53 protein-coding genes (1 of these 53 running past the window's edge) are annotated in these 57671 nt (G+C 41.1%); 24 read left to right on the top strand and 29 right to left on the bottom strand.

Going from position 1 to position 57671, the window contains the following annotated elements:
• The 13 genes from VIM89_RS15955 to VIM89_RS16015 all read right to left on the bottom strand — a co-directional run.
• A partial coding sequence (locus VIM89_RS15955; RefSeq protein ID WP_488157168.1) for an efflux RND transporter permease subunit occupies positions 1-1335 on the bottom strand: 1335 nt, incomplete at its 3' end.
• 8 nt (positions 1336-1343) lie between these two features.
• Positions 1344-2720, bottom strand: a complete 1377-nt coding sequence (locus tag VIM89_RS15960; protein WP_488157169.1) for a TolC family protein — start codon at positions 2718-2720, stop codon at positions 1344-1346.
• Positions 2721-2807: 87 nt separating this feature from the next.
• Positions 2808-3182 (bottom strand): hypothetical protein, encoded by a 375-nt coding sequence (locus tag VIM89_RS15965; protein ID WP_488157170.1) that lies wholly within the window; start codon positions 3180-3182, stop codon positions 2808-2810.
• A 245-nt stretch (positions 3183-3427) separates the two neighbouring features.
• Positions 3428-4678: a sulfate adenylyltransferase subunit 1 gene (locus VIM89_RS15970; RefSeq protein WP_488157171.1), complete on the bottom strand. Its 1251-nt coding sequence runs from the start codon at positions 4676-4678 to the stop codon at positions 3428-3430.
• A 67-nt stretch (positions 4679-4745) separates the two neighbouring features.
• The gene (gene cysD, locus VIM89_RS15975; RefSeq protein ID WP_488157172.1) at positions 4746-5645 is read right to left on the bottom strand and encodes a sulfate adenylyltransferase subunit CysD; all 900 of its coding nucleotides are present in this window, start codon (positions 5643-5645) and stop codon (positions 4746-4748) included.
• Positions 5646-5782: 137 nt separating this feature from the next.
• Positions 5783-6487, bottom strand: coding sequence for a phosphoadenylyl-sulfate reductase (locus VIM89_RS15980; RefSeq protein ID WP_488157173.1), 705 nt, complete (start codon positions 6485-6487; stop codon positions 5783-5785).
• Position 6488: 1 nt separating this feature from the next.
• Positions 6489-8000, bottom strand: a complete 1512-nt coding sequence (locus tag VIM89_RS15985; protein WP_488157174.1) for a TSUP family transporter — start codon at positions 7998-8000, stop codon at positions 6489-6491.
• Positions 7978-8763, bottom strand: a complete 786-nt coding sequence (gene cobA, locus VIM89_RS15990; RefSeq protein WP_488157175.1) for a uroporphyrinogen-III C-methyltransferase — start codon at positions 8761-8763, stop codon at positions 7978-7980. Before cobA ends, VIM89_RS15985 begins: the two co-directional genes overlap by 23 nt.
• Positions 8760-10853: a nitrite reductase gene (locus VIM89_RS15995; protein WP_488157176.1), complete on the bottom strand. Its 2094-nt coding sequence runs from the start codon at positions 10851-10853 to the stop codon at positions 8760-8762. Before VIM89_RS15995 ends, cobA begins: the two co-directional genes overlap by 4 nt.
• Positions 10854-11300: 447 nt before the next feature.
• A complete protein-coding gene (locus tag VIM89_RS16000) occupies positions 11301-11735 on the bottom strand; it encodes an RrF2 family transcriptional regulator (protein WP_488157177.1) in 435 nt (144 codons plus the stop codon).
• A gap of 87 nt (positions 11736-11822) precedes the next feature.
• On the bottom strand, positions 11823-12101 hold the full coding sequence (locus VIM89_RS16005; RefSeq protein WP_488157178.1) for an Rdx family protein: 279 nt from the start codon (positions 12099-12101) through the stop codon (positions 11823-11825).
• 119 nt (positions 12102-12220) lie between these two features.
• Positions 12221-12364, bottom strand: coding sequence for a hypothetical protein (locus VIM89_RS16010; RefSeq protein ID WP_488157179.1), 144 nt, complete (start codon positions 12362-12364; stop codon positions 12221-12223).
• Positions 12365-12570: 206 nt separating this feature from the next.
• Positions 12571-13401 carry an MOSC domain-containing protein gene (locus tag VIM89_RS16015; protein WP_488157180.1) on the bottom strand — a complete coding sequence of 277 codons (831 nt, stop codon included), beginning with the start codon at positions 13399-13401 and terminating at the stop codon, positions 12571-12573.
• Positions 13402-13552: 151 nt separating this feature from the next.
• Between VIM89_RS16015 and VIM89_RS16020 the strand changes: the two genes are divergently transcribed.
• The 5 genes from VIM89_RS16020 (at position 13553) to VIM89_RS16040 (ending at position 21020) form a co-directional block, all read left to right on the top strand.
• The gene (locus tag VIM89_RS16020) at positions 13553-14869 is read left to right on the top strand and encodes a Gfo/Idh/MocA family protein (RefSeq protein ID WP_488157181.1); all 1317 of its coding nucleotides are present in this window, start codon (positions 13553-13555) and stop codon (positions 14867-14869) included.
• A 129-nt stretch (positions 14870-14998) separates the two neighbouring features.
• Positions 14999-16387 (top strand): 3-keto-disaccharide hydrolase, encoded by a 1389-nt coding sequence (locus VIM89_RS16025; protein ID WP_488157182.1) that lies wholly within the window; start codon positions 14999-15001, stop codon positions 16385-16387.
• A 10-nt stretch (positions 16388-16397) separates the two neighbouring features.
• Entirely contained in the window at positions 16398-18113 is a 1716-nt protein-coding gene (locus VIM89_RS16030) for a GMC oxidoreductase (protein ID WP_488157183.1), read from the top strand.
• Positions 18114-18223: 110 nt separating this feature from the next.
• Entirely contained in the window at positions 18224-18961 is a 738-nt protein-coding gene (locus VIM89_RS16035; protein ID WP_488157184.1) for a ThuA domain-containing protein, read from the top strand.
• Between the two features lie 118 nt (positions 18962-19079).
• A complete protein-coding gene (locus tag VIM89_RS16040) occupies positions 19080-21020 on the top strand; it encodes a beta-N-acetylhexosaminidase (RefSeq protein WP_488157185.1) in 1941 nt (646 codons plus the stop codon).
• A 157-nt stretch (positions 21021-21177) separates the two neighbouring features.
• Here the strand turns inward: VIM89_RS16040 and VIM89_RS16045 are convergent, their stop codons facing one another.
• The gene (locus VIM89_RS16045) at positions 21178-21405 is read right to left on the bottom strand and encodes a hypothetical protein (RefSeq protein WP_488157186.1); all 228 of its coding nucleotides are present in this window, start codon (positions 21403-21405) and stop codon (positions 21178-21180) included.
• A gap of 3 nt (positions 21406-21408) precedes the next feature.
• The gene (locus VIM89_RS16050; protein ID WP_488157187.1) at positions 21409-21981 is read right to left on the bottom strand and encodes a pentapeptide repeat-containing protein; all 573 of its coding nucleotides are present in this window, start codon (positions 21979-21981) and stop codon (positions 21409-21411) included.
• A gap of 170 nt (positions 21982-22151) precedes the next feature.
• Here VIM89_RS16050 and VIM89_RS16055 point away from each other — a divergent pair, with 170 nt between their 5' ends.
• The 5 genes from VIM89_RS16055 to VIM89_RS16075 all read left to right on the top strand — a co-directional run bounded on the left by VIM89_RS16055 (position 22152) and on the right by VIM89_RS16075 (position 25488).
• Entirely contained in the window at positions 22152-23087 is a 936-nt protein-coding gene (locus VIM89_RS16055; protein ID WP_488157188.1) for a ring-cleaving dioxygenase, read from the top strand.
• 1 nt (position 23088) lies between these two features.
• Entirely contained in the window at positions 23089-23718 is a 630-nt protein-coding gene (locus VIM89_RS16060) for an alpha/beta hydrolase (RefSeq protein ID WP_488157189.1), read from the top strand.
• 79 nt (positions 23719-23797) lie between these two features.
• The gene (locus tag VIM89_RS16065) at positions 23798-24388 is read left to right on the top strand and encodes a Crp/Fnr family transcriptional regulator (protein ID WP_488157190.1); all 591 of its coding nucleotides are present in this window, start codon (positions 23798-23800) and stop codon (positions 24386-24388) included.
• A gap of 71 nt (positions 24389-24459) precedes the next feature.
• Positions 24460-24963: a DinB family protein gene (locus tag VIM89_RS16070; RefSeq protein ID WP_488157191.1), complete on the top strand. Its 504-nt coding sequence runs from the start codon at positions 24460-24462 to the stop codon at positions 24961-24963.
• Positions 24964-25008: 45 nt separating this feature from the next.
• On the top strand, positions 25009-25488 hold the full coding sequence (locus tag VIM89_RS16075) for a hypothetical protein (protein WP_488157192.1): 480 nt from the start codon (positions 25009-25011) through the stop codon (positions 25486-25488).
• A 1-nt stretch (position 25489) separates the two neighbouring features.
• Here VIM89_RS16075 and VIM89_RS16080 read toward each other — a convergent pair whose 3' ends face one another.
• Entirely contained in the window at positions 25490-25714 is a 225-nt protein-coding gene (locus VIM89_RS16080) for a (4Fe-4S)-binding protein (RefSeq protein WP_488157193.1), read from the bottom strand.
• A 42-nt stretch (positions 25715-25756) separates the two neighbouring features.
• On the opposite strand from VIM89_RS16080, the gene VIM89_RS16085 reads away from it, so the two are divergent.
• From VIM89_RS16085 to VIM89_RS16105, 5 genes are read left to right on the top strand one after another with little or no spacing between them, the layout of a single operon-like run.
• Positions 25757-26845, top strand: a complete 1089-nt coding sequence (locus VIM89_RS16085; RefSeq protein ID WP_488157194.1) for an aromatic ring-hydroxylating oxygenase subunit alpha — start codon at positions 25757-25759, stop codon at positions 26843-26845.
• A 3-nt stretch (positions 26846-26848) separates the two neighbouring features.
• On the top strand, positions 26849-28291 hold the full coding sequence (locus tag VIM89_RS16090; RefSeq protein WP_488157195.1) for an amino acid permease: 1443 nt from the start codon (positions 26849-26851) through the stop codon (positions 28289-28291).
• A 14-nt stretch (positions 28292-28305) separates the two neighbouring features.
• A complete protein-coding gene (locus tag VIM89_RS16095; RefSeq protein WP_488157196.1) occupies positions 28306-28548 on the top strand; it encodes a MoaD/ThiS family protein in 243 nt (80 codons plus the stop codon).
• Positions 28549-28566: 18 nt separating this feature from the next.
• Positions 28567-29688 carry a hypothetical protein gene (locus VIM89_RS16100; protein WP_488157197.1) on the top strand — a complete coding sequence of 374 codons (1122 nt, stop codon included), beginning with the start codon at positions 28567-28569 and terminating at the stop codon, positions 29686-29688.
• Positions 29689-29709: 21 nt separating this feature from the next.
• A complete protein-coding gene (locus VIM89_RS16105) occupies positions 29710-30129 on the top strand; it encodes a molybdenum cofactor biosynthesis protein MoaE (RefSeq protein WP_488157198.1) in 420 nt (139 codons plus the stop codon).
• 34 nt (positions 30130-30163) lie between these two features.
• Here VIM89_RS16105 and VIM89_RS16110 read toward each other — a convergent pair whose 3' ends face one another.
• The 11 genes from VIM89_RS16110 to VIM89_RS16160 form a co-directional block, all read right to left on the bottom strand.
• Positions 30164-31219 (bottom strand): ThiF family adenylyltransferase, encoded by a 1056-nt coding sequence (locus tag VIM89_RS16110; RefSeq protein ID WP_488157199.1) that lies wholly within the window; start codon positions 31217-31219, stop codon positions 30164-30166.
• On the bottom strand, positions 31212-32384 hold the full coding sequence (locus VIM89_RS16115; RefSeq protein WP_488157200.1) for an NTP transferase domain-containing protein: 1173 nt from the start codon (positions 32382-32384) through the stop codon (positions 31212-31214). The genes VIM89_RS16110 and VIM89_RS16115 overlap by 8 nt, the downstream gene beginning before the upstream one ends.
• The gene (gene moaC, locus VIM89_RS16120; RefSeq protein WP_488157201.1) at positions 32365-32838 is read right to left on the bottom strand and encodes a cyclic pyranopterin monophosphate synthase MoaC; all 474 of its coding nucleotides are present in this window, start codon (positions 32836-32838) and stop codon (positions 32365-32367) included. Before moaC ends, VIM89_RS16115 begins: the two co-directional genes overlap by 20 nt.
• On the bottom strand, positions 32835-34043 hold the full coding sequence (locus VIM89_RS16125; RefSeq protein WP_488157202.1) for a molybdopterin molybdotransferase MoeA: 1209 nt from the start codon (positions 34041-34043) through the stop codon (positions 32835-32837). The genes moaC and VIM89_RS16125 overlap by 4 nt, the downstream gene beginning before the upstream one ends.
• A 3-nt stretch (positions 34044-34046) precedes the next feature.
• On the bottom strand, positions 34047-35036 hold the full coding sequence (moaA, locus tag VIM89_RS16130) for a GTP 3',8-cyclase MoaA (protein ID WP_488157203.1): 990 nt from the start codon (positions 35034-35036) through the stop codon (positions 34047-34049).
• 215 nt (positions 35037-35251) lie between these two features.
• The gene (locus tag VIM89_RS16135; protein ID WP_488157204.1) at positions 35252-36424 is read right to left on the bottom strand and encodes an aldose epimerase family protein; all 1173 of its coding nucleotides are present in this window, start codon (positions 36422-36424) and stop codon (positions 35252-35254) included.
• Positions 36425-36447: 23 nt separating this feature from the next.
• Positions 36448-37518 (bottom strand): glycoside hydrolase 5 family protein, encoded by a 1071-nt coding sequence (locus VIM89_RS16140; protein ID WP_488157205.1) that lies wholly within the window; start codon positions 37516-37518, stop codon positions 36448-36450.
• 6 nt (positions 37519-37524) lie between these two features.
• Entirely contained in the window at positions 37525-38571 is a 1047-nt protein-coding gene (locus VIM89_RS16145) for a glycoside hydrolase family 43 protein (protein WP_488157206.1), read from the bottom strand.
• Positions 38572-38737: 166 nt separating this feature from the next.
• The gene (locus VIM89_RS16150) at positions 38738-39607 is read right to left on the bottom strand and encodes an HAD-IIA family hydrolase (RefSeq protein WP_488157207.1); all 870 of its coding nucleotides are present in this window, start codon (positions 39605-39607) and stop codon (positions 38738-38740) included.
• Between the two features lie 19 nt (positions 39608-39626).
• Positions 39627-40682: a hypothetical protein gene (locus tag VIM89_RS16155; RefSeq protein WP_488157208.1), complete on the bottom strand. Its 1056-nt coding sequence runs from the start codon at positions 40680-40682 to the stop codon at positions 39627-39629.
• Positions 40683-42041 (bottom strand): glutamine synthetase family protein, encoded by a 1359-nt coding sequence (locus tag VIM89_RS16160; RefSeq protein WP_488157209.1) that lies wholly within the window; start codon positions 42039-42041, stop codon positions 40683-40685.
• A gap of 135 nt (positions 42042-42176) precedes the next feature.
• On the opposite strand from VIM89_RS16160, the gene VIM89_RS16165 reads away from it, so the two are divergent.
• Positions 42177-42569 (top strand): gamma-glutamylcyclotransferase family protein, encoded by a 393-nt coding sequence (locus VIM89_RS16165; RefSeq protein ID WP_488157210.1) that lies wholly within the window; start codon positions 42177-42179, stop codon positions 42567-42569.
• 103 nt (positions 42570-42672) lie between these two features.
• Here the strand turns inward: VIM89_RS16165 and VIM89_RS16170 are convergent, their stop codons facing one another.
• The gene (locus VIM89_RS16170; RefSeq protein WP_488157211.1) at positions 42673-43677 is read right to left on the bottom strand and encodes a glutamine synthetase beta-grasp domain-containing protein; all 1005 of its coding nucleotides are present in this window, start codon (positions 43675-43677) and stop codon (positions 42673-42675) included.
• A 501-nt stretch (positions 43678-44178) separates the two neighbouring features.
• Between VIM89_RS16170 and mdh the strand changes: the two genes are divergently transcribed.
• The 6 genes from mdh (at position 44179) to VIM89_RS16200 (ending at position 51190) form a co-directional block, all read left to right on the top strand.
• Complete coding sequence (gene mdh / locus VIM89_RS16175) at positions 44179-45117, top strand: malate dehydrogenase (protein WP_488157212.1); 939 nt, start codon at positions 44179-44181, stop codon at positions 45115-45117.
• 154 nt (positions 45118-45271) lie between these two features.
• Entirely contained in the window at positions 45272-46138 is an 867-nt protein-coding gene (gene fdhD, locus VIM89_RS16180) for a formate dehydrogenase accessory sulfurtransferase FdhD (protein ID WP_488157213.1), read from the top strand.
• Positions 46122-46478, top strand: coding sequence for a DUF7009 family protein (locus tag VIM89_RS16185; protein WP_488157214.1), 357 nt, complete (start codon positions 46122-46124; stop codon positions 46476-46478). Before fdhD ends, VIM89_RS16185 begins: the two co-directional genes overlap by 17 nt.
• Entirely contained in the window at positions 46475-48787 is a 2313-nt protein-coding gene (locus VIM89_RS16190; RefSeq protein ID WP_488157215.1) for an FdhF/YdeP family oxidoreductase, read from the top strand. Before VIM89_RS16185 ends, VIM89_RS16190 begins: the two co-directional genes overlap by 4 nt.
• 786 nt (positions 48788-49573) lie before the next feature.
• Complete coding sequence (locus VIM89_RS16195; RefSeq protein WP_488157216.1) at positions 49574-50917, top strand: PhoH family protein; 1344 nt, start codon at positions 49574-49576, stop codon at positions 50915-50917.
• Between the two features lie 114 nt (positions 50918-51031).
• A complete protein-coding gene (locus tag VIM89_RS16200; protein ID WP_488157217.1) occupies positions 51032-51190 on the top strand; it encodes a lmo0937 family membrane protein in 159 nt (52 codons plus the stop codon).
• 62 nt (positions 51191-51252) lie between these two features.
• Here the strand turns inward: VIM89_RS16200 and VIM89_RS16205 are convergent, their stop codons facing one another.
• Complete coding sequence (locus VIM89_RS16205; RefSeq protein WP_488157218.1) at positions 51253-53394, bottom strand: FUSC family membrane protein; 2142 nt, start codon at positions 53392-53394, stop codon at positions 51253-51255.
• Between the two features lie 189 nt (positions 53395-53583).
• On the opposite strand from VIM89_RS16205, the gene VIM89_RS16210 reads away from it, so the two are divergent.
• Together VIM89_RS16210 and VIM89_RS16215 are read left to right on the top strand one after the other, a co-directional pair.
• On the top strand, positions 53584-56169 hold the full coding sequence (locus VIM89_RS16210) for a phosphoenolpyruvate carboxylase (RefSeq protein ID WP_488157219.1): 2586 nt from the start codon (positions 53584-53586) through the stop codon (positions 56167-56169).
• Positions 56170-56285: 116 nt separating this feature from the next.
• On the top strand, positions 56286-57671 hold the 5' portion of the coding sequence (locus tag VIM89_RS16215) for an MFS transporter (protein ID WP_488157220.1). 156 nt of this gene lie beyond the right edge of the window; 1386 of the gene's 1542 nt are visible here — the first part of the coding sequence; its start codon is at positions 56286-56288; the stop codon falls past the right edge of the window.

Genomic DNA, 57671 nt, shown 5'->3' on the forward strand with positions numbered 1-57671 from the left:
AAATACCGCCAGTATACATAATAAGATCAGCAACAATGGGAATGATATTTCCTCGCAGGCATCATAAATGGCCTGTCGTTTGGATTTACCCATTTCCAAATGCTGGTGAATATTTTCTATGGTTACCGTAGCCTGGTCGACAAGGATACCAATCGCCAAAGCCAAACCGCTCAAGGTCATGATATTGACGGTTTGTCCAAAAAGACTCAGCAAAAGCACGCCGATCAGGATAGAAACCGGTATAGTGATCACCACGATCAAACTGCTTCGCCAATCGCGCAGGAATAGAAGTACCATTAGTCCCGTCAGCAAAGCACCAAGGCCGCCTTCAGTCATCAAACTTTTTACAGCATTTACAACGAACACCGATTGGTCGAACTCGTAAGATATCTTTACATCATTCGGCAAGAGGTTCTGCATTTCGGTCAGTTTTGCTTTTAAACCTTGTACTACAGACCATGTAGAAGCGGATGCCGTTTTTACAACCGGGATATAAACCGAACGCTTGCCATTTATCAAAGCATAGTCTACAGTTACATCGGTAGCGTCAGTTACTCTTGCGATATCCTTTACATAGATAGGCACGCCATTTTTAGTGATGACAGGAATATTGCCAAAATTTTCTGCGTTTTTTACAAGGGTATTCATGGTAGTTAAATACATTGTATTGCCTACGCGCAGGTTACCTGATGGCGACATTACGTTGAATTTCGCTAATGCGTCTACCACTTCATCAGGTGTCAGGTTAAAGCTTCTCAATTTATCCGGATCAACACTGAACACAATTGTTCTCGCATTGGAACCAAACGGAGGAGGAGCAGACAGGCCCGGTATAGTAGAAAACATTGGCCTGATGCGGGTAGCCGCCAGGTCATAGATGTCTTTCAAACTTTCACTTTTACTGTCCAATACCAGCTCACCAACGGGGAGCGACGAAGCATCATAACGTATTACCTGTGGAGGCAAAGCGCCGGGAGGGAAGAAGCCCTGAGCACGGCTAACCTGTAATGCAACCTGTGCGGATGCTTCAGCCATGTTGGTGGTTTCGTAGAACGATATTTTGATAATCGTTAATCCCTGTATGCTCTTACTACTGATATTTTTAACGCCGTCTACATACAGGAACTGGTTTTGTAGCCCCGTCGCAAAAAAGCCTTCCATTTGCTGTGCCGACATACCACCGTATGATTCGATCACGTAAATAGTAGGCAGGTTAAGCTTGGGGAATATATCTATCGGGATATTCATTGCACTGAGCACTGCAAAAATCAAAAGGCTCATGGTGATCACTATTGTAGTAATCGGCCTTTTCAGTGCGGATGTGACCATTGACATAGTTTTCGTTATTTTAAAAGGTTTAATATGGTGCCTACTTTATTGTCGGTAATGGCTTGGTTAAATAATGCGTTGGTATAAGCATATTTAGCCTGCACATAATCGGTTTCAGCACGATAAAGGATGTTGAGGGCGGCGTCCAACTCGATAATATCCGTCAACCCGTTTTTATAAAGCGATAATTTTTGGCGGTAACCATCATTTGCCGCTTTAAGTTGATGAGGTATTTCGGTTAAGCGATCACGGGCTGTTTGCATTTCAGCATAAGCCTGGTTGGCATTGGCTGCAAGTAATGTCTTCTGTTCCTGCAACTTATTCTGAAAATAATCGGACTGCGTTTTCTGGGTGCGTACCTTTAACTGTTTGCGACGCAGATCAAAAAGGTTATAAGAAATACCAACCCCAACTAAATAATTGTCGCGTTGAAAACCCCATCCGGTCGAAAGACTATTGAAATGGTCGTTAGCGTCTACACTCGAGCCACGTCCCCAGGCAGCACCTTCCAGCATGATTTTTGGATTGTACTGTTTTTTTACCAGGTTTTCCTGCTCTTTGCTATTCTGATACAGCGATTTATAATAGTTAATGAGCGGATGATTGGCAGTATCGGTATTAAGCTGACCATATGGTGAATTAATCAACTGATCTTCCACCAGTGTATCAGCTACAATGGATTGATAGGGTAGACCACTCACAGTGGCAAGTCGTAGTTGAACCTGCTGTAATTGGTTATTCAACTCGATATAGTTTAATCGGGCCTTTGATAATTCGGCGTTAGCGATACTGGTATCAACTCCAGGACGAACACCGCTACGGGTAAGTGAGCCGATTGACCGCAATATTTCCTGGTTTCGCTGGATATTGCGAGCTTGTATCTTCACATAGTCCTGCAGGCTCATCAATTGCAGATAGTTACTGATGGTATAAGCCTCCAATTGATATTTCGATTGTGCAAAATTGTTTTGCTCAACCTGTATGTTTGACTGAGCTACACGATTTTGAGCACCGTATGCCCCAAAATTATATATTTCCCAATCCAATGCGGCTACGCCAACATTGGCTGAAACTGCTGTGGTATTACTTTCGGTACGCACGCCACGGCTATCGGATGGAATTATCCCGAAACCAAAATATGGACCGGATACGTTGTTGTTGGTGCCGATATCGGCCTGGTAATTCAACCGTAAATTGGGCAACCAATTATTGCGGACTTCTGCCGCCTGTGCCTGCCTTATTCGAATAGCCGATGAATCAGTTATTAAAGTAGGGGCACTTTTATCTACTTGTATTAAGAGTTGCTTTAATGAAACAGCCTGTTGCGCATTGGCTGCTACAGATAGTAATAGCAAAAACACCACAAACAGACTTTTATTAATATTTGACATTTTTAGATCATTAATTTGACGAATTTAAAAAGTATAAGCATACACGCAGATGTACTGCGGGTAATCATTTAGTTACTTCTTGAAATATCAAATAATGAGCTTGCCGGCCAATAGGTAAGTATTTTCAGGCGGCAAAAGAGATAAGCGAATATCGGATAATATCCTGCCCGTTATTTTTCGTAATGGATCGAACAGGGCTGGTAAAATGCTTAGCAATAAAAGCGACATGGATGACAGCAACACCATCAGCGGGTTTGAAAGCTGGTGATGTATCTGGCTGGCGGCTTTATCTGCATCTTCAAGGTTTTCGGGTTTACGTTTTGAAAAGCTCTTAACCAGGATGTTATGCGAAATGCGGATCTTAAAATGATGGTTGGCAACCTCAAAACCAAAGAAAGGCTTTGAAATAAACAGCAGCGCTGCAAATGCAAAGAAGATTTTAAAAGCCGGAGCTCCTTTCATTTTGATTTTGAATGACAATTTCAGCTACAAAGGTGGCGTTAAATTGTTTTATAAAAATAAATGTAACGTTAATGTTGCATGAGGTTAATGTAAAATCGAATCAAGATTACTATTAAAAACTGTAAACTTTTTTCAGGACGAGACAAGCGTTCACAGCGTTCACGGCGGTGAACATGAACACTTTGAACATAAAAAAGGCTCCTTGAAGGAGCCTTTTTAGTTGATTGATTTATTTAGTTGTGGAATTAATCGGCATTAACCCTGAACATCAATGCACCAACGGTAACATTGGTACGGCTGTCGATCAGTATGGCACCACCATTTGCCTTATTATCCTGGTAAAGATCAAAAGCTAAAGGATCAGCTGTTTTGATAACAATTCGGCCAATGTCATTCAGCTTGAAATCTTCATCAAACTCCTGCTCCAGGGTGTTGATATTCACTTTATACTTTATCTCCTGTATGCGGCAGCGCGTTAGTTTGCTGTTATGCTGCAGGAAATAGGTATGTGTCGTATCCAATGGTTTGGTATCCATCCAGCACAGATCAGCTTCAATTTGTTGTGAAACATGTGGTTTGTTTTTTGCACTCACTAAAGTATCACCACGGCTGATATCGATCTCATCTTCCAAATGAATAGTTACTGACATACCTGATAAAGCTGCATCTGGTTCTATATCAAGTAATTCAATCTTACTGATGGTTGATGTAAATCCTGAAGGTAAAACAGTCACTTTATCATTCACACGGAATGAACCGCTTGAAACACGGCCTGCATAACCACGATAATCGTGCAATTTCTCAGTCTGCGGGCGAACCACCCATTGAACCGGGAACCTTGCATGCTCTGTCAGGTTATCAGTTGGGATTTCAACTGTTTCCAGGTAAGGCAGTAAGCTGCTTCCTTTAAACCAGGACATCCTTTCGGATGAGTGTACAATATTATCGCCCTTAAGCGCACTTACAGGAATATAAGCAACATTTTTCAGACCGACTTTAGCTGCAAGTACCTTGTAATCACTAACAATCTTATTGAAAACTTCTTCGTCGTAATCGACCATATCCATTTTGTTCACACACACAACTACCTGTGGTAAGCCCAATAAAGCAACCAGGAAGGAGTGACGTATGGTTTGCTCGATCACACCTTTACGTGCATCGATCAGGATAATGGCCAAACCGGCATTTGAGGCTCCGGTAACCATATTACGTGTATACTGGATATGACCCGGGGTATCGGCTATGATGAATTTACGTTTATCGGTTTGAAAATATTTATAGGCAACGTCAATTGTAATACCTTGCTCACGTTCAGCTTTCAGGCCGTCGGTTAAAATAGCAAGGTCAATAGTACCATCATCATTTTTGCGATTGGAACGTTGAAGCGCTTCTAACTGGTCGACCAAAATAGCGCCGCTATCATAAAGCAGGCGACCTATAAGGGTACTTTTACCATCATCAACACTACCTGCGGTTAAAAATTTTAGAATATTCATATGCTTTGATTTCGGATTTCGGATTTTCGATTTCGGATTTTATTTAAATCTTCCATGAAAATCAAAATCAGAAATATCCTCCTTTCTTTCTGTCTTCCATAGCGGCTTCGCTCACTTTATCGTCCATGCGGGCACCGCGTTCGCTGACACGGGAGGCGCTTATTTCGTCAATTATATCATCTATCTCAAAAGCGTACGACTCTACAGCAGCTGTACATGTCATATCACCCACAGTGCGAAAACGTACATTACGACGTTCAACCACATCCTCGTCATCCATATTCAGAAATGGAGATGCAGCCATTAACTGGCCATTACGGGTGATCACATTACGCTCGTGTGCAAAATAGATGGTTGGCAATTCGATTTTTTCTCTGCGGATATAATTCCATACGTCCAGTTCGGTCCAGTTACTGATCGGGAATACACGTACGTTTTCACCCTTGTGTATTTTACCATTATAAATATTCCAAAGCTCAGGACGTTGACGTTTTGGGTCCCACTGGCCAAACTCATCGCGCACAGAAAAAATACGTTCTTTAGCACGTGCTTTTTCTTCATCACGACGTGCGCCGCCAATGCAAGCATCAAACTGGTGTTTTGCGATGGTATTTAACAGTGTAACAGTTTGTAACTGGTTACGGCTGGCGTTTTTACCCTTTTGTTCAACCACGCGGCCACTGTCGATATCATCCTGAACATGACCAACGATCAGCTTTTCGCCAATGCGCTTGATCATGTTATCGCGATAGATAATGGTTTCTTCAAAATTGTGACCGGTATCAATATGTACCAACGGGAACGGAAATTTTCCCGGACGGAAAGCCTTCTCGGCCAACCTTACCAAGGTGATAGAATCCTTACCTCCCGAAAAAAGCAGGGCAGGCTTTTCAAATTGCCCGGCTACTTCCCGCAAAATATGGATGGCTTCCGCCTCTAACTCATCTAGATAATCCAACTGCTTCATTAATAATTAGTGATTTAGTGAATGAGTGAATTAGTGATTGTTAATCCTCTAACTCGCTTCATCCACAATTAATTTATTTTTCTGCTTATGATTGATTTAATGTTTGAGTAAATTCACTCATTCACTAACTCGCTCATTCATTTATGCGCTTCGTGTAATCCACACTCTTTTTTTGATTGGTCTTCCCACCACCATCTGCCTGCCCTGAAATCTTCTCCAGGTTGAACTGCCCTGGTGCAAGGCTGGCAGCCGATACTTGGAAAGCCCCTGTCGTGAAGCGTGTTATAGGGCACGTTATGTATCCTGATGTATTCTTTTACCTGATCGAGCGTCCAATCGTAAATCGGGTGAAATTTAATCAAATTATTTTGTTCGTCCCATTCCAGATTGTGCATGTCATGCCGGTTGACTGACTGTTCGGCGCGGATGCCTGTTACCCAGCATTTGTTGCCTGCAAGGGCGCGCTTCAGGGGTTCAACCTTGCGAATACCGCAGCATTCTTTACGGTTCTCAACAGATTCGTAAAAACTGCTCGGCCCCTTGGCGTTGACCATCTTCTCCAGCAACTCGCTATTAGGATAATAAGCATGTATAGGTTTCTCGTACATTTCCATAGTACGGTTCCACACATAATAAGTTTCAGGAAAAAGGCGACCGGTTTCCAGTGTAAACACCTTGATAGGCAGATTGTTGGTAAAGATCATGTGCGTGATCACCTGGTCTTCCCAACCAAAACTTGTTGAGAATACGATCTGTCCCGGATACCTTTTTGCCAGTAATGACAAAGCCGCAACGGGATCAAGAGCCTGTATTTGTTGTTTTATATCTTCTAACTCCGACATTTTATAATTTGATCAGAAATTTCACAATGCTGTTCACGCTAACGATGACCACAATTATACCCACTGCTACCATCAATGTTTTGGCTGATAATTTGTTCGATATCTTGGCTGCGATTGGCGATGCAAGTGCGCTACCAATTACTAAGCCCGCAACTGCTTCCCAATGTGTGCCATGCTTCATCAACATGATGATGAATGTTGTAGAGCTTACTATAGCTACAAAAAACCTTGAAAGCTTCACGGTACCTAATGAAAAACGCGGGTGACGACCGCCTGCAATAAGGCTTGACAATACAATAGAGCCCCAACCACCACCGCCTACGGCATCAATAAATCCACCGCCAAACCCCAGCAGATTAATTTTTTTGATCTTGCCACTGGTGCGTTTGCGATTTACCTGGAATGCTTTTCTCAAAATAATTATACCAAGTGTGAGTGTATAAACTGATATAAATGGTTTGGTATATTTACTATAATCTTCCAGCGAAGACAAGATAAAAGCTCCGAGGAATGCGCCAATAATTCCCCAAACTACCAGCATCTTAAACAATTTCCAGTTGATATTTCCCATGCGGTAATGCATCCAGCCTGCAATACCATTGCTCATTACTTCGGATAAGTGAACACCCATACTAGCTACGGCAGGAGTAAAACCCATCGTTAAGGAGAATGTTGTGGAAGTAACTCCATAAGACATACCGATTGCACCGTCTATCATGGCGAAAACAAAACCTGCACCGAAGAAATAATAGAAAACTGGATTAATGTTCTCGACATACGTCTTGAACTCTGGTTCATTCTTCCATAATGTGAAGACGGTTATTACGATTGCAAATATTAACGTGCCCCATAATAGCCAGATCAGGTTCTTATTAGCCTGAGGCTTTTTATCAACCAATACTGCGGTAACATTATTCAGCACTTTTACTTTGTAGGCGAAATCGCCGGAAAGAGAGTTCCGTAACTCATTCATCTGCTGTAGTGTAATATCCAGTTCACCAGGAATTGCCTCATCCAGTACTTCTCTTAATCGTTTGGCAACCGTAGGGGATTTGCCGTTAGTAGATATTGCAACCTTCAGATCGCCTTTCTGAACAATTGAACCAAGATAAAAATCACATAGATCGGGTTTATCGGCAATGTTCACCAATAGTTTACGATCATGTGCCGAGCTTCTGATGTACTCGTTCAATTTATTATCGTTTGTTGCGGCAATTACAAGGTCTGCATTATCAAGGTCTGTATCTACAAATGCTTTTTGCGTAATACTTACGCCTTCATATTCTCCCGCCAAAGCATGTACACCGGGTACAAACTCTTTGGCAATAATGGTCACCCTTGCCTTTGGACTATTGCCGAGCAGGGCAGTCAGTTTTTCTAAACCAACATTGCCTGCACCGATCAATACCGTGTGCAAGTTATTCAGCTTTAAAAAAACCGGGAAAAGCTGATTGCCTTCGGTCTTTTCTGTCTGAATGGTGGATGTACCGTTATTTCTGGGAGATAATGTCATAAAATTCCCTGATAGGTTGAAACTGTGGATGCAAGGACACTACTTCGCCAATTACAATTAAAGCAGGCGAGGTGATCTTTTTCTCCTCAACGATCTCTGTAATAGTATCTATAATGCCGATGGCTACTTTTTCATTTTCGGTTGAACCGCTTTGAATCACTGCCACAGGCATGCGTTGCTTACCTTCTTTTTTAAATATCTCAGCAATTTCGGCCAGTTTATGAAGCCCCATTAGGACAACAACAGTTGCTCTTGTGCGGGCCGCTTCATAAAGATCATTTGAGATGCTGCCGTCAGCTTTTGTACCGGTCACAACCCAGAAACTTTCGCTTATGCCGCGATGAGTAACCGGGATATGCTGTAAGCCGGGAACACCGATTGAACTTGAGATACCTGGTATTACTTCAGCAGGAATGCTGTAAGACGCTGCATGATCCAGCTCCTCATAACCACGACCAAATACAAACGGGTCACCGCCTTTTAGACGAACTACATGGCCGTAATTTAAGGCATAATCAACCATCAGTTTGTTGATTGCCTCCTGTGAAAATGAATGATCGCCTGAGCGTTTGCCCACGTACACTTTTGTAGCATGTTCAGGAGCAAATTCCAGTAATTCTTCATTAACCAAAGCGTCATAAAGCACCACGTCAGCAGCTTTAAGTGCCTTTATCCCTTTTATGGTGATCAATTCGGCATCGCCGGGACCTGCACCAACCAAGGTAATACGTGGTTCTTTAACTTCTTTTTTAATATCTATCATGATTGTACCAATGCCTCTCTTTTTACTTTAACATTTGCCAGGAAAGAATCTGCCTGTTGGCGGTAGGCAGCAGCGAATTCTTCAGAAGGCTCGTTTTTGTTGATCTGTAATACCAGGTCGCTGAAAGTGCCATCTAAGGCGAATTCACCTGTAGACACATAAAGTTCATCGAATTTATTAATCATACCGATCTGCGTACCCACGTTAGCATTCTTATCAAGCAAAAGTGCCTTTGCTGAACTAATGAACACGTTATAAGAATGGTAAATCGCATCGGCCCATGCACCATTAGCAAATGTTTCGTTTGCCCAACCTAGTTTTTCGTCGGCTTCATATAATAGAGTGGCAACCAAATCGATCACAACACCGGCACACTCGCCAACACCTATGGCAGGTACGAAATTCTCTTCATGCCCCCAGTCTACAAACTCTTCATCTTTCAGGGTTGATAGATCAGCCAGTGGTTTTAGCATCTGGTAGAAATAATCTTTACCCTGGCGGTCATAGTAATGATGGAAAAGCTCGTCTTCAATGGAGTTTGCTTTATAATCATTCAAGACTGTCCTTAAAACAGCATCAGCTCTTTTAGCAGGAACTTTGATGATCTTTTCTGCCGCACGGCCTACACCATCCCCAACTGTACCGCCACCCAATAGCACCTGCATAGAAGGCAATACTTTCAAACCTGCTTTTAGCGAACTGCCATGGAAGCCAATATGTGCCAAACCATGCTGACCGCAAGAGTTCATACATCCGCTTATTTTAATCTTGATATCGCGGTTGTAGATCAGGTCCTCATATTCATTATAAATAATATCTTCCAATACACGAGCAAAGGTCATACTGTTAGAGATACCTAAGTTACAGGTATCTGTGCCCGGGCAGGTAGTCACATCGGCAACACTATCAAAGCCCGGAGCTGACATATCTAAAGCAGTTAAAGCTTCGTATATAGCTGGCAAAGCTTCTTTCCGTGCGTATTTTAATAACAGTCCCTGGTTTTGGGTAACACGCATTTCGTCGGCTACATAAGGACGAACAGCTTCAACAAATTTGCGGGCTTTGTCAGTAGGGATATCGCCAACAGTCACTTTTATATATACGCCGTAAAAGCCTTTCTGCTTTTGCTCAAATACGTTTGTAGCCAGCCATTGCTCGTAACGCAAAGGATTACCGATTTTAACTTCAGGAATGATCAAAGGTTCTGGTATAACGGGATGATCTATTGCATCGCGATTAATAGGATAGGTTTTTACCTTATTGGCAATCCTTTCCTCTTTAACCAGGCGCAGTACTTCTTCCAGGCCTAATCTTTGGATCACATATTTTAAACGTGCTTTGTTTCGGTTGTTACGTTCGCCATAACGGTCAAAAACACGGATAACAGATTCGATATAAGGGATCAATTGATCTTCAGGCAAAAACTCTTCAACGATACTGGCCAGGATAGGCTGAGCCCCTAAACCGCCGCCAAGAGCGATTTTGAAACCGCGCTCACCTTTCTCATTTACTTTAGGGATAGTACCTATGTCATGAGCATAAGCAAATGCTGTGTCTTCTTCACTTGAAGAGAACGATATTTTAAACTTGCGCGCCATATCCTGGCAAATAGGATTACGCAGAAAATACTCAAATGCAGCATGTGCATAGGGTGACACGTCAAACGGTTCCTGCGGATCAATACCGGCAGTAGGAGAGGCCGTTACGTTTCTCACGGTATTTCCGCATGCTTCACGCATGGTGATATCATCCTGTGCAAGCTCGGCCCACAATTGTGGTGTACGGTCAAGACTTACATAGTGTATCTGGATGTCCTGACGCGTGGTCAAATGCAGGTTATGGCTTGCATATTCGTCTGATACATCAGCAATGCGCAGCAATTGTTTAAAAGTGACTTTACCAAATGGTAATTTGATACGAACCATTTGCACTCCCGGCTGACGCTGTCCGTAAATACCGCGGGCAAGACGGAGACTCCTGAACTTTTCGTCATGTATCTTACCTTCGCGGAAAGCCCTGATCTTCTTTTCAAGATCGATGATATCCTTCTCTACAACCGGGTTTTCCAGTTCCGTTCTGAAGCTTTGCATATCTTCTTACAATTAAATTTTATTTACCTCTTAGTTTGAACCCCAAATATATATATAGTATACGGAAATGGTAGCATTTGTTGGTAATATTATTTCTTTTACCCTGAAATTACATACAAAGCTACTTTTTAACATACCAATTCTGCGCCAAAGTTTAGTTTCAAGAACGGTATACGTAAACTATTGAATTTGGATACCTGTGCATGATTTTGATCCGTAGCGAGTTAATCTATCGAACTGGTAGTATATTGTTGAATTTCAAAGAAATAGAATTTCTCAGTTTTCTGAAATGGAAATCGAAAAAATCATTTTTGAGAGAAAATCTGTAAAAAATCCTTTTAGAATTAATTAAATGATAAAGGGTATACTTTTAACCATTACTCAAATGGGGAAAAATATACCCTTTTGTGTCATCACAAAATCTCTGAAGAATTTAGGAGAGAAACTTTACACTTTAATAAGTGTGTTCTCTCTGGCAATAACATCAGCGATGCTTGTTTCAGAAAGTATCTTTAGCGTAGCATCACGTACATCAATAAACACATCACGGATGCCGCAACTTGTTTCCTGCCTGCACTCATCACATTTATGATAAAAGTTGAGACTGGCGCATGGTACCATGGCGATAGGACCATCGGTAATGCGCATGATGCTCACCAGGTAGATATCTTTTGGATCCTTATTTAAACTGTAACCGCCGCCTGCACCTTTCTTACTGTACAGAAAGCCGGCATTGCGCAAGTCTAAAAGTATCTGCTCAAGAAATTTTTTCGGAATACGCTCTTCCTCTGCGATCTTAGAGATCTGCATTGGTGGTTTATCGGCATTTTTCCCCAGCACTACCAGGGCCTTAATGGCATATTTGGTCTTTTTCGATAACATCTAATAACAATAAAACTGACAAAGATAAGTAAATATATTATGTCTATATAATTGGTCGGCAGTACGTACTTAGTGTAAATATACTATTTATTTTTTATCCGAATGTCCAAGGCTTTTTCCGGGACTAACTTTATCACGCACCAACTGCTTTATTTCCTTTATTTCCGGAAAACCACCCCATTCTTTTCGATCAAATATAGTTTCACCATCTACACGTATACTATAATGCCCGCCTGTTTCACTGGGTTGCAATGTAACGCCATATAAATCATCAGCAAAAGTAGTCAGCAATTCCTGGGCCATGTACGCGGCGCGTAGTAGCCAGTTACATTTAGGACAGTATTCAATAGTAATCGTTGGTTTCATCAGGGTAATTTACAAAAACCCTGTTATAAAAAATATCACCATTAAACACGCTAATTAGGGAAAACGTGTAAAATGATGATATTAAGAATTATAAATTGTGATTATTTTGAGGTTGGTTATTACCTGCTTTGGATAAAATTAAAACCTAAAGCCAGTTTTGGGTTAAAAGCAGCTTTTTTTCTTTTTTTGAAAATATTATTGTTATTCACATACGCGCCCACAGCATTCAATACAGCGTCAAATAAGTTTTCTATTGATTTCATATAAGCAATTAATTTGGGCTTTATAACGAAAAATAGAAAGGGTAGGTTGCAAAAAAATCTGCGTTCCTGATTATTAGGAGGGCTTTTTGGGGCAAATTTGTGTTTAGATAAAGTGCAAAAACAGACTGATTATTAACGTATTAAATACACTATTCGCAACAAAGAACAATTTAATTTATAATTTATTTTTCGTGATTAAATGATCGTTATACGCCAATCAAAAACCGGTCTTCATAGTTCAATTTAATTACCTGTAATTCATCACCGATCTTAATTTCACCGAAACCTTCATGTGACAGGTTTTGCCCGAACATGATCTTTTTGTTTTTCAAACGATAACGTGCCAGTGTTTTCAACGGCTCTTTACCTGATACGCCATTTTCCTGATCTATTGTGGTCATCATACATCGGGCGCAAAGTTTTACGCCATGAAAGGTAATGTCACCAATAACAAAGGTATGCATCGTGTCTTCCTGGAAAGGATCACCTCCCGTAAACACAATATTTGGCCGGAAGCGGTTCATCGGCAAGGGCTCAGACAATTTGCTATTCAGATCATCCAATGAAGATTGTCCAATCAAAAGAAAAGGATAGGCATCTGAAAATGAAGTGATGCTATCTGCTGAAGTATATCGCTGATCAGTAATACGATGCGTTTCATCAGGCATGTAAACCAGCCTGCATGGCATTTCAAGCATCGAACTGAACCATTCATCGGCTTCATCACTTACAAACTGGCCCGTGCAGGTGTCATCCCAGATTGTCACTTCAGCAAATTCATTTTTGACAGTATCAAAAGGAATTGTATATGATGATTTTTTAACGGAATGAATGACCTTAACACCTTCGTCTGTTAAAGATGGTTTCAACAATGCCATTTGATGAACTTCACGCTGAGAAATAAACTGATTATTATAATCAACCAGCATCCAGCGGCGATCATGTTGAAAGCCACGGTCGGTTACCAGGGCTTTATCTAAGGCAATTCCGCCTAAGGATTTTATTGGATAAATATATAACTGACTAACGCGAAGCATTTAATTCAAAATGGATAAGTTGCAAAGATAGAGTTTGCAACAGTGGCCTCAAACCAGACTATAACAACTTCGTTACATTTTTGAAAGATTACTGTCAGTTTAACAGATTTATCCATACATTTAAAAACCAAATAAACTAAACATCTATATTATGCATCGCAGAAAATTTATCCGGGACGCCTCGCTGGCTACTGCAGGACTCACCATTTTAAATTTCCCGGTCTTTGGCAAAAATGCGCCAAGCAATAAAGTGGTTCTGGGGGTTATGGGAGTAAACAGCAGGGGCAATTACCTTGCAAGCAGTTTTGCGCAGCTACCAAATGTGGAAGTGGGCTATATCTGTGATGTGGAAGATGGCGCCATTAAAAAAGGGTATGATGCTTTAAAAAATGCTCCCCGCAAACCTGAACTGGTAAGGGATATCCGTAAACTGGTTGAGAAAAAAGATTTTGATGCGCTGGTTGTTGCCGCACCCGATCACTGGCATACACCCGCAGCTATTTTAGGTGCATCGCATGGTAAACATGTGTATGTAGAAAAACCCTGCGGACAGAATCCACACGAGGGCGAGTTAATATCGCAAGCTCTACACAAATATGGTAAGCACATCCAAATGGGCAACCAGCGTCGCTCTATGCCAACACTGATCGATGCAGTAAAACAAGTTAGAGAAGGCGCTATTGGTGATGCTTATTTTGCTAAGGCATGGTATACCAACAACCGTCAATCAATAGGTATCGGTAAACATATCCCTGTACCATCAACTCTTGATTTTGAATTATGGCAGGGTCCGGCACCGCGCAAACCATACCAGGATAATTTGGTGCATTATAACTGGCACTGGTTCTGGAATTGGGGAACAGGAGAGGCCTGCAACAATGGCACACACGAAATTGATTGTTGCCGTTGGTTTTTAGGGGTGGATTATCCAACCAAAGTAAATTCATCTGGAGGGAGATATGCTTATAAGGACGACTGGCAAACACCTGACACACAAGTAGCCGCCTTTGAATTTGGCGACAAGTGTTCCATCACCTGGGAAAGCCGCAGTTGCAATAACTTCCCGGTTGAAGGCACCAGCCGCGGATTTATTATTTATGGTACGAAAGGCAGCGTTGTGAATTTAGGTGGAGGAGATTATAAGATACTCGACGTCAAAAATAAGATATTAAAAGAGGTAAAATCGGAAGTGGCTGCTGATCCGAATAATCCGGTTAGCGCTAATGGCAATTTGGATTTTTATCATTTCAAAAACTTTGTAGGTGCAGTTCGTGGTGAAAACGAGTTGACTTCTCCCGTTGACGAAGCTTCTAAAAGTGTGCTTTTGTGCCACCTGGCTAATATCTCGCAACGCACAGGCATTACTTTAAACTGTGATCCGAAGAATGGTTACATTACTAACAGTCCTGAGGCGATGAAACTATGGGGCCGCACTTACGAAGCTGGCTGGGAACCGAAAGTGGCATAAATAAATGGTTGTCACACTGAGCTTGTCGAAGTGCGGTGCGTAAAAGGCCTTTGCCTCCGCTAGCTAGCGGATTCGACAGGCTCAGCATGACAACCGCACAAAAATGAACTTTAATACAATCTATATAACATGAAAAAACATCACTTAATAGCTTTAGTGATTTCTGCAGGTAGTTTGATAGCAACGCATTTAAAAGCGCAAAGCTCTAACGACTGGACTAATCTTTTTGATGGCAAAACTCTTAAAGGCTGGAAACAGGCTACCGGCAAAGCAACTTATAAGGTGGAGAATGGTGAAATTGTGGGTACGACAGTGGCTCACTCACCAAATTCATTTCTTATAACAGAAAAAGAGTACGGCGATTTTATAATGGAGATCGACATTAAAGTGGAAGGAAAGGAAACCAACTCTGGTGTACAAACCCGAAGCCATTATGATCCAAAAGGTAATGATGGAGCAGGTAAAGTATATGGCCGGCAAGTTGAAGTCGATCCTTCAGACCGTAAATGGAGCGGAGGTATTTATGATGAGGGTCGCCGCGATTGGCTTTATCCGATGGATCTGAATGCTAAAGCAAAAAATGCCTTTAAAGTAGATGAGTGGAATCATTATCGTATCGAATGCATCGGAAACTCGATTAAAACATGGGTGAATGGTGTAGCAACAGCTTATATGGTGGATACCGTGGATAGTAAAGGCTTTATAGGTCTGCAGGTGCATGGTATCAGCAATGAAGGACAGGCGGGCAAGCATATCTACTTTAAAAACATCAAAATACAAACTGCCAACCTGAAACCTCAGCCATTTCCCGCAGGTGTTTATGTAGTTGATTACAGAACCAATCAATTAACAGATTATGAGAAGAAAAATGGCTGGCATTTGTTATTTGATGGCAAGACTAATACTGGTTGGAAGGGAGCTACTTCAGCTACATTCCCAACCAAGCCGGGTGGCTGGGTAGTTCGTGATGGTACCATGACCATTTTAGGCTCAGCAGGTGGCGAAGCCGCAAATGTGGGCGATATTGTGACCAAAGAGCAATTTAGCGCATTTGATTTATCGTTTGATTTTAAGATGAGCCGAGGAGCTAATAGCGGTGTGAAATACTTTGTGACCTTACAGGAGGATACGCACGGACAATCAGCTATTGGTTTGGAATACCAGGTGCTGGATGATAAAGTGCACCCGGATGCCAAACTGGGACGCGATGGTGACCGCACATTAGCTTCATTATACGATCTGATCCCCGCCAAAAAACAAGACCGTTTTGTTCGCCCAATTGGTGCATGGAATACCGGTAGGATCATAGTGTATCCTAATAACCACGTAGAGCATTACCTGAATGGGGTAAAAGTGCTGGAATATGAGCGTGGCTCAAAAGAATTTGAGGATCTTGTGAAGATCAGTAAGTACGTGATCTGGAAGAATTTCGGAGAAGCCAAGCAAGGTCATATCCTGTTGCAGGATCATGGGTTTGAGGTAAATTACAAGAATATTAAGATACACGAATTAAAATAACTTTTTAAACATGGCGATAGATTCAATTAACGTCAACAACAAGGCACAGGCAAAAAACACTTACGATGCCATCGTAATCGGATCGGGTATTAGCGGCGGCTGGGCGGCTAAAGAGCTTACCGAACATGGCTTAAAAACCATTATGCTGGAGCGCGGCCGAAACTTTGAACACATCAAGGATTACAAAACTGCTACCAACAATCCATGGGATTTTGAGCACCGCGGTTCAGTCCCCCTTGAAAAGAAAAAGCGTCACCCGATTCTAGCAAGGGCCTGGGGGCTTAACGAAGGTAATATGAATTATTGGGCCGATGATGTTGACGCACCTTATACTGAAATAAAACCCTTTAACTGGTGGCGTTCCTACCAATTAGGTGGCAGATCGATATTGTGGGGACGACAAAGCTACCGTTGGAGCAATCATGACTTTGAAGCTAACCTGAAAGATGGCTGGGCAATCGACTGGCCTATTCGTTATAAAGATATCGCTCCGTGGTATGATCATGTAGAGAAATTTATCGGCGTTAATGGCTCGTTAGAAGGCTTGGAACAATTGCCTGATGGCCATTTTCTCCCCGCCATGCAGATGAACTGTGTGGAGAAAGATGTATCGGATCGGATAAAAAAACATTACAATAACACCCGGCACATGATCATCGGTCGCTCAGCCAACCTGACTGCACCGATACCTGGTCGTACGCAATGCCAGTTCCGTAACCGTTGCTGGGAAGGTTGTCCGTTTGGCGGATATTTCAGTACGCAGTCATCTACTTTACCGGCTGCTATGAAAACCGGTAACCTGACGGTGAGACCATTTTCTATTGTGACCAAGATATTATATGATAAAAATACTCAGAAGGCTACCGGAGTAGAGATATTGGATGCTGAAACGAATAAAACGTATGAATATCTTGCTAAAGTGGTTTTTGTAAATGCTTCAGCTTTAAACAGCGCCTGGGTGTTGATGAATTCGGCAACTGATGTATGGCCAGACGGTTTGGGAAGCAGTAGTGGTGAGCTGGGTCATAATATTATGGATCACCATTATAATTTAGGAGCATCTGGCAGGGTGGAAGGGTATGAGGATAAATACTATTTCGGCAGAAGGCCAAACGGTATTTATATACCACGATTTACAAACCTGTTTGGTGATAAACGCGATTATATGCGTGGCTTTGGCTACCAGGGCGGTGCGGGTCGCGAGGGCTGGAGTCGGAATGTGGCTGAATTGAGTATAGGTGCTAAGTTTAAAGACGAATTAACCGAACCGGGACAATGGTCAATGGGCATTGGTGGGTTCGGCGAATTGCTTCCTTATCATGAGAATAAGATCACTCTTGACCATACCAAAAAAGACAAGTGGGGCCTGCCAATTTTAGCAATGGATGCTGAAATAAAAGACAATGAGAAGAAAATGCGTAAGGATATTGTAGCCGAAGCAAAAGCCATGCTGGAAATAGCAGGGGTGAAAGATGTAAAAACGCACGATTTCGGCCACCATGTAGGTGATGGCATTCATGAAATGGGCTCAGCACGTATGGGCCGCGATCCGAAAACCTCGGTGCTGAATATGCATAACCAGGTTTGGGATGCCAAAAACGTATTTGTGACCGACGGTGCTATGATGACTTCATCTGCATGCCAAAACCCGTCATTAACTTATATGGCGATGACCGCCCGCGCAGCGAATTTTGCTGTGGATGAATTGAAGAAAGGAAATATTTGAGGTTGGTTGATTAGGTGAGTGGTTGATTAAGTTAAGTAGTTGTCTTAGGTTAATCAATCTCCTAACTTAATCTAACCCAATTAACTTAATCAAACTTAATTAACTATAAAATGAAACACATAACACACTACCTGAAAGCTGCCTTTCTTATTGCTGTATTAGTTCAATTTTCTTTTAGCAATCTATTAGCTAAGCCTAAGGTTCTGGTCTTCTGCAAAACAGCAGGATTTCATCATAATTCCATCGCGGTAGGTATACCTGCAATTATTAAACTGGGACAAGAGAACAATTTTGATGTGGACACTACAACCAATTCAGCCAAGTTTACTGAGGCTAACTTAAAACAATATGCGGCAGTGATCTTCCTGAGCACAACAGGCGATGTATTGAATGATGAGCAGCAAAAGGTTTTTCAGCAATACATTCATTCAGGTCATGGATTTGTAGGGGTGCATGCGGCAACTGATACTGAGTATGGCTGGCCATGGTATGGTGATCTTGTAGGTGCTTACTTTAAAAGTCACCCTAAGCAACAGGAAGCAACACTGCACGTAGTTGACCGCAATTTCATTGCAACCAAACATTTACCTTCCGAGTGGAAGCGATTTGACGAATGGTATAACTATAAATATATCGCCAAGGGCCTGCATGTGCTGATCACTATTGATGAAAAAAGCTATACAGGCGGTGAAAATGGCGATTATCACCCAATGGCTTGGTATCATGAATATGACGGTGGCAGGGCATTCTATACCGAGTTGGGGCATACTGATGAGTCTTATTCCGACCCATTGTATTTACAACATCTTTTAGGCGGAATAAAGTATGCTATGGGACAGGCCAAATAAAAGATTTGAAATAATTTTAAAAAGGTTGTTACACTTCTATAAAACATTTTGTTTGTCGCCATAAAACATTAATTTGCGGGCTCATACCAACTGTAAATCTTTTTTAAAATTTATTTCAATGAAGAAACTTTTAGGATTCTTATGCTTAAGCTTTTTTGCTGTGCATTCGTATGCCCAAAGCAACAGGGACGGCAATATTGCTATTATCCCTGAACCTGTATCGCTCACCCAAAAAGAAGGTGAGTTTACTTTACCAAAAAGAGTAACTATCGAGGCCGGCACCGGTCCGGAAATGAAAGAGGTGATCGCTACCTTACGGGAGCGTTTCTCAGTACCGACAGGCTCAAAAGTGATAGTTTTAGGCAGTTCCCAAACTGCAACCATTAAACTTATCCTCAACAAAAAAGCTGATGACGCTATAGGTAAAGAAGGCTATAACTTAGCAGTAACCCCTAAAGGTATTTTCATAAAAGCCAATGAACCAGCTGGTTTGTTCTATGGAGTTCAAACTTTGGTTCAGTTGTTTCCCAAAGAAATTGTAAGCAATAAATATGTGGCCGATGTAAAATGGGTATCGCCATGCGTTGAGATTACCGACTATCCACGTTTCAAATGGAGAGGTTTAATGTTCGATGTTGCACGCCACTTCTTCACCAAAGCTGAAGTAGAGGAGTATATCGACAACATGGTGAAATACAAAATGAACCTGTTGCATTTGCATTTAACCGACGATGAAGGATGGAGAATCGAGATAAAAAGCTTACCTCGTTTAACCACTGTTGGTGCTTACAACGTAAAGAAAGTGGGTTATTTCGGCACATTCACTCCTCCAAAAGCTGACGAGCCGCGTGATTACGGAGGCTTTTATACACAAAAAGATATTAAAGATATAGTTCAATATGCTAAAGACCGTTTTGTAAATATCCTTCCTGAAATTGATGTACCCGGTCATAGTTTGGCTGCCGTTGTGGCTTATCCTGAATTATCTTGCACTCCGGGCGCTGATAAATACCAGGTTAGATCCGGTGAAAACTTTATGGACTTTGGTAAGGACGGCATAAAAGCAAAAATAGATAATACGCTATGCCCTGCAAATGAGAAAGTATATGACTTCCTGGATAAAGTGTTAACTGAAGTTGCGCAAATGTTTCCATTCCAATATATCCACATGGGTGGCGACGAGTGTGCTAAAAATTTCTGGGAGCAAAGTGATGCTGTTAAAGCATTGATGCAGAAAGAAAATCTGAAAACCCAGGAAGAAGTACAGAGCTATTTTGAAAAGCGCGTTGAAAAGATCGTAGAGTCAAAAGGCAAGAAATTTATGGGATGGGATGAAATCCTGGAAGGTGGCTTAGCTCCCGATGCCATTGTAATGAGCTGGAGAGGCATGAAAGGTGGTATACAGGCCGCAAAAATGGGTCACGAAGTAGTGATGAGTCCAACCACTTTTGCTTACCTGGACTATATGAATGGCGACCCGGCAATTGAACCTCGTGTTTATTCAACTCTTCGTCTGAGTAAAGCTTATGAGTTCGATCCGGCACCAGACAGTGTTGATTCAAAACTGATCATTGGCGGGCAGGCTAACTTGTGGACCGAGCAGGTATACAATACCCGCCACCTTGAATATATGACCTGGCCACGTGCATTTGCTATTGCGGAAGCAGTTTGGTCGCCTAAATCGGTTCGTAATTTTGATGACTTTGCAGGCCGCGTTGAAAAGCACTTCGCTCGTTTTGATGAAGCTCAAATCAAATATGCTCCAAGTGTATATGACCCGATCATTACAGCCAAAACCGGTGCTGATACCACCACGACAGAAGTAATGCTGTCAACGGAAATAAAAGGGCTGGATATCCATTATACATTTGACAACTCGTTCCCCGACCAATTTTATCCAAAATATACAGCACCGTTGTTGATACCAACAGATGCCTATATGCTTCGTGTGATCACGTATCGAGGCGATAAACCGATCGGCCGTATGATCACCATCACTGTTGATGAATTGAAAAAACGAGCTAAAACGAAAAGGAATTATCCGAATAATGATGACTGATAAAAGAAGGCCCCGGAAATTTCCGGGGCTTTTTTGTTTTAATATAGTATAGGAAAGGGTGTCATCCTGAGGCACTCGAAGGGTGAGCGTAAAGGCCATAACCCGCCAATGCTTCGAGAGCCTCAGCATGACAGCCCTCTTTTTCCCGTTCAGACAATTAAAACTGCGTCAACTGCCAGCGCATCTGATCGATTTGGTCACCAATCAACTGAACATTCTCAGCGGTCAATTCAACTTTTGAGTATTCCTCCAATTGCCAGCCGCCACCTACTTTGCGGATATAGCCGATAAAAGAATGATCCAGACTTACCTGGTAATAGTCTTTTTGCAGCTGTTTCACCTTTACCAGTTTGTCACTGCTAAAGGGTATAATGTGTTCAGTCATAGATTAATCAATTACCAGGTTATATTTTATCAGCAAGCCGTTCAAAGCATCAGCACTGAATTTGGCTTTATTAATGGTATTATTTTCAGGATCGATATTAAAATTATAGGCTGATCGCATATCTGCTCCTTTCAATATCGTCCGGTTAAATATGGCTCGGTTTAGATTGCATTTTTCAAAGACAGCGCTGGTCAGGTCCGCTTCGCTAAAATCAGCTTCCTCAAAAGAACAATCATCAAACGTGCTTCCCTTAAGTTTCTTTTTATGCCATACGGTGTAATCCAGTACGCATTTTTTAAAACTTACTTCGAGCGAAAAACTGCTGCTTTCGCCAAAGTTGACGCCTGTTATTTTGCAATCTTTAAATTCAACGCCTTGCAAACCTGTTTCAGTCAGTTTGATCAGTGACAAGTTACAGGTATCCATTACACAATTAATAAAAGTAATATGCGAAAGATTGGCGTAGGAAAAATCGCAATTGATAAACTGGCAATCCTCAAAAGTGCGTTCGCTGCCTTCGAGATCAGCAGCCGTTATGTTTTTAAAGATTGTATTCTCGTCGAATTTATGTTCCATTGTATCTGTTAGTACCGTAAGAGGCGAGTTTCGAAATTAAGAAAAGTATCGTGGTTATCGGATGATTTAAAAAATATCATCCCGCTTATTTCTTAACCTACATTAAGTGTGCGAGGGTGATTTGCAGAGTAAATTTGTATAACAAAACAATCAGGAGTAAAACTCATAAAATGAACAACAGAATTAAAGGCATACACCATATCACTGCAATAGCAGGAAATGCTAAAAAGAATTTTGATTTTTATACCCGCGTACTTGGTTTACGCATGGTAAAGAAAACCGTCAACTTTGACGATCCGCATACATACCATTTTTATTATGGTGATAAAGTGGGCACTCCCGGAACAATTTTAACTTTCTTCCCCTGGGAAGGCATACAAACCGGACGGAGGGGTGCAAGGCAGGTGACTGAGATCGGTTATTCTGTTCCCGAAGGCAGTTTGGACTTTTGGGTAAAACGTTTGGATGATAACAATGTAATCTATAACAAACCATCTATAAAATTTGATGAAGAATATGTTTCATTCCTTGATCCAGATGGATTAAAGTTTGAACTCACAATACCAAAACAACCAGACACCAGGGAACCATGGACAACAAATGAAGTTAGCGATGAAAACGCAACCCGCGGATTTCATCATATCAGCATCACATCCAACAAAATGGATGCTACCGCAAAGATTTTGACCGATGTGTTTGGTTATAAGTTGTTAGAGCAGGAAGTAAACCGTTACCGTTTTATAACCGATGCCGTTGAAAATGCAGCTATAGTTGATATAGTGGAAATCCCGGCAGAAATAGCAGGACATGTGGCCGGCGGATCAGTTCACCACGTAGCTTTTCGTGTGGAGAATGAAGAAGTATTGATGCAATACCGTGATAAGATCGTGAATATGGGTTTGAATATTACCGAAAAAATAGATCGTAACTACTTCTATTCACTTTATTTCCGCGAACCTGGTGGCGTTTTGTTTGAAATTGCAACTGACAATCCCGGATTTTCAGTTGATGAAACGGTTGCAGAATTGGGCAGTGGCTTAAAATTGCCTGCTCAATATGAAGCCTACCGTGATGAGATTGAACAAAGTTTGCCAAAATTAGCCTGAGATGTACACGCACAGCAAACAAATTATAACGGCAGGGGTGCCGGTTAGCCAGGCTAAAAAGGCACTCATCATGATACATGGCAGGGGAGCATCGGCAAATAGCATTTTATCACTGGTCGATCATCTTTCATTGCCTGCAGGCACGGCGATTATCGCACCGCAGGCGACTCAACATAGCTGGTATCCATATAGCTTTATGACACCGGTTGAAAATAATGAACCTGCTTTGAGTTCAGCATTGACCGTGATCGATGAAATAATAGAAGATCTGGCTAAACAAGGTATCGACAGGAAAAACATTTATTTCCTGGGATTTTCGCAGGGTGCGTGTTTAGCGCTGGAATATGTAGCACGTCACGGTCAGCAATATGGTGGGGTGATGGCATTTACAGGTGGACTGATAGGGCAGGAATTGAAACTATCCAATTACTCAGGAGATTTTGCTCAAACACCAATTCTAATAGCAACGGGCGATCCTGATCCTCATGTACCGGTGAGCAGGGTAGAAGAAACCGTTGCTCAACTGAAAAAAATGAATGCTGATATACTGTATAAAGTGTATAAAGGCCGCCCTCATACTGTTACGCAAGAAGAATTAGATCTTGCCGAACAGCATGTTTTAAAAGCATAACAATCGATTTCCATTAATATGATAGCGATGGGTTTTAAACTTATCGCTATTTTTTTGCCTTGATGGTTATCTTTATCCCATGGAGGCAACTAACCTTATTCTGCATAACATTTCGGGCTACATTCATCTGAATGAAGCGGAGAAAGAGATTTTCGTATCTCTGCTGAAACCTATGAGCCTGAAACGTAAACAGATGTTGTTAAAAACAGGTGAGATATGTCGTTATTCTTCATTTGTAACTCAAGGTTGTTTGAGAGGGTATTCTGTTGATGAAGAGGGATATGAGCATGTGCTAAATTTCGCGCCGCAGAATTGGTGGATAGCCGATATGTACAGTCTCATTACACAAAAACCGGGTGTACTGGATATTGAGGCATTAGAGGATACTGAGATATTGACCTTATCAAAAGTTCATCAGGAAGAGTTATACATCAAAGTGCCTGTGTTTGAGCGTTTCTTTCGCATCATTACTGAAAACTCACTAGTATCGTATCAACAACGTTTGCTTGACAATCTGAGCCTCACTGCCGAAGAACGATACAACAACTTCTGCAAACGTTACCCAACGCTCATTACTACCCTGCCATCCAAGCAAATAGCCTCCTACATTGGTGTAACGCCTGAGTTTTTCAGTAAGATGAAACATCAGCTATTGTTAAAGAAATCATAACACAAAAGTTGACACAGGCGTGTCCGTATTTAATAGAGCTGTGACCCATATTTGATAAAAAAACTAAGATTATGAGTACAAATACTATTATTTCTGAAAAAGAGCTGTTTATCAAAATGGTCATGTCTAACTGGGACCTGCAGGTAGGACGGATGAACAAGGTGCTAGACAAATTAAGCGACGAGGAACTATCAACTCCGACAGCACCGGGGCGAAATACCGGCGTTTATTTACTGGGACACTTAGCTGCTGTAAGTGACGGCATGCTTACCTTTCTGGGGATTGGTGAAAGACTTAATCCGGCGATGGACGAAATATTTCTGCGTAACCCTGAGGAGTCAGCTCTTGAAAAACCTTCAATTGCTGAGTTGAAAGAATACTGGAATAAAGTGAACGCAATGCTTTCAGAAAAAATGAGCCAGATAGCTCCCGAAGAGTGGTTTACACGCCATACAGCCGTATCAGAAGAAGATTTTGCAAAGGAACCACATCGCAATAAGCTGAATATTGTGATCAACCGCACCAATCACTTAAGCTATCATTTAGGTCAGTTGGTTTACCTGGTAAAGAAATAATTCAAATACGTTATTTTCTGCGTAAATTCGGGTGAGGCTTAAACCATGAAGAAAGCATTACCCGGATTTTTTATTTTATTGTCTGTCCTTTTATGCAGCTGCAGCAAAAAACTGTATACACATCAGCAGGTAATGCAAAGCTTTCATAACAAAGATGATGTTTTTAAGCGTTTCGGCAATCCGGATATAAAAAGAATGGCGGACAGCACGGAAATATGGATCTATAATCACGATGTGAGTGGCAAAACTTCGCAGCCAATAGCTAAAGTTCCATCAACTAATGATACCACAAAAGTTTCCACTGACTCTACACAGATTTCGACAGCTCAGCCCCCCAATATTTATATCAATTTCATGTTCGATCACACCGGTAATATAGTCGGGTATAAAAGCAATGGTGTTGACTTGAGCTATGTAAAGAAGGTGTCAGCGGGAACTAATATTCTTAACGCACTGGGCGTAATTGCTGTAATAGCAGTCGTTGTGGGTATTGACGCTTATACTAACGGCGACGTGAGCTTTTAAATCAACTTTCAGTATTTCTAAAATATGACAAAGCGCCAGATGGACATTGCTTTACCTGGTTGATGATTGTTTCAGTATCGGCTGCTGTGACGTTGATCCATGGTTTCTGTTGCAGGTTGAATACCGCAGGAAGACCATTAACACATTTGGCAGAATGGGCACACAGATGTGATTGCCAAACTACCGTTATTTCACCATTGTCATATTTTTTGATATTGTCTTCCATAACAGCTAAATTACAGCTTTAACCGCTTTAAGCCAAGCTGATATGCCCCGATTTTCTGTCGACCCCAATATCTCCATAGCTAAAACCCTTGATACTGATTTTTATACAAGCGTCGAGGTATTTGAACAATGCCGCGAAAAGATATTTGCACCGTCCTGGCAGTTTATCGGTAGTGTCGAGTTAGTTAAAGGAAAAAGTGAGGTATATCCTTTTACTTTATTACCTGATTATCTTGATGAGCCACTTGTGCTTACACGAAATAAAACAGGTGGGTTAAATCTTCTGTCAAACGTTTGTACTCACCGGGGCAATATCGTAGCTGAAAAAGCTTGTAAACAGGCCAATTTAAGGTGCAGGTATCATGGACGGCTATTTAATCTGGATGGCAAATTTGCGTCGATGCCTGAATTTAAGGAGGTAAAAAACTTTCCTGCGGCCGAAGATGATCTGCATCAACTTAGCTTATTCAAATGGAGTAATTGGTTATTTACATCAGTCAACCCCGATTACCCACACGATTTGTTTTTCAGGGATATGATTGATCGGGTAAGCTGGATGCCGCTGGATGATTTTAAGTTTTATCCTGAACTATCGCGGACATTTCATGTAAAGGCTAATTGGGCGCTGTATTGCGAGAATTACCTCGAGGGCTTTCATATACCTTTTGTGCATTCAGGTTTAAATGCTGTGATCGATTTTGGAGAATACGCTACCGAGCTCTTTTTTCCGTATTCAAGCTTGCAGTTAGGATTATCAAAGACGGATAAGGATTGTTTTGATCTGCCCACTGACTCACCCGACTATGGTAAAAATGTGGCAGCCTACTATTTCTGGGTATTTCCGAATATGATGTTCAATTTTTATCCCTGGGGATTGTCGGCCAATGTGGTTGAACCAATTTCGGTAGGTGAATGCCGGGTTCGGTTTTTATCTTATGTATTGGATGAGAGCAAACTAGACAAAGGAGCAGGATCGGGATTGGACAAGGTAGAGCAGGAGGATGAAGAAATAGTGGAGAATGTACAACGCGGTGTGCGGTCAAGATTTTATAAACATGGCCGGTATTCTGTAACACGGGAGCAGGGCACGCATCATTTCCATCGCATTTTAGCCGAATTCATCAATAAATAGCCTATGGCACAGCTCGAGCGCAAATTAGGATTATGGGCCTCTGTATCCATCGTGATAGGGTCTGTGATCGGCAGCAGTATTTTCATGAAGCCCGCTACTATGGCGGCGCAGTTGGGTTCACCTTTGTTGTTGTTATTAGTTTGGATTGTGGCCGGTATTGTTTCACTGTTTGGTGGAATGATCAATGCCGAGGTCGGCTGTATGATCCCTGAATCTGGCGGGCAGTATGCCTATTTCAGGCAGATGTACGGAAATTTCTTTGCTTATCTTTTTGGTTGGGCGTGTTTTATCGTAGTTAACACAGCTTCCATATCAGGAATTGCGTTTGTATTCGCTGATTATTTGCAATACTTTGTTAAACTTCCCCGATTTTCCCAATCGGTTGAGCATTCCATACCATTTGTAATTCCGTTTATAGGTAAATTTTATTTATTAGAGAATATAGGTGTAAAAACAGTTGCGGCGTTGATAATCATTGTTTTGACATGGATCAATATAAAAAGCCTGAAAGCAGGCGGAGCAGTGCAGGTGTTTTTTTCTGTATTAAAAGTGGCCGCGCTTATTTTTCTTGTTATCGCTATTTTCTTTTCCGATAAGGGCAGCTTTCTCAATTTGAAGCACGACTCTTCAACCTTCGACCATTCATTATGGAAGGTTATTCCTGCTTTTATTGCAGCAACAACCGGGGCATTGGCAGCTTATGACGGCTGGAATAATCTGGGATTCGTGTCAGGCGAAATAAAAGATCCGCAAAAAAATATACCACGGGGATTAATTATGGGCCTGATCATCTGTATCATTATTTACGCCCTTACTAATGAAGCCTATTTATATATGTTGCCAGTAGATACAATGAAAAGCTCATCATTAGTTGCATCTGACGCGTTGTATGAAGCGCTGGGAGTAGCTGGCGGTGGTTTTGTGGCTTTGATGGTGGTATTATCCACCGCAGGGGCGACAAATGGCAATCTTTTTCCGTCTTCCAGGGTAATTTATGCGATGGGAGAGGAAAGGAATTTTTTTGCCTTTACAAGTAAGGTGAATACAAAATATCACACACCCGCCAATGCTTTGTTATTGCAATGCATATGGGCTGTTTTACTGGTGTTTATCGGTTCGTTTGACATGCTGATGGACATGTTCGTCTTTATTTCATGGATATTTTATGGATTTGCAGCCTACGGAATTTTTATCCTGCGTAAAAAAATGCCCGACGCGCACCGGCACTACAAGTTGAAAGGTTACCCTTATCTACCAATCATTTTTATCTTCTTTTCTATGTTGTATGTCGTAATTACTTTATATAACGATATCAACAACTACATGTTAGGCAAAAGCCCGATCATTAATTCTGTATTTGGGCTTGTACTAACTGTAATGGGCATTCCGCTTTATTGGTATTTTAAAAAGAAGCCTGTCCAAACCGAAGTTATATTACCGAATTGACTTAATTTTGCAGTATGAAAGTAAACGTGCTGGCATTTGGCATTGCAAAGGATATTTTTGGCAGCTCATCCGTCGAAGTAGAACTACCGGAAAATGGTACTACTCATAATTTAAAGCAATTGTTGGAAGAGAGTTATCCACGACTGAAGCACCTGGTATCCTATATGGTGGCTGTGAATAATGAATATGCATCAGATACAGGTCTATTGACTGAAATGGATGAAATTGCCGTTATTCCTCCGGTAAGTGGGGGCTGAATTTTTAAATCCACTTAAATGGAAAGTTTAGAAATGCTTTTTGATAAAGCTTTTAAATCAAGGGGTGGAATTTACAAATCTGATGATAATTTTTTTAAAGGCTCACTTTTAGAAGATTGTCGTAATTTAATTCATGGTATTAGAGTTGCAGATTCCAGAACGCCAAATGTTTATATAAACCTTATCAATAACCCTGAAATAAATGCAGTAGTTAAAAGATATAAGGGGAAAGATTTTATTGGAATATATGCAGGTGCTATTTTTTTAATTGAGGCGACTTTTTTGAGAATGATGTCCAATCCCAATATTTTGCCGGAATTTGGAGATGTCAGCAGGGAAATTGCCCCTGAAAAAATATATAATGCTCAATTTACTTCCTTCGATCATTATAATAATATTGTTGAGATTGATAGAAAAAATATCCCTATACCAAAAGATATTAATCGATATAGATTGGGTATGTTATTATCATGCTTTGTAACCAGGTTCCTCGTAGCTCATGAATATGGACATATCCTATGTGGTCATATTGGGTATGGTGATAGTTTGTTTGAATCCTTTTCAATGACTGAATATTTTAATAGTTACCCAGCCGGAAGCAGATTGGAACCATTAACAAGTCAGGCATTGGAATTGTGTGCTGACTTGTATGCTTTTAATGTTGGAATTAATAATATTTTACTAGCGCTAAAGGAAAGAGATGCTGGAATAATAAATGGAACGCAGCCGTTCTTTAATGGACTCGAAAATTCTTTAAAACTTTGGCTGTTTGCTATTTATTCGTATATGAGGCTATTTGGCATGTGTAGTTTTAAAATCGATTCATTAAAAGAATATTTACACCCGCCTCAAGCTGTAAGAAGTTTGCTTTATTTTAAATGGTTGGAGCCCCAATTAATTACTAAAAAATCACCCCTTCCTACCCAAAGTGTTCAAAATATTATTGATGAGGCCATTGATTCCGTTGAAAGGGCGTTTGCTGAAATATCTGAACAGGAATACAATCAGTCATTCTTAAACTCAGCACTTGAATCAGACGTCATGCAACATGTACTATTAATATTTGAAAATTGGGATAATGCCAGAAGATTAACCGTTCCTTATACTTATATTGATATTCCACCTGAATTAAACATATAAATTTTAATAAATTCTATAAAGTTGGATATCCAAGTTAAAATATCGGCCCAAACATTAAACATTCAATCCTGCATCGATTGGGTGATGACGTCGCAATCGGGTGGGATAGATGTGTTTATAGGGACCGTGCGCGATGCAACCAAAGGCAGAACTGTAGTACGACTTGAGTTTGAGGCCTATGAGCCCATGGCCATCAAAGAAATGCAAAAAATAGCGAATGAAACCTTTAGCAAATGGCCGGTTCAAAAACTTTTGATTCATCACCGAACAGGAGTATTGAAAATAGGTGAGGTGCCTGTTATTATTGCCATATCATGCGCACACCGCGATGCTGCTTTTGAAGCCTGCCGTTATGTGATTGATACATTAAAACAAACTGTGCCTATATGGAAAAAAGAGGTATTTGAGGATGGGGAAGTGTGGGTAGCAGCGCATCCCTGACCGCTGATTTTAATGATTAGATGATTCCGCTGATTCAAAGCTTTTCCCATTTTTCCAAGCCACCATCAAGAGAGAAAACCTTAGCATCAGGATATTTTTGTTTGATAACTTTCACAGCGTCCGCGCTTCGCTTTCCAGTGGCACAATAGAACACTTTTTCTCGGCTTCCTGAAAAGTAATCCATGTGATCTTCTAATTCAATCAAAGGAATATGCTTACCGCCTATGTCATATTCATCTCGTTCACGTTCGGTTCGCACATCGATCAATTCAAAACGGCTTTCTTCAATGCCTTTTTTCAGATCAGCAACCGAGATTAGCGGAATCTCTTCGGTTCGTTTTAGTTGTTTGATACTAACCTTGCTCACAGAACCAATTTTTATGATTCTGCTTTGAAGGGTTTGAGCATCAAGCATTAATATTCTCCCGGTCAATAATTCGCCTGTTTTTGTAATGTATTTAATCACCTCATTTGCCTGCATACAGCCTATAATTCCGGCTAATGTTGGGATTACGCCACCTTCGGCACAATTTGGCACTTGGGTAGCATCAACTTCCGGAAACAAATCGCGATAGTTAGGGGAGAAGGTACCATCAGTATTCTTTGCATTCCAAACGGCGATCTGTCCTTCAAACTGGTAAATAGCACCATAAACTAAAGGCTTGTCTGATAGAACAGCCGCATCATTTAATAAATACCGTGTTTCAAAATTGTCGGTACCATCAACAACGATATCGTATTGTTGCAGAAGGTCCATTACATTATCGGACGTGATCTTTACCTGATGCGAAATAAGCTTTATACTGGAATTTTGTTTCTGTAGTCGCTCGCACGCCACTAAAGTTTTGCTTAGCCCCGCATCCTCCGGGGTATACAAAATCTGGCGATGTAAATTACTGATGGATACAATATCGAAATCGGCAATGCCTAATGTGCCTACGCCTGCGGCAGTCAAATATTGTGCTGCCGGACAACCAAGCCCACCCGCACCAACAATCAATACTTTCGCTTGTTGTAACAGCCGCTGGGCTGATTCACTGAAACCGGGCAGAGCGATCTGGCAACTATATCTCGCAAAATCTTCAGACATCAGCACTCGCGATCTTTTGGTGGATAGTCTGTTTCACTTTTTCAAGATCATCTGGCGTATTGACGTTGGTCAAAGCATCAGTGTTAGGTGCCTGTAATAGATGCACGTCGCTGTTGATCAACACTTTTCGTGGACAAGAATATCCTTGTGATAAAAACGATAATAATACCGGGTAACTCTTAGGTTCCCAAATAGTGATCAATGGTTCGGGAAACTCATTATCAGGACTATTATAAGCCGTTGCTATAGCAGATACTTTGCGTCTTTCTATCAGGAATTTGAAGGTCTCTGTTTCCAGCAAAGGCATATCGCAGGCTACCACCAGCCACGCTCGGTCAGGTTGCTCTCTAAATGCAGAAAGAATTGCGCCATAAGGCCCTAATCCGGTAAAGGTATCTTCCAAGGCGGGGTAAGCTGGATTGATTTGTTGCTTTTGATCTGCTCTGCAAGAAATGAAAACATCTTTGCATAGCGGCTTCAACATATCGGCCACATGATAACGTTGTTCTTTACCAAACCAACTCACGGCTCCCTTATCAAAACCCATACGCATACTCTTTCCACCGGCAAGCACCAATCCATTTAGAAGGGGTCTGGATTGCAATACTTTGTTCTCAAAAAAAGTGATGATCTTTTCTGATTCATCTAGTCTGCATACAGGTATATTCTGCCAATTTGGGATTGACTCTTTTATGAAATCAAACACATCAGGCTCATTTTCAGCTAACAGGATCAACCCGACATTGGTCAGTTGAGCCAACCTTTTTTGCAATGATGATGCTTTTGCATTATAGATAATTACCACTTGAGCCTTTGCCTGTTGATGATTCCCATTTACCAGAACAAGGTCAGCTTCTGAAAACTGTTGTCTTAGTCTGAATGGGGTAGATGTCGTATTATAATTGAATTGCTGATAATTGACTTGATCGGTGTATTCCAACAGGGCATCATTAGCCAAACGACCTGGAGCTGACGTCATCTCATCATTATGTGAAGTATCCGCATAAGCGCATTTATATTTAGATGATAACGCGCCGATAACCGAATCAGCCAGAGATTTTATCACCACACATGGTGCTCCGACAATAGCCCATTCATTTCTTGCATAATTTCCGATGGCTGGTCTAACCAGATCGGTATGCTTTTTATGCTCTTTTAAAGTCACGTTTACCTCCTGTCTTTTCCATCAGTTTGGTTTCTTTTATCACGATGTCATGGCTCAAAGCCTTGCACATATCGTATATGGTGAGTGCAGCTATCGACGCACCAACCAATGCTTCCATTTCGACACCTGTTTTAGCGGTGATTGTAGCAGTGCAATCAATGACTACTTCCTGCTGTTCATTTAAATGAATATTGATACTGCAATTATCCAGTCCCAGCGGATGGCATAATGGAATCAAATCACCGGTTTTTTTGGCAGCCATTATTCCGGCTATAACGGCCGTTTGAAATACAGAGCCTTTCTTTGTTTGAATATCACCGTTCGTCAATTGCTCGAGCACCTCGGCAGGCAATGCAACTATGCTTCTTGCAGCAGCAGTACGCCGGGAAATCTGCTTTTCGCCAACATCAACCATATTGGGTTGTCCACGCTCGTCTAAATGCGAAAAAGTCATACTGTCAATTGTTTAAAGGGCCATGCGCGAAATACTTCACCCTGTTTAAATTCGTCTCTGCCTTTCGGTAATTCAATGAAAGCGTCTGTATCTGCTAAGTTAGCAAAATCACCTGAACCATTGCCTTCAATTGCTTCGGCTATTATTTGTCCTTTGTCGGAAAAACGCAGTTTTACTTGCAAAAAATATTGCAGATCGGGCTTAAAAGTAAAATCCGTTCCTAAAACTGCATAAACCGATGGTTTCTCATTAAGTCCCTGACTAGCGTTTAACCATGGTAAAAAATACCGGTGCAGGCACATAAAAGTGGCCACAGGGTTTCCCGGAAAAGCAAATACCAACACACCATTCTCATGTTTGCCAAACCAGAATGGTTTCCCCGGCCGCTGGCTCACTTTATGAAAGATGGTTTTTACACCAATTCCATCCAAAGCTGTAGGTATGTAATCAAACTTGCCCATACTAATGCCGCCGGTCATCAGTATTACATCATAATTAGCAATGCAATGATTCAGCTTTTCTTTTGTGACGTCCGGATCATCAGGTATATGCAAGAGGTCAGCCTTCAACATATATTGACTCAAAACTGCCTTTATCATATAGCTGTTTGATTTCCTGATTTGAATAGGCGAGGGCTGCTCGTCCACATTAACTAATTCATCACCTGAGGAAATGACAACTACACGTGGTAGCTTTTTTACGAGCAACTCAGCTTTGCCAACTGATGCTGCAACGCTGATTAAAGCGGGAGTGACCACCTGCTGTTTTACAGCAACAACATCTCCTTGTTTCTTATCAGCTCCTTTTAAGTGTAAATTCTGACCTTTTTGAAAGACTGAAGTTGTGATAACCGCGACACCATTTTTTATGTCGATATGCTCATAAGGAATTATAGTATCTACAGTTGTTGGTAGTGCGGCTCCGGTCATTATTTCAATACATTCATCAAGATGATCTATATCTATCGGATTGTCACCCGCAGCCTGCGTAGCTTTTATTTTGAATAATTGAATTCCTTGCTGAATAGTCCCATAACGTACAGCTATCCCATCCATGGTCACCCGGTTGAACGGGGGCAAATCACGATCGGCTTTGATATCTTCGGCGAGCGTACGGCCTAAAGCATCTTCAAAAAAGATATTTTCTGTACCAAAATCCTTTGCTTCAGCTAATATCAATTTTTCTGCCTGCTCAACTGTTATCATATCTTATCCTCCGATTGTTGCCATTGATTCGTGAGCAGGAATATTGTTACTTCGGGTTTTTTCAGCTTCCCAACCATTTTTTGGGCGATGAGAAAATGCGTTTAATAAAGCCTTTTCCAACTCATTATCTGAGGCTCCGCTGCGCATCATATCCTTTATATTTAACACGCCTGCATCATACAGGCATGTTTTCAACTCACCTTCAGGAGTGATCCTTATCCGGTTACATGTGCCGCAGAAAGTACGTGAGTAGGCAGCAATAACGCCTATATTCCCTTTATGACCTGGGATCTGATAATTATACGACGTTGAATAAGGCGAGTCTTTTAGTTTAGCAATAGCTGGATATTTCTGCCTGATCTCATCCAAAATCCGCACATAATCCCATTGCAAACCAGTATAGATGTGTCCGTCGCCATTAAAGGGCATTTCTTCGATAAAGCGCACACTTACAGGTAAGTCTTTGGTTAGTTCAACCAATGGGATGATGTCCTGTGTATTCTTGCCATCCATTACCACAGCATTGATCTTCACCTCTATGTCATGTTTGAGCAGTTGCTCAAAAGTTTCCATCACATTGGCAAATTCATCGCGCTTAGTAATGGTGAAGAAACGATTGGCATCAAGCGTATCCAAACTTAAATTGACTGATTTGACTCCAATTTTCTTTAACTCAGGAACAAATGGTGCAGTTAATACGCCGTTAGTAGTGATGGTTAGTTCATTTAAGCCTCGTAGTTCGGAAAGTGAGGTAAGCAATTGCATGATATCTTTTCTTACAAATGGCTCCCCACCGGTAATTCGTATTTTTTCGATACCCATTTTTACCAGCAGACTGCATATGGAAAGCATTTCCTCATAAGTCAGCAATTCGCTGCGCGACAGCCAGTTTAATCCGTCCTCGGGCATGCAGTAAAAGCAACGGAGGTTGCAACGGTCGGTTATAGCCAAACGCAGGTAATTGATCTTTCTGCCGTGATTGTCTATCAGCACTATCTTAACGTTATAAACTGTAAATGTAAATATTTCAACTTAGCTGAATGTTTTTCAAATGTCGTTTTATTGCATAAAAAATCCTGTTGACTTAACATCAACAGGAATAAATATGTTTAAGAACGTTGTCATGCTGAGCTTGTCGGATCCGCTGGTTAGCGGAGGGCGAGGCCTTTGCGCACTACACTTCGACATGCTCAGTGTGATACCCTATTTTATTTCGTCTTGAATTTATAAAGCGATTCAGTTTTATAGGTCTGCCCAGGTTTTAATACCGTTGACGGGAATTGCGGCTGATTTGGAGAATCAGGATAATGCTGTGTTTCCATAGCAAAGGCTGTACGATAATCATCCTTTTCTCCATATTTCATCGTGTTCTTCGCTTGCATAAAGTTGCCGCTGTAGAATTGCATAGCAGGCTCTTCGGTATAAATTTCCATTACAATGCCAGTTTTATCGCCTTTGACAATTGCGATAGGATCAGCCATAGTGTGTTTATTAAGCACAAAATTATGGTCATATCCTTTGCCGTTTTTCAGTTGTTCATTAGCATCATTAATGCGTGCACCAATAGTAGTTGCGGTGGTAAAATCAAATGGTGTACCTTTTACCGGCTCAACCTTTCCAGTCGGAATCAAAGTTGAATCAACAGGCGTATAGTTATCCGCTTTAAATTGAACCAAGTGATTCAATATAGTTCCGCTACCTTCACCATTCAGGTTGAAATAAGCGTGGTTAGTCAGGTTCACTACAGTTGTTTTGTCTGTGGTGGCTTCGTACTGACATTTGAAACCATTATCGTCGGTTAATGAGTAAGTTACCTTAATCTTTAAATTACCTGGGAAACCTTCTTCCATGTCTTTTGAAAGATAAGTCAGCTCCAATGTTTGGTCATTCACTTTTTTAGCATCCCAAACTACATCCTGGTAGCCTTTTTTACCGCCATGCAAGGTGTTAGGTGCATTATTGGTTGCCAGCGTGTATTGTTTGCCCTCAAGGGTGAAATGCCCTTTTGCAATGCGGTTGCCATATCGGCCAATGGTAGCGCCATAATAGCGTTCAGTCGATTTAATATAATCATCCACACTACTCATGCCCACAGAAACATCAATCATTTTCCCTGCGCTGTCCGGAACCAGAAGGGCTACAAGACGACCACCAAAATTTGTGATAGCGGCTTCCATACCATTTTTGTTTTTCAACACGAAGAGGTGCGTTTGTTTGCCGTCAATTGTTTTTTCAAAGGCCGAATCAGCCGGGAGTTTTCCGTAAGTAATAGTGTCTTTCATAGTTGTTGATGTGTCTGTTTTAGTGGCTGATTGCTTGCAGGCCCCCATCAAAACCACGCAAGCCGATAACAGTCCCAAAGATAAATTGCTTAATTTCATAATGCGGTTTTTATAATCGTTTTTTACTGTTTGCTGTTTAATTTTTTGATCAGGTCAGCCTCTTCCTGTTTATAAGGCGTTCCATCTTTTCTGAAAACATCATGAAACCATAGTTTTGGTTCATCACCATTCGGCATCGGCGTATCCCAGGCATAAATCGTATTGGTTTTTCCTGATACTAATCCCCAGTTGATAGCGCCTACATTTTCTTTTTTCAGCATTGGCATCGTATTCTCGAAAGTGCTGCCGCGTAGACGTGCCATGTATTCGGTACAAATAACAGGTTTGCCAAATGATTTCAGGATTTGCACCACGCGCTGATGTTTTTCCGGCTCTTCATAATCATGATAGGTGATCACGTCAGAATGTGTTAATTGAAATTTATTTAGTTTCTCTAAATTCCAGTCCCACATTCCTGAACTTACCGGCTGATCCGGGTTAACAGTTTTTGCCCATGTAAAGATTTTGGAAAGTAAATCTAATGAAGCATCCCCTTTATTGCTATTTCCGGGTTCGTTGAATAAATCCCACAGAAGGACACGTTTGTCATGTTTAAAAGTGGTTAAAACATCGGTTACATATTTTTGAAGCAAGGGCAATTCTTCTGCGTTTTTAAGGCGATTTCCCGGATCCTGTACCCAGCCTGAATTGTGGATACCCGGTTTAGGCTCTGGTTGTTTGCCTGTTTTTGCTTCCGGGTTCCAGCAATCATCCAGAAACACAAATATGGTTTGGATATGATGTTTATCAGCAATAGTCAAATATTGACTAACCCGACTTTTAAAACCTTTCGGATCCTGCTGCCAGGCCATGCTATGAAGAAATACTCGCATCGCATTAAAACCAATTCTTTCAGCGTAGCCTAATTCGCGATCGATAGTTTTTGGATCGAAGGTACCAGCCTGCCACATTTCTAACTGGTTGATAGCAATGCTCGGTGTAAAGTTAGCTCCGTTTATCCATTTGTGTTTTGCATACCAGGCATTTGCCTTTGCTGCTGACCAAACCGGAGCTTGTGATTTTTGTGCTTTAACTGCCTGGAAGGATAGAATCATCAGCAGGAAAGCGAGTAATTGTATGTGATTTTTCTTCATAATTACTTAATTGGTACCTGATGGCACGGGTATTTCAACATCTTCCTTAACCGGTATGCCAAAATTCGGACTGTCGTCTTTATTCCAGGTAAACTTTTGAGCCCTTGGTGAACGATCTTTACCACATCCTAAGCCGGGGCGCGAATTGGCGTGGTATAAAATCCAATCCTCTTTGCCATCAGGCGATTTGAAAAATGAATTATGCCCCGGGGCATAGACACTGTTCTCCGGCGATTGCTTAAATACAGGGTGAACTGACTTGATCCAGGAACTTGGATCGAGCAGATCTTTATTCTCAGAAGTGGTTAGCATACCGAGTGCGTAATAGTCAGTCCAGCAGCCACTGGCCGAATATATCAGGAATACCTTTCCGTTATGCTTCAATATTTCCGGTCCTTCATTAACATTCACATGAGGTGGATTAGAACTGTCATGCAGATCGCCATATTTTTCCCAGTCATAAGTAGGGCTCGAAATCTTTACCCGCTTACTGCTTATTGCCCATGGATTACTCATTTTAGCAATATAAATGTTCTGCTGACCATTTTCATCACCTTCCCAGCCAGCCCAGATCATATAAAGTTGCCCTTTATTTTCAAATACTGAAACATCAATAGCCCATTTATTAGTTCCATCACTGACTTTTCCTTTGAATGTCCAATCACCTTTTAAAGGATCTGCGGAAGGATTCTCAAGCACGTATATTCTGTGATGATCATTTTTACCGTCATCTGCAGCAAAGTACATATACCATTTATGGTTGAGGTAGTGCAGCTCAGGTGCCCAAAGCTCATGAGAGTAAGAGGTATTTGGCGGGGGAGTCCATATTGTTTTTCGCTCCGCGTTTTTCAGATCGGTGATATCTTTTGTTTTCCACAACACCAGGCTGTTTTGCATGGAGTTTGTATAGTAATAATACCCGTCAACCTGTATACACCAAGGATCAGCACCAGAAGGCAGCAATGGATTGGTAAACGTTTTAGATTGTGCAGATACCAAAGTCGGGAGAATACTTATCAGGAATAAAACAGAAAACGACTTGATAAAAAACATTCTCATAAGCAGGTTGATCGCCGGTTGGAAATGCTAAATTGATAAAAAATGTAATAATTACAATTATTTTTAATTCAATTTATCTTTCAAGCTGTTTTCGACATGGTTCCGGCTTATGAGGATACAGAATAACAGAAAAATAAATGAAAACCGGAACTACCGTGCACTAAAAATCAAGGCCGCTTAGATCAACGACTGCTGAATCACAAATATATGTGGGTACAATACCGGCAGCTGTAATACGCGTCTCATAGTCTTTGGCCAAAGTATTACCTGTTAAAACAAGGACTGTATCCAACCCAAACTTATTTCCGCCAAGAATATCTGTATTTAACGTATCGCCAACCATCACGATATCGCTTTTGCTGATTTGACGATATTCGCGTATCAGGTCATAAGCGAACATAAACATCTGTGAGTCAGGCTTTCCGAAACGGATAAACTGCTTGCCGACCACACTTTCGATCATTGCTGCGATACCACCAATAGCAATGGAAACATTGGACGCTGAAAGCGGATAAGCGCGATCAGTATTGGCCACAATAACCGGGATAGGCTTTTTCCTGATCAGGTTAACGGTTTTATTCAAATCATGGCACCAATCGAAGCCCTCATCGTCCAGGAATATCAGGGCGCTCACTTTATCCATGTTATGCTCGTTCACTTCACTCATGGGTAAGGTTTGCAGTCCGGACCGTTCAATATAATGCGCGGAGTTTGGCGTACCTAAATAGGCTACGATACCATCAGGAACTTTCAGATCAAGAAATTCCTTGGTAAGCATGCCGGATGAGACAATACGGTCCGCGGTGATAGCCTTTAAACCCATGCGATGATAGGATTCTGCTAATTGTTGCGGACCGCGCGAAGCATCGTTCGTAACAATATAGTACTCCTTTTTTTCTCTTTCGAGGTATGTAAAAGTATTTTCTATTCCACTAACTAAACCTGAATAGTTTTTAATAACTCCAAAAGCATCAAAAAATACGATCTTATATTTATCTACTATGGACTTAAAGTTATCTACTTTCTTCATTTATAATCGATTACTCAGTTTATGCTAAAGTTTTACTTTCTTCGAGATCAAGGGCCTGTATAATGTGTTCAGCATCAAAATCGCGGTCGACAGATGGCAAATAAATATCAAAAGCCTCAGCCTGAAGCTTTTTGGCATATTGTTCATTAAAGAAATATTTGCCGTCTTTTATTACATAATTCAGGATAAAAAAGCGGTAGGCTTCTTTCAGGAAACGGATCTCATTCGCAGTTAGCGGGTTTACGTGGTGATATTCCTCCAGAAACATAACAAAACGGTCTTCCATCAAAGTATTGATGCCGTAACTAAATACAGTACGGTCGCCAACATCAGAAACCACACGGCTGAAGAAGTAAAAATCCAGCACACGATAACTCATTCTAAACCAATCATAATCCCAGCGGGAATAAAGCTCCAGATCTTTAGTAACTGAGAAATTGCCAATGTTCCAGTCGATAAATACGGGAATGATCTCAAACGAGCTCATGTTATATTTCGAGCGGTTTTTTAGGAACAATTCGCAATGATATTTCAGGAAATCCACTTGCATGGCTGATCCGAATTGCCTTTCGTTCTTCTCTAATTGTTGCTGCAGGGCATAAATATCTGTCCGAAGCGTTTTAGCAGATTTAGGAAGCACATTCTTAGCTCTTGAACAAGCCTTATGAAATTTACCGATCTGTTGACCGAGCTTACGGATATGATGTTCATCCAAACGCCTTGGCAAACGCTCCGCAATTCGTGTTGGATTGTAAAATACCACCCAGGCATCGTCTTTTCCATGTTTATGGCGATAGATATAAACCCGGTTATTCTTCAGAAGCGATTTGGACAATACATTCTCAAAGGGATAAAGCAGGTTGTTGGATAAACTATGTATGATGCGGTGATCTTCCTTAAACAGCTCGTATTTTCCAAAATGTGAAAGCTTGGCAATGATAATATCGTCATCCTCAAAGGTTATCTTAAACACATGGTTGGTTGAAACCATGGCGCTGATATCCTCAATATCGCGTATCTTTTTAGAAGCGTCATAGCCTTCCCAGGCTTTTTTTAGTATAAAATGATAGTCCATTTAAATAATTTCAAAATATCTCTTCAATTCCCAATCGGTCACACTTTTCGCAAATTGTTTGCATTCCCATAAACGGGTTTTTGAGTAATGGTCAACAAAGCCTTCGCCAAATAATTCATTGGCGATCTTAGAATCCTTCATAATGTTCGCCGCATCTAACAGATTAGATGGTATAGTTCCGTTTTTAGTATCCTGGTAACCATTGCCAACTGTTGCCGAAATATTCAAAGGCAGCTTATTCTTTACACCATATAATCCTGATGCCAATGCTGCCGCCATTACCAGGTATGGATTGGTATCCGAACCTGGAATACGGGTTTCCAATCTTGTATAAGCAGGAGAGGTGTTGATCACCCGGAAAGCAGTCGTTCGATTTTCGACAGCCCAAGTAATTGTAGTTGGCGCCCAGGCACCTTCAACCAGTCGTTTGTAGCTATTGATAGTTGGGGCATACATCGGCAAAATATGCGGCAAACAATGTAACTGCCCTGCCAGATAATGCTTATGCAGTTCACTCATTTTATTGGTATCTTCAGCATTATAGAACAGGTTCTCTGTTTTATCCTTATTCCACAAACTCTGATGCACATGACCGCCGCAACCCGGCAAGTTTTCATTCCACTTGGCCATAAAAGTCGCCATAATGCCATGCTGGTAAGCAATTTCTTTAATGGCAGTTTTTAGTAATACAGCTCTATCAGCTGCTTCAATAATGTGATCATGCAAAATAGCTGCTTCGTATACTCCTGGTCCGGTTTCCGTATGCAAACCTTCCAATGGAATATCAAACTCCATTAGCAGATTAAACAGGTCGTAATAAAAATCACTATTTTCTGAAGTCCGCAGTATGGAATACCCAAACATACCCGGTGTTAAAGTTTCCAGATTGGTAAAGCTTTTCTCCTGCAATGATTGTGGCGTTTCCCTGAAATTGAACCATTCAAATTCCTGTGCGAATTCTGGGTGAAAATCCAGTGATTCGCATTCTTTGGTAATTCGTTTTAATAAACTTCTGGGACAAGCGGGCAAATCATTTCCATCAGCCTTACTAAAATCAGCCAGGAAAAAAGGGATATCATCCTGCCATGGAACTGTACGAAAGGTAGATAGGTCTATACGGCAAAGTTGATCAGGATAACCTGTATGCCAGCCGGTTAGTTCTATATTGTTATTACAAAGATCGCTGCTGTCCCAGCCAAAAACTACGTCGCAAAAACCATAACCTTTTTGCAGTCCATCGGTGAATTTTTTATGATGGATCACTTTTCCGCGCAGCACACCATCTATATCGGCAAAAGCGAACTTAATTTTGTCTATATTTTTTTCTTTTAGATAAGATATGATTTGTTGTGTATCCATAAATCGTTGATACGATAAAACATGGCAAGTTAGTTATAAAATTAGTGAATTAGTGCTAGGGTGAATCAGTGAATGGTTAATTATAAATTAGTGAATTAGTGATTGAGTGAATTAGTGAATGCTTAATTAAATTTGATGATGATGAAAAGCGCTTTGTTATTTATCTATGGTACATTGTTAAATCACAACAATGAGTTTGCAGTTTATCTGAAAGAACATAGTCACTTTTTTGCCAATGGTAAGATAAAAGGGAGACTTTATGATATCGGCGAATATCCAGGTGCGGTATTGGATGATAGTGATGAATACATCTACGGCGTCATTTTGCAAATTGATGACCCTGAGGTGGTTTTCTTAGAGATAGACGATTATGAAGGTTATGGTGATGAGCAGCCCGAACCTAATGAGTTTATCAGGATATCGGCAGATGTTGAAACAGCATCAGAAATCGTAACCTGCTATATATATGTATATAATTTACCGGTTGATAGTCTGGAAAAGATTGGAGGCGGCAGATATCTTAAGTGAGTATTATCAAACTCCCTCTCCCCTGGAGAGGGCCGGGGTGAGGCAAATAAAAAGCCCCACAGAAACAGATCTGCAGGGCCCAGTATAAATTAATTAGGAGTTATTATATCGCTGACTTTACAGTTTTGATGATACGTGCAGCTACTTTGTATGGATCAGCAGCTGAGTTCGGACGACGATCTTCCAGGTAACCTTTCCAGCCTTTTTGTACAGTGTACAGAGGGATACGGATAGAAGCACCACGGTCAGATACACCATAGCTATAGTCATGGATAGAAGCGGTTTCGTGTTTACCGGTCAAACGCTGATCGTTGTCAGCTCCGTAAACTGCGATGTGTTCTGCAACAACCGGGCGGAATGCTTCAAGTATCTTTTTGTATACATCTTCGCTACCGGTAGTTCTCAACAATGTATTTGAGAAGTTAGCGTGCATACCTGAACCGTTCCAGTCTAATTGACCAAGCGGTTTGCAATGCCAGTTGATAGAAACTCCGTATTTCTCACCGATTCTTTCTAACAAATAACGGGCAACCCAGATTTCATCACCGGCTTCTTTAGCGCCTTTTGCGAAGATCTGGAATTCCCACTGACCAGCAGCAACCTCAGCATTGATACCTTCAACGTTCAGACCTGCTTCCAAACAAGCGTCTAAGTGTTCTTCAACAATGTCACGGCCAAAAGCATTTTTAGCACCTACAGAGCAGTAGTATGGACCTTGAGGGCCAGGGTAACCACCTGCAGGGAAACCTAAAGGTTTATTGGTTTCAGGATCCCACAGGAAGTATTCCTGCTCGAAACCGAACCAAAAATCGCTATCATCATCTTCAATTAGAGCACGGCCATTAGACTCATGTGGTTTGCCGGTTGAATCAAGTACTTCGCACATTACCAGGTAAGCGTCTTTTCTTTGAGGATCAACACAAATGTAAACGGGTTTCAAAATACAATCAGAAGAACCGCCTGGTGCTTGTTCTGTTGATGAACCATCAAAGCTCCAATTCGGGCAATCTTCTAATTTACCGCTGAAATCACCTACAATTTTTGTTTTGCTACGAAGGCTTTGTGTTGGTTTGTAGCCGTCAAGCCAGATGTACTCTAATTTTGCCATTGTTTAGTTGTTTTGAAAAATTTGGATCAAGTATCAGTTTTACTATCGTGAGTTTAAATTTCGAAGGCGAATTTAAATATTTTTTACAATTTTCATGATAATTGTGATAAAAAATTAAAAATATTTTCAAAAACAGTCATTTTATCCGTCGAAATAGACAAAAAATCATTTAAAAATGGCTTTTATTTGAAATTGATTAATTTTTTAGAGTCAAAAGTAGAGAAAGCCTAATTTTATGATATCGACAAGGATGTATTTGGTAATTTTTAACACTCAATAGGTTAGTTTTAATAAAATGTTAAAAAATATGGCAATTTCACCTTTAAAATAATGAAAATGATAAATTTTAAGGCATTGCTACAGTACTGTTATATTTTCAATTAATTAAAGATGCTGTTATAAAAATTTCTTAAAATTGCCCTGAAAATTTCCGGAGGGGTATACTTAACGTATTGATCCCTACCTCAAACTAATGTTTCCTTCTTATAAATTAATTACTATATGAAAATTACAGTTGTTGGTGCCGGGGCTGTAGGCGCCACTTGCGCAGATAACATCGCAAGAAAAGAGCTGGCCGAAGAATTGATTTTATTAGACATCCGCGAAGGCTTTGCAGAAGGTAAGGCTATCGATATGATGCAAACCTCAGCACTGCTTGGTTTTGATACCAAGATAAAAGGTGTTACCAATGATTACGCTGCTACTGCCGGTTCAGAAGTAGTAGTGATCACTTCAGGCCTGCCACGTAAACCGGGTATGACCCGCGAAGAATTGATCGGCACCAACGCTGGTATCGTAAAAAGCGTTACCGAAAGTATTTTAAAGTATTCCCCTAATACCATTATTATAGTAGTATCTAACCCGATGGACACCATGAACTACCTTACCCTGAAAACTTCAGGCTTACCTAAAAATAAAATATTAGGTATGGGTGGCGCATTGGATTCATCACGCTTTAAATATTACCTGAGCCAGGAACTGGGTTGTTCTCCGGCAGACCTGAACGCAGTTGTAATAGGCGGTCACGGCGATACTACTATGATCCCGTTGATCAAACATGCTACCTGGAACAGTATTCCTGTAACCGAGTTCCTTAGTCAGGAGCAACAGGATAAAATTGTTGCTGCTACTATGGTGGGTGGTGCTACATTAACCAAACTGATTGGTACTTCAGCATGGTATGCACCAGGCGCAGGTACTGCTGCTATGGTTGAAAGCATTGTACGCGACGAGAAAAAACTAATTAGCTGCGGTGTTGCACTTGACGGCGAATATGGCCAGAAAGACATCTCGCTGGTTGTGCCTGTTGTATTAGGCAAAAGCGGTTGGGAGCAGATCCTTAACTTTAAACTGAGCGATGATGAACAAGCTCAGTTCAATAAGAGCGCTGACGCTGTTCGCAACATGAACCAGGTATTGGTTGATAGTAAGATCATCTAATTATAAATAATAGCGATGGGTTTCAAACCCATCGCTATTATTTTCGACAAATTGTCAAACGGCTTCTCCTAACAGAGAGGCCGTTTTTATTTAAACCATTATTTAGCTGTGCTGTTATTGATAAAAGATTAAATTAGCTTAACATTTACCTGTTATGCCCAACAAGTCAAGTATACAATTGCCGGTTATCAAAATAGCTGATAACGAAGAATTTGTTATTAATGACACACTTGCCATTGAGGAGCCATTAGAGATCCGTCTGGAGTATGGTAATGCGAATAAGCGTCAAACAAAGAATATCTCCGTCACAATGCGCACGCCAGGCAATGATGCCGAATTGGCGTTAGGTTTTTTATTTACTGAAGGCATCACCAGAAAACAAGAAGATATTGAATCGGCAAAGCATTGCTTTATCGCATGTGCTGAAAATAAAGAAAATGTGATACAGATAAGTTTAAAGGAAGGCATTGAACCGCAGTTGCACAATACAGAGCGTAATTTCTATACCACATCAAGCTGCGGCGTTTGCGGGAAGGCATCTATCAATTCGATCAAAACGGTAAGCACTTATAATAATAATGCAACGGAAAATCAGGTTAATGCAGATGTATTGTACCAATTGCCATCTATCCTTCAAAAACATCAGAAAGTATTTGCTGATACCGGCGGATTACATGCATCGGCTTTATTTAATTTTGAAGGTGAATTGTTATTGGTTAGAGAAGATGTAGGCAGACATAATGCTTTGGATAAGTTAATTGGCGCTACGTTGAATAAAAACCTCTTGCCCTTAGATCAATACATATTATTATTAAGTGGCAGAATAAGCTTTGAGCTAGTTCAAAAGGCGGCGATGGCAGGCATTACGATTATTGCGGCAGTGGGCGCTCCATCGAGTTTGGCGGTGCAATTGGCAGAAGAATTTAATATAACACTGGTTGGTTTTCTGCGCGACCAACGGTTTAATATTTACACCCAACCTAAGCGCATTTTATTATCGAGATATGAAGATTCGTATTAAAGGCAACTCGTTACGTTACCGGCTTACCAAGAGCGATATGTACCGGTTGTCGCATGAAGGTTATTTAGAAGACAGAACCAATTTTGGTAATCGGGAGTTGGTATATGTAATTCAAAAAACAAACGGTCATCAATTGTCGGGCTTTTTTGATGATAATGTGATCTGCCTGCAAGTGCCGGGCAATTTGATAGAAGAATTGGATAAAACGGATAGGGTAGGATTTGAAGGTAAACAAGGCGATCTGCTGTTATTGGTAGAAAAAGACTTTACCTGCCTGGATAATGTTGATGAAGACCAGAGTGATAATTACCCCAATCCATTAGCTGAGAAATTGAAATGAATAAGAAAGTTGAACAACCGTCAGCCGAAAACCCCGAAGAATTATTAGACCTTGAAGTAACTGAGCCAAAAGATTGGGCCGCAGGCATACCGGCGGTTTACGAGGCTTTTAAAGATATCATTCACGAAACAGGTGCTATCCGCGGAATGGCGGCGTCTTTAAAAATGAACCAGAAAGGCGGTTTTGATTGTTCAAGCTGTGCCTGGCCAGACCCCGATGATGATCGTTCGCCGATAGCAGAGTATTGCGAGAATGGTGCAAAGGCACTAGCCGAAGAAGCAACAAACAAGAAATTAACGGGTGAGTTTTTCGCTCAAAATTTAGTCGCTGATCTTGCTAAACTAAATGACTATGAAATAGGAAAGAAAGGCAGGATAGCCCAACCAGTTTATCTACCAGAGGGAGCAACGCATTACCAGGTGATCAGTTGGGAAGATGCACTTAAGAAGATAGCAAACAAACTCAACAGTTTGGCTTCTCCCAACGAAGCTGCCTTTTACACTTCAGGCCGCACAAGCAATGAGGCATCGTTTATGTATCAATTGTTTGTACGGGAATATGGTACCAATAATATGCCCGATTGCTCCAATATGTGCCACGAATCAAGCGGAACAGCACTTTCTGAGGTTATTGGGATTGGTAAAGGCACTGTAACCTTAAATGATTTTTACAAAACCGACGTAATCATCATTATGGGTCAAAATCCGGGGACAAATCATCCCAGGATGCTGACAGCGCTTGAAAAAGCCAAAAATAATGGTGCTAAGATCATCGCCATTAATCCATTACATGAGGCGGGCTTAACTGCTTTCAAAGATCCGCAAACTGTAAAAGGGTTTTTGGGAATAAGTAAAAGACTGGCCGATCTGTATTTGCAAGTAAAAATCAATGGCGATATGGCTTTGTTTCAGGCTATTGAAAAATTGCTGTTGGAAGCTGAAAAAGAAAACCCTGGAAAGGTATTCGACCAGGACTTTATACAGAAAAATACGGTTGGTTATAATGAGTTGATCCAACACCTTGAGAAACTAGATGCGGAACGACTGGCCGAGCAATCAGGCGTACCAATCGAGGCTATAAGAATAGCTGCCGAAATGCTGAAAAACAAAAGCCGCATTATTATTTGCTGGGCCATGGGTATTACGCAGCATGAGAATGGTGTCGACACGATTAAAGAAATTGCTAACCTTGCTTTATTAAAAGGTAGTATAGGCAAGCCTGGAGCTGGATTATGTCCTGTGCGCGGGCATAGTAATGTACAGGGTAACCGTACTATGCTAATTTGGGAGAAACTGAAAGATGCATCCGCCAAAAAACTAAAAGAAGTTTTCGGGTTTGATCCACCTGCTGAAAACGGACTTGATACGGTTGAATCGATAAAAGCCATGCACGAGGGCAAACTGAAAGTGCTTTTTGCAATGGGTGGCAATTTTATTTCGGCCACGCCTGATACCAATTATACTGCTAATGGTATCCGTAAACTGGATATGACGGTGCATGTATCTACTAAATTAAACCGCAGCCACCTGGTGCATGGCAAAGAAGCATTGATCCTGCCTTGTTATTCGCGTAGCGATAAGGATATTATTAATGGTGTGGAACAGATTGTAAGTTGCGAAAACTCCATGGGAGTGATTCAACTATCAAAAGGTGTGCTTAAACCTATATCTGATCAATTTTTGAGTGAAACGCAGATCATTTGCCGCCTGGCCAAAGAAACCATCGGTAACCGGACGAAGGTAGATTGGGCAAAGTATGAATCAAACTATGACCATGTCCGCGACCTGATCGCCAAAGTCATTCCGGGTTGCGAGGACTACAATAGAAAAATACGTAAACCCGGAGGGTTTTATCTGCCTAACGGTCCCCGGGAAGGGAAATTTAAAACTGAAAAGTATGGCGATAAGGCAGCCTTTTCAGTAGTTCATGTGCCAGAAGAAAAATTGGAACCAGATGATTATATCATGATGTCCATCCGTAGCCACGATCAATTCAATACAACTATTTATGGATTGGAGGATCGCTACCGTGGTATTCACAACGAACGCCGGGTAATATTTATGAACCCTAAGGATATTGCATTAGGTGGTTTCCAGTCAGGAGAGAAGGTAGACCTATTTAATTATGGTGGAGGAACGGCGCGTGTTGCACGGCTATTTATAATAGTACCTTATAATATTCCCGAACGAAACACTGCTACCTATTATCCTGAAACTAATGTACTGGTACCTATAAATAGTGTTGCTACAGAAAGCAATACGCCGGTTTCCAAACGGGTAGTTATCAAAATCAGGAAACACGCGGAATAAAACACCTGCATTTTATAGAAAAAACAAGAGCGAAAAATAGACTGTTTTCGATATTTCTTACATTTTAAGAATTTTTTAAGTTCTTGTTATCAGCGATTTCCAGAGTTTATGTTGATAAAGACACTGTTAACAATAAAGCTGTTTGTTCATCGGATTTACCCTAAAGAGCCTAAAAATGAGCGGTATCTGAATGTGTACAAACCATGTACTTTTTGTTAAGAAACTGTTTATAAAAATCAAAAAAAAAACTTGACAAATATTCATTTGGGCACTACCTTAGATAACATCAAGAACGACGTACTTTGATAACCTTGACAGGAAAACGGAAAGTGAATCGGGCGAATTTTCGGAGGAGCTAAAGATCACAAGAAGTCACCTGAAAGACACAAAAGACAAAAGACGCAAGTCCGGAGAAACTAGGTGTCGGAAAAAGCGAAAGGAAACCAAAACGGCGAAAGCCACAGAAAACGGAAAACGCTAAGAGGTATTGGAAACTATGCGGTATTTTACGGAGTAACGCAACAGGGAACAATGAGACGCAAACAGTCAAAGACCGCAAGGACTAAGACGAGAGCAGATCGATCAATTTACACAAAACTTGGTGCTTCGGCGCAACTACGGTTGAGCAGAGGTCAGGGAACGGAAGTCATTCGCAAGAGTGTGCTTCCGTTTTCAATTTTGGCCCCACCCAAACCCTCCCCAAGAGGAGGGTTTTAAATTCATAGCCTTACAACTTTTCAACTTTCAAACCTTTCAACAACTAAAAAATAGCTAAATTTATCCCCTATGTCTGGCACTAAAGCAAACGGGAGAGAAAAGATATTTGTATTAGATACCTCGGTTATCCTTTACGATCACAACGCCTTTGAAAATTTCCAGGAACATGATGTAGCCCTGCCCATCCAGGTGCTGGAAGAACTGGATAATATGAAAAGCGGGAACGATACCCGGAACTTCGAAGCCCGAAGCTTTATCCGATTAATGGATGACATTTCCCGTAAAAACTTATTGAATAAATGGGTTCCGCTTAAAGGTAAAGGCAAAGGTAGCTTTAAAGTGGTGATGGATACCAGGCACGCAACTGCCGATGCCGAAGAAGTGTTTGGTAGCGACAAGATTGACCACCGCATATTGAACGCTGCTCTTGGCTTACAGGAAGAGTATCCTGATAAAAAAATAATCCTAGTATCAAAAGATATTTGCCTGCGGCTGAAAGCCAAAGCCCTGAATATTCATGCTGAGGATTACGAAACAGGCAAAATCAAGAACCTGGAAGAGCTTTATACCGGCGAAACTATTTTAAATAAGGTTCCTGACAAAACGATTAATCAGCTATCAAAGCAAGGCGTATTGAATTGCGATGAGTTGAGTTTTATATCCAATAAAAGCAATCATTTTTACAGTTTTACCGGAAAAAAGCAAAAGCTCTCGGGTTTTTATAATAGTCAAACCTGTGTTTTAGAAAAAATATCCGAACAACCTGTATTTAATATTCAGCCTAAAAACCTAGAGCAGGCTTTTGCAATACATGCCTTATTACACCCTGATATTAAACTGGTTACTATACAAGGTAACGCCGGCACAGGTAAAACACTGCTGGCTCTTGCCGGTGCTTTGGAGCAACGCAAATTCTATCGCCAGATTTATGTAACGCGCCCCATCGTTCCGCTAAGTAATAAGGATATTGGCTTTTTACCGGGTGATATAAAATCGAAGGTTGATCCCTATATGGCCCCAATATGGGACAATCTGAAATTTATCCGCGACCAATTTGCTGATGATGAAAAGATGCAGTTAAAGATTGATGAACTGGTATCAAATGACAAAATCACAATTGCTCCTCTTGCCTTTATTCGCGGACGCACGCTGACCAAGATTTTCTTCATTGTGGATGAGGCGCAGAACCTGACGCCCCACGAAGTTAAAACTATTATATCCAGGGCAGGAGAAAACAGCAAGTTTGTATTTACCGGGGACATTTACCAGATAGACACCCCTTATCTTGATGCCGAAAGTAACGGATTGTCATACCTGATCGATAAAGCTAAAGGGCATCCGCTTTATGCGCATGTTACCCTGCAAAAAGGGGAGCGGAGTGAGTTGGCTAATTTGGCAATAGATTTATTGTAACTCACCAAACACTTCTGTCCCCGATTTAGAACATTAATAATTACACAGTCCACATAAAATAATAATGGCATGGTTTTTCAATAGTGATATATATTAATTTAAAACATCACTATAATGAGATCACTATTGTATTTTATCGCTATCATCATGGTTATCGGATGGGTGATAGGTGTTTTTGCATACTCAGCAGGCGGGTTAATTTATGCTCTGCTTGTTTTAGCTGTAATAGCATTTTTATTAGGATTTATCAGAAGGGGCCCTACAACCGTCTAACAATTTCTGGAATTTCATCATAAAAAGGCAATCCAATGGGTTGCCTTTATCGTTTCTCAATATTAAGCCAATATATTGTCTGTCACCCTGGCAATATCGTAGCTTATTTTATTTATAAAACCTAATTGCTCGTTCAGCAAGGTCTCATTTGGCGTAGGCGACTTTCTCTCATCTGGCATGATAGTCCTTTCGGTTATAAAATCAGCACATTTACCTCCTAATTTTTTGCTGGTTTCATTTAATACGTTGATACTTTTTCGGAGCAGCCTTACATTATCCGGCTGTGTTTTATGCAGATTTTTTTCTGAAACATTGGATGCCAGGTTAGCCAGGTAGGAGGAAAGAATATGTGTAAGCACTACGAATTTATGTATCTCGCGTATCTTTTTCTGTTTGCTCTTGGGTTCCGAGGTCATCCGCTCAAAAGCGGCAGATAAGTTGGCTGATTTTACATAGATATCCTTCCGGGCCAGTTTGTAATCGGTAACTGTAACTGTTTTGCCGGTGATGGATTCGGCAATTCTCACCAGGTAATTCACGTTGGCAAATACTGTATCGCGCAGGTTGTCCTTAACCTGCTCAAACTCCCAGGTAGGAAAGATAACATACATTGCCACAAAGGCAATAGAGGATCCTATAGCTGTATCTATAATCCGCTCTTCGGCCAGGTTTAAGTGTCCAACTCCTAAAAACTTGAACAGTATCAACACATAAGGTGTCATAAAAATAACGCTTACTACATAGTTTAGCCGGGTAAAACTATAGGTACCTAACATGAATATGATAAAAAAGATAAACTGTGCATCGGTGTTTTTTATCACTGTTAAGATCAATATACCGATAGCACCACCTGCTATGGTACCTATTAAACGCTGATAATTACGTTGTTTGGAAAGGCTGAAACCAGGTTTCAGGATCACGATGATTGTCAATAAAACCCAATAACTATGATGACCAAGCGCGAACAGTTTAGCTATTGTAAAACCGATTACACAAACCAGCGATACCCTCAACGCATGTTTAAATGAGCCGGAGGACAGGGAAAAGTTATCAAAAAATATTCGCGGGGCATAATCCTGGTGCGTTACAAACTTTGAGTATTCTACATCCTCTGGCTTATCAATAAGTGTTTTTGACGATCTTGAATTGTAATAGACAAAAATATTATGAATGTTCTTATTCAGGTCACGCAGGTTGATCAATATCTTTTTTAATACAAGATTGCTTGTGCCGATATCCTTTGCAGCTATCTCATCAATTCTCTTTTTAAGCTGTTCCAGTTCGGCATCAAAATCATGCGAATGATTATAGCGTCGATTGGATAATACCGCATAGCCAATATTCTCCAGCTCATGAGCCATTTGCTCCAATACCCGGGCAATAGCTTCCAATATACCTGTATCGCCGAATTTCTCTCTTACCTGCTGGTAGTCGTAGTGTGTAGCCAATATTTGCTCATAAAGGTCTATCAAGTCGATAAATGTCAAAACCAAAACCCTGCTGGCATTAGTGGATTCTTTTATTAATATACGCGTTTTAAAAAGCAACTCCCGTACTGCATCCTGATGCTGGCTCACCTGTATCTGGTGCGAAACCAGCTTGCGGTAGTTCTCATCTATGTCAGTACTTGGCAAATAGAAATCAGCTTTAATACGAAGGAATTTTACCACATCAAGGATGCTTTCACCTAAGGCTTGTTGGGCCGCGCGATAGGGACGTATAGAAAAAAACAAGACGCTAAACGTCAGATACCATATACCGCCCAATGTTGCCTCCAAGCTGTAGATCAGTATCTTATTTGCCGGCAGGCCTTTTTCGATCATAAAGATCATCATCAATAGCGACCCGGTCCCTACAGCAGCAGCACGCGTACCATAGACGATCAGCATGGAGAAAAGAAATGAAAATACGGCAATCTCAATCCCTAATATCACGACATTCATTCGGGCAAACCCCGTAACAATGCCAACTATAAAAATACACAGGTTGCATATTGCCATCGCATTACGCTTGTGCATCACCGGGCCGGGTGTATCTACAACCGACACACATAACGCCCCCAATGAAAGCGTAACACCTAACTCAAACTGATTTAAGTAATTAAGTATTAACGCAGGTAATAAAATGCCAATGCTCGTGCGAATACCATCGGAAAAATACTGGCTGTAAAAGAAACTCTTTATTTCGCGGATGGTTATTTTCATCGGTCGGGTTAGATGGAAAAATGCGTATGCGAATTTACAAAAATTAAATCTTTAAGGGATGTTTTGATAATTATTGCATTAATAATCAGTTTAAATTAATAAATATTCATATTTTAATGGTTTTTGTCATTAATATGATTAAATTCACAGCGAAATTTTATAAACCCGTACACCAAGCTACCAAAATTTATGTCCTCACCTATAAAACTCAGCCACAGAGAAACAACTTTTAATCAGGAAGTTGTCACCAGATTTGAGTTGTATAACAGTCTGTTCCAGACGTTACCTTTTTACCAGGTGAAGGACACGGGTATATTACTTCCGTTTTTTAGTTCGCATTGCGAAAAGGGCACGGCTTCCTGTTCATCCCCAACCGAAATTATCGAATCCTTTTTTAAAAAATATGTTCCAGGCATTGATCACCAGGAACAGATCAATCGCATGTTCCGGTTTATTCAGTACATCGAGCGACAGGTGGTATTGTTCGATGCCGTTGAGGATTCTTCGTTTAATAAGATCGGCCGAACGGATGACAGCGGCTCATTGGCCAGTCTCTTGCAATTGGCTGCTCAAAACGACAAAACAAGAGACGAGATCAGCCAAAAACTGAAGAATTTTTCTTTACGACTTGTACTTACTGCACACCCGACACAATTTTATCCGGGTACGGTATTAGGTATAATGACCGACCTGATCGAAGCCTTGAAGCATAACGATTTGAATAATATTGATGTACTGCTTCAGCAATTAGGTAAAACGCCATTCTTTAATAAAACTTCACCAACTCCTGTTGACGAGGCGACCAGTTTGGTTTGGTTCTTGGAAAACACCTTTTACCATGCTATTTCGAGCATTGTATCAAAATTAGAGGAAGAGTTTAATATCGATCATACTGGAGCCCACCAGGTCTTAGAACTTGGTTTCTGGCCAGGCGGCGACCGTGATGGTAACCCAAATGTAACTACTGAAACTACAGCTTCGGTAGCCAACTTATTAAGACAGTTTGTGTTCCGCAGCTATTACCGCGATTTCAGAATACTGAAACGCCGCATCACTTTCAGAGGCATTGAAAAAACGATATCAAGACTCGAGAAGCTGCTTTATCAAAATGCGTTTAACGTTCAGACTAATCCAAAAGATTTGCAAGGCGAATTGCTATCGCTATTAGATTCAATTAAACAAACGCTGATAACCGATCATGGTGGGCTTTTTGTAAATATCGTGGATGGCATGCTGCAGAAAGTTCGCTTGTTCGGTTGTTATTTCGCGACCCTGGATATCAGGCAGGACAGCCGTGTTTTGCGCAACGTATTTAAATATTGTATCGAGCAATCCCAGATCAAATCAGGCCTGACTAAGGAATATGAAAACTTAAACGAAGAAGAAAAGCTAAAAGCTATTCCTTTTAATGAAGCTGATTTTCATTGCCCTGATGATGCCGATGACATGACAAAGGACACGCTGAACACTATCCGTCTTGTTCAGCAGATACAGGAATCAAACGGGCAGAAGGCTTGTCAACGGTTTATAATCAGCAACTGCCAGCGTTCTTCGGATATTTTACAACTGATGAACCTGTTCCTGTGGAGTGGCTGGAGAAAAGATACATTGAGCGTTGACTTTATGCCGCTATTTGAAACGGTGAACGATCTGACCCATGCTGCGGGTGTAATGGAAAGCTTGTATGTTCATCCTTTCTATAAAGAACACCTAAAACGTCGGGGTAACCGTCAGACAATTATGCTCGGTTTCTCAGATAGTACCAAAGATGGCGGTTATCTAATGGCAAATTGGTCAATCTACAAAGCAAAGGTCGAGCTGACTGCAATGGCACGTAAATACGGTATTGATCTGGCATTTTTTGACGGGCGTGGAGGCCCACCGGCTCGCGGTGGTGGCAAAACACATCGTTTTTATGCCTCAATGGGCAGCGAGATCGCCAATGAACATATCCAATTGACTGTACAAGGTCAAACTGTAAGTTCTCAATACGGTTCCGCCGAAACTGCACGTTTCAATATGGAGCAATTGATCAATGCGGGCATCGTTTCCTCGTTAAAACCAAATGAAAATGATTTGCTGAATATGGAAAGCAAAGCATTGATATCCGAAATGGCTGATGCAAGCTATAACCTGTTTATGGATTTGAGACAGCATCCGTTGTTTGTGGAGTATCTGGAAAAATACAGCCCTCTGAAATTATTATCGAAAATCAATATAAGTAGCAGGCCAACCAAACGTAATGCCGATTCACAATTAAGATTGGAAGATTTGCGTGCCATCAGTTTTGTAACTTCATGGAGCCAGCTGAAACAAAATATTCCCGGTTTTTATGGGGTAGGGACCGCATTGAAAAAAATGAAAGAGGATGGTAAATGGGACGAAGTAAAACAACTCTACCATAATTCCGGATTCTTTAAAACCATGCTGGACAATTGCAGTATGTCGATGTCTAAATCAGACTTCCGTGTGACTGCTTATTTGGGAGAAGACAAGAAATTCGCCGCTTTCTGGAAAATGCTGAAAGATGAATTCGAGCTCACTAAAACCATGATATTGGAACTAACCGACACGGATACTTTGATGCAGGAATATCCTGTTGAAAAGAAGTCAATTTCTGTGCGCGAAAAGATTGTGCTGCCTCTCGTTATCATACAGCATTATGCGTTGCAATGCCTTAATCGGAACGAGCATCCTGAACTGAACGACGTTTACAACAAGCTTGTCATCCGTACGGTATATGGTATTGTGAATGCGGGGAGGAATTTGGCGTAGGTTGTCAGAACCAGAATTTCTCGAATTGATGAATACACAGAATTTAAAGCGGAAGTTTGAATTTTAGAATTCTGTTAATTCTAAAATTCCATAAATTCGGGTTCTGACAATAACACATGGCAACGGTCGCACTAAAAAGCGCTGAAGGTAAATGGATCATGGTTTCGGCCATACTGGCTTCAGCTATGGCATTTATTGATGCCACTGCACTGAATGTTGTTTTACCTGCTCTTCAAAAAAGCCTGAATGCCACTGGTGCCGACCTTTTCTGGCTGCTGAATGCTTATCTGCTAATGTTGGCGTCATTAATCCTTGTCGGCGGTTCATTGGGCGACAAGCTCGGCCGTAAAAAGGTATTTATGCTGGGGATATTTGTCTTTATCCTTGGCTCAGCAGCCTGTGGTTTCGCACCGACTGTGTTCCTCCTCATTATATTCAGAATTATACAAGGTATCGGGGGAGCTTTAATGATTCCAGGCAGCTTGTCATTGATCTCATCATCTATAAATGAAAACGAAAGGGGTAAGGCCATTGGTACCTGGTCGGCTATAACTACTGTTGTGACCATGGGTGGCCCGATTCTAGGCGGAGCATTGGCAGATGCAGGTCTTTGGCGTTATATATTCTTCATTAATGTCCCAATCGGCATCGTTGCATTGGTCATTTTAGTGTTCAAAGTAAAAGAAAGCAGGAACGAGGATGCTGATAAAGCAGTTGATGTCGCAGGTGCAATTTCCATTGCTTTAAGCTTAGCTCTCATCACGTTTGGCTTTTTACGGATACCGGCATTGGGTTTTAAATCGCCACAGGTGTATCTGACATTGTTAGGGGGAATTATTCTGCTCATCGTTTTTCTTGTTATCGAAAAGAAAAGCAAGCACCCGATGATGCCTTTGTATTTATTTTCAAATCCGGTCTTTACCGGCGTAAACCTATTGACCTTCTTTCTTTACGCCGGTTTAGGAGCGGGGATGCTTTTCCTGTCACTCAACCTGGTGCAGGTGCAGGGTTATAGTCAGCTGCAATCCGGCTTGACCTTTTTGCCATTTACTGTTTTGATGATAACAATTGCCCGTTTTGCAGGCTCGTTGGCTGACAAATATGGACCTCGTTTACTCCTGATCATCGGACCGGCTACAGCAGGTGCAGGATTACTGATTTTATCGTTCGTCAAACAAACCGCCGGCCCCTCTGATTACTGGACAACTTTCTTTCCAGGGGTTATCGTGTTCGGCCTGGGGATGTCTTTTACAGTTGCTCCGTTAACAGCAACAATAATGACGTCGGTTAGCGATCACCTGTCAGGTACGGCTTCCGGAGTAAATAACGCACTCACACGTATAGCCAATGTTTTTGCGAATGCTATTTTCGGAGCGCTGGCCGTGTTATTGTTCGCTGGAGCATTACAGGATAAGCTTCAACCAATTCCTCTTGATGCAAAGGATAAACAAGCTGTTGTAAAAGAGGCTGCAAACCTGGGTAATGCCAAAGTGCCGAAGGAA

It is taken from the genome of Mucilaginibacter sp., from assembly GCF_036568825.1.
Taxonomy (GTDB): domain Bacteria; phylum Bacteroidota; class Bacteroidia; order Sphingobacteriales; family Sphingobacteriaceae; genus Mucilaginibacter.

Coding starts and splice junctions, on each gene's coding strand:
- VIM89_RS16010 (WP_488157179.1), bottom strand. CDS start 12,364: ATGAAATCAATAGAAAACTTATTTGACGCTGTATTGAATGCTGTGGGC.
- VIM89_RS15970 (WP_488157171.1), bottom strand. CDS start 4,678: ATGAATATTCTAAAATTTTTAACCGCAGGTAGTGTTGATGATGGTAAA.
- VIM89_RS16070 (WP_488157191.1), top strand. CDS start 24,460: ATGAGTACAAATACTATTATTTCTGAAAAAGAGCTGTTTATCAAAATG.
- VIM89_RS16035 (WP_488157184.1), top strand. CDS start 18,224: ATGAAACACATAACACACTACCTGAAAGCTGCCTTTCTTATTGCTGTA.
- VIM89_RS16210 (WP_488157219.1), top strand. CDS start 53,584: ATGTCCTCACCTATAAAACTCAGCCACAGAGAAACAACTTTTAATCAG.
- VIM89_RS16205 (WP_488157218.1), bottom strand. CDS start 53,394: ATGAAAATAACCATCCGCGAAATAAAGAGTTTCTTTTACAGCCAGTAT.
- VIM89_RS16025 (WP_488157182.1), top strand. CDS start 14,999: ATGAAAAAACATCACTTAATAGCTTTAGTGATTTCTGCAGGTAGTTTG.
- VIM89_RS15995 (WP_488157176.1), bottom strand. CDS start 10,853: ATGCAAAGCTTCAGAACGGAACTGGAAAACCCGGTTGTAGAGAAGGAT.
- VIM89_RS15960 (WP_488157169.1), bottom strand. CDS start 2,720: ATGTCAAATATTAATAAAAGTCTGTTTGTGGTGTTTTTGCTATTACTA.
- VIM89_RS16040 (WP_488157185.1), top strand. CDS start 19,080: ATGAAGAAACTTTTAGGATTCTTATGCTTAAGCTTTTTTGCTGTGCAT.
- VIM89_RS16110 (WP_488157199.1), bottom strand. CDS start 31,219: ATGTCTGAAGATTTTGCGAGATATAGTTGCCAGATCGCTCTGCCCGGT.
- VIM89_RS15985 (WP_488157174.1), bottom strand. CDS start 8,000: ATGACATTATCTCCCAGAAATAACGGTACATCCACCATTCAGACAGAA.
- VIM89_RS16075 (WP_488157192.1), top strand. CDS start 25,009: ATGAAGAAAGCATTACCCGGATTTTTTATTTTATTGTCTGTCCTTTTA.
- VIM89_RS16135 (WP_488157204.1), bottom strand. CDS start 36,424: ATGAAATTAAGCAATTTATCTTTGGGACTGTTATCGGCTTGCGTGGTT.
- VIM89_RS16090 (WP_488157195.1), top strand. CDS start 26,849: ATGGCACAGCTCGAGCGCAAATTAGGATTATGGGCCTCTGTATCCATC.
- VIM89_RS16030 (WP_488157183.1), top strand. CDS start 16,398: ATGGCGATAGATTCAATTAACGTCAACAACAAGGCACAGGCAAAAAAC.
- mdh (WP_488157212.1), top strand. CDS start 44,179: ATGAAAATTACAGTTGTTGGTGCCGGGGCTGTAGGCGCCACTTGCGCA.
- VIM89_RS16190 (WP_488157215.1), top strand. CDS start 46,475: ATGAATAAGAAAGTTGAACAACCGTCAGCCGAAAACCCCGAAGAATTA.
- VIM89_RS16095 (WP_488157196.1), top strand. CDS start 28,306: ATGAAAGTAAACGTGCTGGCATTTGGCATTGCAAAGGATATTTTTGGC.
- VIM89_RS16185 (WP_488157214.1), top strand. CDS start 46,122: ATGAAGATTCGTATTAAAGGCAACTCGTTACGTTACCGGCTTACCAAG.
- VIM89_RS16145 (WP_488157206.1), bottom strand. CDS start 38,571: ATGTTTTTTATCAAGTCGTTTTCTGTTTTATTCCTGATAAGTATTCTC.
- fdhD (WP_488157213.1), top strand. CDS start 45,272: ATGCCCAACAAGTCAAGTATACAATTGCCGGTTATCAAAATAGCTGAT.
- VIM89_RS16155 (WP_488157208.1), bottom strand. CDS start 40,682: ATGGACTATCATTTTATACTAAAAAAAGCCTGGGAAGGCTATGACGCT.
- VIM89_RS15980 (WP_488157173.1), bottom strand. CDS start 6,487: ATGTCGGAGTTAGAAGATATAAAACAACAAATACAGGCTCTTGATCCC.
- VIM89_RS16000 (WP_488157177.1), bottom strand. CDS start 11,735: ATGTTATCGAAAAAGACCAAATATGCCATTAAGGCCCTGGTAGTGCTG.
- VIM89_RS16085 (WP_488157194.1), top strand. CDS start 25,757: ATGCCCCGATTTTCTGTCGACCCCAATATCTCCATAGCTAAAACCCTT.
- VIM89_RS16045 (WP_488157186.1), bottom strand. CDS start 21,405: ATGACTGAACACATTATACCCTTTAGCAGTGACAAACTGGTAAAGGTG.
- VIM89_RS16015 (WP_488157180.1), bottom strand. CDS start 13,401: ATGCTTCGCGTTAGTCAGTTATATATTTATCCAATAAAATCCTTAGGC.
- VIM89_RS16165 (WP_488157210.1), top strand. CDS start 42,177: ATGATGATGAAAAGCGCTTTGTTATTTATCTATGGTACATTGTTAAAT.
- VIM89_RS16200 (WP_488157217.1), top strand. CDS start 51,032: ATGAGATCACTATTGTATTTTATCGCTATCATCATGGTTATCGGATGG.
- VIM89_RS16100 (WP_488157197.1), top strand. CDS start 28,567: ATGGAAAGTTTAGAAATGCTTTTTGATAAAGCTTTTAAATCAAGGGGT.
- VIM89_RS16020 (WP_488157181.1), top strand. CDS start 13,553: ATGCATCGCAGAAAATTTATCCGGGACGCCTCGCTGGCTACTGCAGGA.
- cobA (WP_488157175.1), bottom strand. CDS start 8,763: ATGATAGATATTAAAAAAGAAGTTAAAGAACCACGTATTACCTTGGTT.
- VIM89_RS16170 (WP_488157211.1), bottom strand. CDS start 43,677: ATGGCAAAATTAGAGTACATCTGGCTTGACGGCTACAAACCAACACAA.
- cysD (WP_488157172.1), bottom strand. CDS start 5,645: ATGAAGCAGTTGGATTATCTAGATGAGTTAGAGGCGGAAGCCATCCAT.
- VIM89_RS15965 (WP_488157170.1), bottom strand. CDS start 3,182: ATGAAAGGAGCTCCGGCTTTTAAAATCTTCTTTGCATTTGCAGCGCTG.
- VIM89_RS16065 (WP_488157190.1), top strand. CDS start 23,798: ATGGAGGCAACTAACCTTATTCTGCATAACATTTCGGGCTACATTCAT.
- VIM89_RS16050 (WP_488157187.1), bottom strand. CDS start 21,981: ATGGAACATAAATTCGACGAGAATACAATCTTTAAAAACATAACGGCT.
- VIM89_RS16140 (WP_488157205.1), bottom strand. CDS start 37,518: ATGAAGAAAAATCACATACAATTACTCGCTTTCCTGCTGATGATTCTA.
- VIM89_RS16060 (WP_488157189.1), top strand. CDS start 23,089: ATGTACACGCACAGCAAACAAATTATAACGGCAGGGGTGCCGGTTAGC.
- VIM89_RS16080 (WP_488157193.1), bottom strand. CDS start 25,714: ATGGAAGACAATATCAAAAAATATGACAATGGTGAAATAACGGTAGTT.
- VIM89_RS16125 (WP_488157202.1), bottom strand. CDS start 34,043: ATGATAACAGTTGAGCAGGCAGAAAAATTGATATTAGCTGAAGCAAAG.
- VIM89_RS16055 (WP_488157188.1), top strand. CDS start 22,152: ATGAACAACAGAATTAAAGGCATACACCATATCACTGCAATAGCAGGA.
- VIM89_RS16160 (WP_488157209.1), bottom strand. CDS start 42,041: ATGGATACACAACAAATCATATCTTATCTAAAAGAAAAAAATATAGAC.
- VIM89_RS16195 (WP_488157216.1), top strand. CDS start 49,574: ATGTCTGGCACTAAAGCAAACGGGAGAGAAAAGATATTTGTATTAGAT.
- VIM89_RS16150 (WP_488157207.1), bottom strand. CDS start 39,607: ATGAAGAAAGTAGATAACTTTAAGTCCATAGTAGATAAATATAAGATC.
- VIM89_RS16005 (WP_488157178.1), bottom strand. CDS start 12,101: ATGAAACCAACGATTACTATTGAATACTGTCCTAAATGTAACTGGCTA.
- moaC (WP_488157201.1), bottom strand. CDS start 32,838: ATGACTTTTTCGCATTTAGACGAGCGTGGACAACCCAATATGGTTGAT.